This is a genomic window from Paenibacillus paeoniae, from assembly GCF_003388735.1.
GTDB classification, from domain to species: domain Bacteria; phylum Bacillota; class Bacilli; order Paenibacillales; family Paenibacillaceae; genus Pristimantibacillus; species Pristimantibacillus paeoniae.
In genome coordinates this window covers 57,672-115,342 of the sequence record NZ_QUBQ01000002.1, presented here as the reverse complement: position 1 = coordinate 115,342, position 57,671 = coordinate 57,672, and the positions used below count along the sequence as shown (strand labels likewise).

Genomic DNA, 57,671 nt, shown 5'->3' with positions numbered 1-57,671 from the left:
GAAGCGCGACTGGAAAATATAGCGCAGCAGACGGAAGATTTGACGAGATGCCTGCATATGTCGATAGAATCATTAAGGCTTACGTTCCAATATGCGTGCGTATTAATGCGCAGCAAGTCCGTATAATCCCGGGAGAGGGTGATATAGGTGGAGCTAAGGGGAAGAACAGCATTGGTGACGGGAAGCGCCAAAGGGCTCGGCAAGCGAACGGCATTGCAACTCGCTGAGCAGGGCTGTAATCTGATCATCAATTACTTGGAGAGCGAGCAGGAAGCGCATGAGGTAAAGAGCAGCATCGAGAGGCTCGGCGTAAAGGCGATTACGGTACAAGCGGATATCGCTTCGACGGAGGGCGCTCACAAGCTGGCTGACGAAGCGGAGCGCTGGGCCGGCGGTGTTGATATACTCGTTAACAATGCAGGCCCATTCGTGCGCAAGAGAAGGCTGTACAGCGAGTATGACGAGGAGACGATCATCCGGTTGATGAACGGTAATTTGCTTAGCGTCATGCTGCTTGATCATCGTTTGTTGCCGCGCATGCGCGAGCGAAAGTGGGGACGCATTATCCACTTCGGCTTTGGTCACGCGAACGAAGCGCGCGCTTGGCCTCATCGCGCCGTATATGCCGCAGCCAAGACAGGACTGGTCTCCTTTACGAAGTCACTTGCCGTTGAGGAAGCGCCATTCGGCATTACGGTCAATTTGATCGGTCCGGGGGATATACGCGGAGCCAACAAAGAGAAGTCGATTGAGGAAGTGGAGAATGATCATGATTCGGAGTCTCCGCTGGGCCGTCCCGGAGTTGGAGAAGATGTCGCACGTGTCATCCTATTCTTATGCCAAAACAAATCCAGCTTCCTGACGGGCAATGTTATGGACGTCACCGGCGGATTTGATCCTATTCGAGCTAATATTAAAGGGATGTTCTGACACAAAAAAAGAGTCTTATCGTGTGGGGTCTCCCCTGCAACGATAAGACTCTTTGCATTAGAATACTTGTACGACTTCCACGACGCCGTCTACTTCTTCAAGCAGTGCGCGCTCGATACCGGCTTTGAGCGTAATCGTAGAGCTTGGGCAACTGCCGCAAGCTCCCATCAAGCGGAGCTTGATAATGCCGCCTTCCACATCGACCAATTCTACGTCGCCACCATCGCGTTGCAGGAATGGGCGAAGCTTATCAAGCACGTCCAGCACTTCGTCATACATTGTATCTTGTACTTGTTCACTCATTGCAATCAACTCCTTTCTCCCCTATTATAGTACAAAGCGAAGCAATTGAAAATGGTTCGCAAACCGCAATCATGAAAAGTAAGGTGATCCCGATGATAAAACCGATGGTCGAATTTTGCGCAAGCAATATGCATCATGGTACAGATGAAATCATGAACCGTCTGGAACAGGATGATTCCTATGAAGTCATTGAATATGGCTGCTTAGGCAATTGCGGCGAATGCTACTTGAAGCCCTATGCGCTTGTTGACGGCCATATTGTAGCCGTGGATGACGTTGATGAGCTGTATGACGCCATTATGAAAGCGATCGATCAGCAGCAAGCCGACCGCGATGCGCTGGACAAGCTGCTGGATGATCTATAGATAAAAGTGCTTAACCAAGATGGCGCTTGGATTTCCATAACACGCCGCTCTTGACCAGACGCGGTACGCGGCCGAGGATCGGGGTTCCCCCCATAATACCGAAGCCGCTTTTTTTACCCAGCGAGCCCAGCACGCCTTTCAGCTTGATCTTGCCCAATCTTGGCGTCTTATCATGCCAGATCGCGTACAGCACTTCGGCGATCTGCTTCCCTTGCCCACCCGCCGCTTGCGCACTGGGAGAATAGGGCAAGGAAGCACAGTCACCTACAACAAACACATTGTTGTAATCCAGCAATTGGTGATAATCATTTATAATGAGACGGCCTTGTGAGTCCTTCGGCAGCGCGATGCGCTGGATCAGCTCAACAGGCTGGATACCGGCAGTCCATACAGTAACATCCGTTCGAATCTCTTCACAGCTATTGGAATCGTATAATACGCCTTGTTCCAGGCGAGTAAGAGAGACATTCCCTCTCATCTCGACATGGTGCTCCATGAACCAATCGGCCACGAAATCCTGCAGTTTGCCCGGAAAGGCTGACAATACCTTCGGTCCTCTGTCCAAAAGACGGATGTTCAAATCAGGTCTGCTCTCTCGCAGCTCTGAAGCGACCTCTACGCCGCTTAGGCCTCCTCCTACGATAGACACCTGACCATACGGCTTAATGTCGTTCAGCAAAGCATAGGTTTTCCGTGTAGCAGAAAAAGATTGTATGCTCGTAGAATATTGCTCCGCGCCTTCAATGCCGTGATACTTGTCCGTGCAGCCAAGCCCAAGGACCAGCCAATCGTAGGCGATTGGATCGTGACCTTCCACCATGATGAGCTGCTGCTCCATATCGATATCCGTAATGTTGCCAAAAGCCAGCTGCAGTCTTGGATCAGACGGGAATTTCACCCGAATTTCCAGATCGGATGCAGTACCGGCAGCTAGTGCATAATATTCCGTCTTCAGCCCCTGGAAAGGCTGACGGTCTACTAACACAATGGATACATCATACGGCAGTTGCTTCTCCAGCAGATCGTTCGCAATGGCAAGGCCGCCGTAACCCCCGCCTAAAATGACTAGTTTTCTCATGAATTCCCCAGCTCCACGATTCGTGATGATTGTAGGTTATGCCTACGACCTCTTGTTTAATCATTCATAAATTTTGATTTCGTTATAGAACGTGTCCCGCTCGACAGGTATTCTTCCTGCACCTTTAATCAACCAAATGAGGTCTTCCCTCGTAATACCTTCCGGCGTAAGCGCGCCTGCCGCATGGCTGATCTTCTCCTTCACGATCGTGCCGTGAGCATCCGATGCGCCCATCGTAAGCGCTACTTGTGTCAATTGAACGCCGATGTTAATGAAGTAAGCCTTAATATGCTGGAAGTTGTCCAGCATCAAGCGGCTAATCGCAATCGTCTTCAAATCCTCGAACGCGGAATTCCGTCTGCGGATACCCGCTTTCGGGTTTATCGGCTGCATCGAGAGCGGAATGAATACCAGGAAGCCGTTCGTCTCGTCCTGCAGTTCGCGGATTTGCATAAGATGCTTGATCCGGTCTTCCTTCGTTTCGATGGAGCCGTACAGCATCGTCGTATGCGTACGAAGGCCAAGCTGATGCGCTGTGCGGTGAACGTCCAGATATTGCGAGACATCCGCTTTATCTACGCGCATTTTTTTGCGGTAATGATCAGATAGAATCTCCGCGCCGCCGCCAGTAAGCGATTGAAGGCCCGCTTTCATCAGCTCTTCCAGCACTTCCTTGTAGCTCAGACCGCTAATGCGGGAGAAGAAATCAATCTCCGCTGCAGTGTAGGCTTTCAACGTGACATCCGGATACTTCTCCTTTAATGCTTTAAGCGAGTCTACATAATATTGAAACGGAACATTCGTATTATGTCCACCTACAATATGGAACTCACGCACGCCTGGGTGGATATGCTGCTCGACATATTCGATCATTTGCTCACCTGATAGCGTATATGCGCCGGGGGCGCCTTCATCTCTGCGGAAGTTGCAGAATGCGCAATGTGCCTCACAGACATTCGTGAAGTACAAGCTCATGTTTTCAATAAAATACACTTTCTTCCCGTTTTTGCGCAGCGCGACCTCATTGGCGAGCTGGCCAATCGTCAGTAAATCTTCGGATTGGTATAGGAATACGCCGTCTTCAAGCGTAAGACGCTGTCCGTGACGCACTTTTTCAATAATATGGCCCATCTGGCTTTCTTGTGTGGGTATGATGACGTTCATGGGAGGCCTCCTTTTATAGATCATACGTAAAAGTTTGTGAAAAAAATAACAAGGAAAAACGTTTAATAAGCTGTAACTATTATAAACCTCACACGTAGTAGGGGCAATAAGAAAGTCTTGACTTGTCATTTAGATACGGCGGTGACGCGGCAAAGCGGACAGGTGCTGTTTTCGAGGCTGATACCCTTGAGCATCGGCGTCATGTGGAGTATACTATGGATAAGTAAGTGATAACTTATAGGCATGATTTGTTAGAAAATTGGAGGGATGTAGGATGATCACGATCAGTGAGCTGGCATCTGAAAAAATAAAAGAAATGTTGGAGCAAGAGGCGTCTCCGGATTTGTTCCTGCGGGTCGGAGTAAAGGAAGGCGGCTGCAGCGGCTTCTCCTATGGCATGGGCTTCGATGACGAATTGAACGAAGGCGATCAGGCGCTGGAAGCGCAAGGTCTTAAAGTTATCGTGGACAATGACAGCATCAAGTATTTGCGCGGTCTTGTCATCGATTACAAGGAGTCGGCTATGGGGGGCGGGTTCACGATCGAGAATCCGAACGCAAGCGCAACTTGCGGCTGCGGATCATCATTCCGCACGGCTGCCGACGCTGGCAAGCCAGCAGAAGCAGGCGAGTGCTAATCGCAGGATAACGGCTTAGTAAGCCAGGCACTTTCCCAAAAGGGCAGAAACCGCCACGGAAGGGAGAAATAGCGATGCAGGGATAACGACCCTGTACCGCTATTTTTGTTTTTCGTATGATTTTTCATCAAGTATGCCGTCTTCTTAACCAAGCATATCAGCTTTTGGGTCAGCCTTAATTTATGGGATCACTTTGGCGGATTATTTTCATTTTCAATCGTAATTACCTTAATTTGATCCTGTAACTCTTTTAATCGGAATCCATACTCCTCTACTTTGACTCCTTCAAGATGTTTATTTTTTACAACATCAAATTTCCCTTGAATTTGTCCTACTACATAGTATCCTAATTGGTCTTTGTCAGGGCGATCGCCCGTCTGATTGGTTAGAAATACGATAACATCATCCTGTTTCTTGAATTGTGGAATAGCGTCATTTTGAGGCACATGAAGTGTGTCCTCTAGTTGACCGCCTTTGGTGCGTACAATGACTTCTTGTTCGGGTGTTCCCTTGTATACTTTTTTCACAACAATAGTTGTGTCGGTTACCGGGAAATGATCGAAATCTTTTTTTACTACTTGTGTTTTGACTATTCCTCTAATAATGACATCAGCATCTCGTACTAAGTCATTTTTATTATAGTTCACTAATAACAAATCTGAATGTATGACCGTTTTATACGATTGAACAGCATCGGAGTTATGATTGCTGCAGGCTGAAATGAAGATCATGATGAACATTAGTAAGACGGGTGGAACTATTTTCAACCTTTTCATATACGTATACCTCCATTGCAGAGTGTATGATTTCTAATCAATGACCAAGCTCATGCGCAAATAGGGATCAATAGTTAACTGGATGACCATGACGCAAAAAGAATACACGTAATGCCGTCACAATAAATTTACAATGATTATAACTAAAAGTAAATAAAGGAAATAAAGTGGTTGAGAACGCTTTATAAGGGTGCACCCTGATTATAATTTGCGGTTTTCCCCGACATACAGATTTCTGTCTTCCCGTTATAATAAAAAAAGCAAAGGATGGAGCAGCTTTTCGGGTACGGATAGGGCAGCTGGCAAGGGGGAAGCGGGATGAATGGAAAAGCCATGGATGAGGCGGCTTCAGAGCTGCTTCAATTATTGTTGATGGATACGGACAGCGATCTTGCTGCGATTGGAGAAGGAGATCTCGCCAGTCGGAAGCTAAGATGGATATATGTGGCAGGCGGCACAAGCGTGAGAACTGAGCTGATTCGCCAGCGTATGTCGCTGGGACTAAGCGGCTCGGCTCTTCGATCCGGGAGGATCATTAAGCTGGAGGGCGGATTAAGCGACAACGATTTTTTTAAGCTGGGGGAAGCGATTGTGCTGACGGAAGGGCTTAGAGCGGCTGCCGCACTACCGCTTCAGCCTCCTAAGGAAAGGGCGCTTGTTATCTTCATCGGCCGGAGAAGAGATGAAAGCTATTCCGACGCTGCGCTTATGCGAGCGGATGAGATTGGCATGCTGCTTAGCGGTTGGTGGGACAGTTAGTTGCTATATTTTAATAGTTCAATTTAATTTTCTTTGTAAAAAGGCTGATTTCCAGAGGGCGACTTCACTATAATGGTAGAATGAAATGAAAACGTTCACTGGAGGGATTCAATGATTAGATTGTTAATCGTGGACGATCACGCCATGGTCCGTTCGGGCTTGTCCATGCTTCTTCATGGCCATCATGGCATTGAAGTCGTAGGAGAAGCTTCGGAGGGAGATGAAGCGATTGCCAAAGCGGAGGAGCTTCGCCCCGATGTCGTTTTGATGGATCTTAGCATGCCGCACGGCAAAGACGGGATGACGGCGACGACGGAGCTGAAGCAGAAGCAACCGCATACGGCCGTGCTGATCCTGACGATGCATGATGACGATGAATATTTGTTCCGGGCGATAAGCATCGGAGCTTCAGGCTATATATTGAAAAATGCGCCGCATGATGAACTGGTGTCGGCTATTCAGTGCGTCGCTACAGGTGATGCCTATCTGTATCCCACGGCAACGAAGAGGCTGATGGGCGAATTTATGAGCCGCATGAAGGACGGCGTGGATTCATCGGAGCCGTACGGCACGCTCTCAGAACGGGAGAAAGAAATATTAGGCTGGCTCGCCAAAGGATATACGAATAAGGAAATCGGAGAGAGCCTCTTCATCAGCGTCAAAACGGTGGAGACGCACCGCAGCCATCTGATGGAGAAGCTAGGTTTGAAAACAAGGCCGGAGCTCATCAAGTTCGCTGCCAAGAAAGGATTGTTGAACTTTGAATAACGATCCCAGAAATACGAGCCAATCTCCCATCGGCGCGGACGTAAATGGGCTTCTGACCTCTCTGTCGGAGCATCTTGGCAACGAAGAACTGCTGGCACGGGCCAAACAGTCGCTGACGCAGCTGGCGGATATTCAGTTCGCCTTGGACGAATCTTCTATTGTAGCCATTACGGATGCCAAGGGAGTTATCCGCTACGTGAACGATAAGTTTTGCGAGATTTCCAAATATGGGCGTGAGGAGCTCATTGGTCAGGATCATCGGATCATTAACTCCGGCTACCATGACAAGGAGTATTTCCGAACTTTATGGAGAACGATCACTTCCGGCAGTGTATGGCGGGGAGAGATTAAAAACAAAGCGAAGGATGGCAGCTACTACTGGGTTAATACAACGATAGTGCCTTTCCTTGGCGAAGAAGGCAAGCCGTATCAATTTTTGGCGATTCGTTCGGAGGTTACCGCTCTTAAGGAAGCGCAGCGCGAGTTGAAGCATCTGATGGAGAGGGTTCTGCTCATTCAGGAAGAGGAACGTCAGCGGATATCGAGAGAGCTGCATGACGGAGTGGGGCAAAGCCTATTTTCGTTGCTTATTTCGCTGGATCGGATCATTGGCGGACAAGGAGGGAAGTCTGACCTGGAGAAGCTGAGGGGCGACGTATCCGCATTAATGGAAGACGTTCGAGGTCTGGCGTGGGAGCTGCGGCCATCTGTGCTGGATGATCTGGGCGTGAAGCCGGCTATTCGGACTTTTACAGAAAACTATACGCAGCATTTCGGCATCAAGGTGCTTTTGGATATTGAATTATCGAGCAGACTGGGGACGCTTAAGGAAACCGTCATCTACCGTGTGATCCAGGAAGCGCTCACGAATGTGGCCAAATATGCAGGTGTCAATAGCGTCGAAGTGCGGGTGACGGAGTACGAGACCGAAGTAGAGGTATGTATTCAGGATGAAGGAGCGGGCTTTGCCAGAAGCGCCAGCGAAAGCGGTGTAGGACTGTTCAGCATGGAAGAAAGAGCAGGCAGCGTAAGCGGCCGCTTGTCCATTCATTCGGAGCTAGGCCAAGGAACTACAGTGCGGCTAATTGTTCCAAAACCATAAATCGACAATATATATTTCAATTGTGATAAAAATCACATATTTCTCCTGATGCTCCCTATATACTAAAGACATCAAGAGAAGGAGTGATCAGACATGATGGAATTATGGAGAAAGAATCGCTGGGCAGCAGGATTGGTAACCGTTATTCGAATCGTATTGGGGTATCAATGGCTGACGTCGGGCTGGCATAAAATAACGGGCGATGTCGCATTTAATGCCGGCGGGTATCTAGGCAATGCAGTAACGAATCCTGTACTGGACAAAGCGACGGGAGAAGCGCTCTACCCGACGTACAACGCCTTTATTGAGAATTTCGCACTACCGAACGTCAAGTTGATTAACGTCATTATCCCTTGGGGCGAATTTCTGGTAGGCCTCGGACTAATTCTAGGTACATTAACCGTCACCGCCGCATTCTTCGGCTTAATGATGAACTTCATGTTCATGTTCGCGGGAACAATCAGCACTAACCCATGGTTGACTCTTCTAGGCGTAGCCGTTCTGGTAGCGGGAGCGAACGCAGGCCGCTTCGGCGGAGACCGCTGGGTACTGCCATGGCTGAAGGCGACAGTTGGCCAAAAACGATTCGGGAAATTCGGCAAGCCGGATCGAGGGATTGACGGCAAGACGCCGAATGCATAAAGGAGTTGCAAGCGATGAGAGAATGTATCTTTCACTTTAAAGTCATCCGGGGAGGCAACAGCAAGCTTCTCCGAGCGCTGATTATGCTGGATGGCGACCGTCAACCAGCAATTGCAGACTTTACGAAAGCTTTCCAGCAGCTAGGCTTCCGTGTCAAGCTGGAGAACGAGCGCGAGTTGATCTTCGCTCCGACCAACGGGGAGGATTACAAGCTCGACGTGACTCGCATCGAAATCAAAGGCGAGGACAACGAGCAAATGCAGCATGACGGAGAGCTGAAATCGATCGTCGAGCATCTGGTGCGCACCAAATGGTAATACGCAACATTCTGGAAACAGCCGGGAGGGTTCCCCGGCTGTTTTTTGGTTTGTCTGCTGTTGGATGAGAAGAGGAGTACAATGATCGGATACGCCTCAAATAGGGAATTAGCTTTGCCATACACCACTATTCATGTCCAACAAAAAGGCTGTCCCAGAGGTTATCGTCAGATGCCTGAGGGACAGCTTATTTTAGATAAACGAGAAAACTCACGTACCGTGTAAGGAATTGTTCATAATCATTTTTCTAATTTATATACAAGTAAGAAAATTTTTACTATTCTATAGTCGTATTCAACTTTGCTGTTTGGAGAGGAGGAGGAGAAGCGGCGTTTTGTAATTTGTAAATTGCGGGGGAGGAGGCACGTGACAACTATACGGATAAGCATTAGATAGGCACACGAATAAGCGTATGGATAAGTATCAGATAGGCACAAGGATAAGTATGCGAATTAGTATCTGGTAAGCAAGCAACTCGTCATTGAACCATTTATGTTTCAAAAATTAGGATTCAAATTAGGTTTTATAAGAGAGGGCGATGAAGGATGAAGTTTTGGAGCGAAAAAAGATGGTCGGCTTTCCTCGTAACCGTTATTCGGATTTTTCTTGGTTACAATTGGCTGCTGTTAGGCTGGGGCAAGCTGTCAGGTGAAAAGCCGTTTGATGCGTCCGGGTTTCTGTCTAACGCGCTAGCCAATCCTGTCATAGACAGAGCTACCGGGGAGGCGTTGTACCCCACTTATTTGTCTTTTTTGGAGCATGTGGCCATGCCTAATGTGAAAGTAATTAACGTTTTGGTACCTTGGGGAGAATTTTTAGTGGGTCTTGGGCTTATCGTTGGGGCACTGTCACTTACGGCTGCTTTTTTCGGTCTGCTGCTTAATTTCATGTTTATGTTCTCTGGGTCTGTGAGCAATAATCCTTGGTTTCTCCTGTTAGGTGTTCTTATTGTATTGGCAGGGAGCAATACGGGGCGTTTTGGCGTTGATCGTTATTTGCTGCCATGGCTTAAGGATACAGCAGGTAAGCTGGGTAAAGGCCAACGCAAGACTGAGGGAGCGGGCAACGGAATTTGACCAGACATTCGACTACGCTGCTATAGCAAGTTTATAATAATTGGAAAGGGTGTGTCATTCATGATGAGAAGCCATTAGGAGGAACGATGAGATGTACCGCGTGTTTATTATCGAGGATGACGGAAAAATTGCCGCTATTCTAAAAAATAAGATGGAACAGTACGGCTACGTCGCGGAGGCCGCATCCGACTTCCGCGACCTGCTGCCTGAGTTGGAGTCATTCGATCCGCAGCTGGTGCTGCTTGATATTAATTTGCCTTATTTCGACGGCTATTATTGGTGCAGGCAAATTCGCTCGCGCTCGAACATACCGATCATATTCATATCTGCGCGAGCGGGGGAGATGGATCAGGTGATGGCCATCGAGAACGGGGGAGACGACTACATCACGAAGCCCATTCAGCTTGAGCTGCTCATGGCAAAGGTTCGCGGCGTATTGCGCAGGTCATATGGGGAATATGCCATCAGGGAAGGCAAAGAAGGTGGCGAGTCTACCACCGATGGTCCATCAATGGAACTGCAAGTGAGCGGGCTTCGCTTGCTTATGAGCCGCAATGAGCTGGATTGGAACGGGAAGCGGGTCGAATTGACCAAAAATGAAGGGTTGCTTGCGGAATGTCTGATGCGCAGGCCGGGACATATCGTTGCCCGCGAGACGCTGCTTGAGGCGTTATGGGATGATGTTCAGTTCGTGGATGACAATACACTGACAGTCAATGTCACAAGATTGCGCAAGAAGCTCGAGGAGTTGGGCTTGCAGAAGGCAATCGAGACGATTCGGGGACAGGGCTATAAGCTGTCGCTGGATGAGGAATTGTCCGGTGGTGAGCGATGATGCACGATAGTGGACGAGGCGCTTCGATCCTCATGTTTTTAAAGGATCGCCTGCTCAATATGCTGTGCATGCTGACGGTCATCGGGCTGGCATGTTGTCTGTATCTGCTGGAACAATATCGCTATCCCGGTATTATAGAGTCGGAGACGATCTACTATTTTATATTGCTTGCCGTATTTGTATATGGTGTGTGGCTTTTACTCGATTACCTGCGCATGCGCTATTACTACAAACAATTGCGTGAAGCGCTTAAACGATCGGAGGAGATAGGAGCGGTCACGTTGATTCAATCTGCGGCTAGCGGTGAGCAGCGGCTGATGGCACGCCTGCTTCAGGATCAGCACCGCGCTTATCTGAATGAGCTGAACCAGCATAAGCGGCAGCAGGAAATTCATAATCATTTTGTGATGCAATGGGTTCATCATATGAAAACGCCGGTATCGGTCGTCGATCTGCAAGCTCAGGAAGCGATACGGCAGCCGCCCGACAACGAGCAGGAATGGCTTGCTCTGTTCCATAGCGTTCGGGAAGAGAACGAGCGGCTGGCTCGCGGGCTGGAGATGATGCTTTATACGGCTAGACTGGATAAATTCGAGCTGGACCTTCATATTCGAAGAACGCCGCTGCATGAATTGATTCGGAGTACGATTAATGCCCATAAGCGCCTGTGTATTCAGTATTCGATCTTCCCTCGAGTGGAAGGAGAGTCGTGGGTGGAGACGGATGAGAAGTGGATGACGTTCGTCCTGAATCAATTGATCAGCAACGCGATTAAGTACAGCAAACAAAAGCCTGGCACGAAAACCTTGCACTTCCGATTGGAGGAGCTTGCCGATGGAAGCGTCCAGTTGAAAGTGACGGATGCGGGAATCGGTATTGCCTCCCATGACATCCCCCGGATCTTTGATCCCTTCTTTACAGGGGAGAATGGAAGGACGACGGGAGAGTCGACGGGAATGGGACTGTACCTGGCCAAGCAAGTATGCAGCCGTCTGGGTCATACGCTTCAAGTGGAATCGGAGCTTGGCGTCGGGACGACTTTTACGCTTCATTTTCAAACCCGAGGCATTCACATTATGGATTCCTAGCGTTTCGGTGACAATATTGTAAGGTTGGCATAGTCGGATTGAAAGGGAAATCGATGGGTAGAACGGCTCCCCGGAACTATACTTTACCTATAAGCTAGACAACGATGCATTCCGGGGAGGATGAATAGTAATGAGCGTGCTGAGATCGCAAGGGTTGGGCAAAATATATAGCACGAAAGGCAATGTCGTCTACAAGGCGCTGGAGAATATCGATCTGGAGGTAGGTGCGGGAGAGTTTGTCGGCGTTATGGGACCGTCAGGCAGCGGGAAGACGACGCTGCTTAATTTGCTTGCAACGATTGATCGCCCGACGTCGGGGACGATTGAGATTAACGGCGTCAATCCGACTAAGCTTACGGATAACAAGCTGGCATTGTTTCGCAGGCGTGAGCTAGGATTCGTATTTCAGGATTTCAATCTGCTTGATACATTGTCAATTAAGGAAAATATAATATTGCCTCTCGTTATGGAGGGGATGGCGCCTAAGCTGATTGAGCAGAGACTTAAGTCAATCGTGGACATGCTGCAGATCGGAGCCATACAAGAGAAAAGAACGTACGAAGTATCCGGTGGTCAGAAGCAGCGTGCAGCGATTGCAAGAGCGATCATTCACCAGCCCTCGCTTGTGCTTGCAGATGAGCTGACCGGCAACCTGGACTCCAAGTCGGCCAAGGATGTCATGGACGCGCTGAAGGAAATGAACGAGAAATTCAAAGCGACTGTGCTCATGGTAACGCATGATCCGTTCTCGGCAAGCTATTGTCAGCGCATTGTGTTTATAAAAGACGGCAAGTTTTTCTCGGAAATTCGCAGAGGTTCGAACCGCCAGGCGTTCTTCCAACAAATATTGGACGCGCTAAGCGTGCTGGGAGGGAATTTCGATGACGTTCCGTTCGCTCGCGCTTAGTAACGTTCGGGGGAATTGGCGTTCATACAGTGCGTTTTTCCTTAGCAGCGTATTTTCGGTCCTTATTTTCTACCTGTATGCGTCGTTCTTGAATCATCCCGATGTGGTCAATGGACATATATTGGGCGCGGCTAAAGTACACCAAGGTATGAAGTTTTGTTTGTATATCATCATCATTTTTTCATTTCTCTTTATTTTGTATTCCAATTCTGCATTTCTGAAGACGAGGAAGCAGGAGTTCGGATTATTTTCCTTATTCGGCATGACGAAGTCGCAGCTCCGCAAGCTGGTCATTTATGAGAACATCGTCATTGCCATTCTGGCAATTGCTGTCGGCATCGGGCTGGGCATTCTGTTCAGCAAGCTGTTCTTTATGGCACTCGCTGCTCTGCTTGGCATGAACGACACCATCGCATTCGCCGTTCCGTTGAGAGCGGTATGGATAACCTCAGGCGGATTTTTTGCCCTGTTCCTGCTGATCTCCGTATGGACGGTCCTGAGGATGGGCCGGACTGAAATTATCGACCTGCTGAAAGCATCGAGGCAACCAAAGGGGAAACTGGTCTACTCTCGTTGGCTCGTTATTCTCACAATCCTATGCCTGGGCTCGGGGTATGGAATGGCACTTTTAATGGACAATGATTCCTTTTTATTGCTAAGCTTACCGGTTCTTATTACGGTCGTGATCGGGACGTATTTTCTTTTCACCCAGCTCAGCATTATTGTCTTGCAATTTATTCAAAAGCGTCTCGGCTTTTATTACAAGCGAACCAATATGCTTATCTTTGCGCAGCTGGGCTACAAAATTAGAGACAATGCCCGTATTCTGTTCGTCGTATCCATTCTAAGCGCCGTTATTATGACAGCTCTTGGCGCGGTATATATTATGCATGTTCAGGGTAAGCAGGATTTAATGAAGGATTCGCCGTTCTCGCTTGCTTATGTGGAAAAGGGTCTGCACATGCATAATGTTATCAATCCGGATGAGCTCAGGCGCATCGTGAAGGAAGACGGGTTTTCGTTCGAGAATGAAGCTAAAGTGGTCAGTATTGGCTTGGAAAAGTATTCGATTACGTTTGATACAGACCGGTCCACTCAGCTAGGCAACGGACATATCGAAGAAAATGAATATCAGGTTGACGCCATGATTATATCCGCTTCCGACTACAACAAGCTTGCTAAGGAGCAGGGCAAACCGCAAATTGTTGTCGAGAGCGGCAAGCTGACGCTGCTGTATCGCAACTTTAACCAGAAAGTATTTGGCAGCGGGAAGGCGACGGGTTATATAAACGGAGAAAAAATCGAATTGCCCGTATCGGGTTCCTTAGATACAAACGTGATGAATAACTGGATTAAATCTAATATTCTCACACTGGTCATGGACGATTTAAGCTTTATAAATAGAATCTCAGGCATCCCTGAAGATAAACAGCGTGTATTTTATGGATTTGAGCTGAAAAATTGGGAGAAGGCCGCGCCAACAGTGGCGAAGCTGAACAAAATCGTATCGCCGGAGATGGAAAGGGAAACGGACTTCGGACGTCCTGAGCGATATTCGGAGATGAGCGAAGTCGTCTCACTGACGCTGTTTATCGGGATGTTCATCAGCTTATTGTTCTTCATCGCCGCGGGCAGCATGATCTACTTCAAGCTATTCACAGAAATTCAAGAGGATCAAGCGCAGTTCAAGGGTTTGACCCGAATCGGCATGACACGGAAGGAAATTCGTCGTATCGTCGTTTCGCAAATTGCGATTATTTTCTTTATCCCATGTGTCGTAGGCATTAGCCATGCGCTGTTCGCGATGTTTGCGCTCGACAATCTGATGAATACGTCCAATTGGATCTACTCATTTGTTGTCATCGGTATCTATGTAGGCATGCAGACGATTTACTTCCTGCTTGCTAGCAACAGCTACATGAAGAGTATGCTTAGAGGTTCGGAAGCTTGAAGATAGATCGCAAATCCCCCTGATGACTATGAGGAACCTAGCATCGTATAAAGGCATGCGAAGCCTCCTGTACCGCATTAATTGCGGGTACGGGAGGCTTTTGACTTATTAGTCCCATCAGCCCGGACTCTTGCTGCTCAGACCCTTTACGATGCCCACAGAACAGTCCCCGCTTCGATACCCCGGCTCCGTTGGACATGAGTAGCTGGTGCCATCGAGTACATTCAGCAGCGTGAGCCGTTGCCCGTGCTTGGCTCCTGTATCGATGGCTATCCGCCTTCCGTCGGTCCATACTTCACCCGGAGCCGCTCCAAGCTTGCTCGTTGGCGTATGGCCGAACATAATGCGCCGCCATCGATGATCGCTTAGATTGCTTGGGTCACCGTCAATGATGGCGGCCAGTTGCTCCAGCGGATAGTCATGGAAGTCTTCCCGAATCTCGGTCATGTCGCGGACAGACTGCTCGCGAAGCGGGATGCCTGGACGCAAGCCGGCGTGTACGAACAAAATTTCATGGTCAATGATGCATATCGGAAGTGAGTTAATCCACTTCACGTATTGCTTTTGCTGGCCTGGAATTCTTCCACGTGCCCGATATCGCTTGGATAGGGCGACCAGCTTCAGCTCCTGATTGCCGGGAATGGCGAGGGCGCCTTGCGCGACCAGTTCCCCCACCATATCCAGCGTGCTCCATGAAGCGGGATTATCGGCATCAATGTAATCGCCAAGCAGCAGCAACTGGTCTCGTGACGGATTGTATGCGGCCGCATGTAACAGACGCATAAGGCCATCCTGATGTCCGTGTATATCCGATATGGCAAGTATCCGCTTGGCGCTCGCCATCATGTTGTCATTGTTCATGTCAATCGACTACCTTTCATCCTCATCCCGGTAGATATAAGCGGATTGTTCAGGGAGATCGATTGCAATCTGCTCTCCGGCAGTCAGAGGGGTCTCATGAACAATATATAGCTTTTGACTGCAATCGGTCTCGGCTACTGCACGCCTCCTAATGCCCGACGAGATGCAATTCATATCGCCATATTATTTCATTTTTGTTACCCAGAACCCTGCAATGACCATCGCAAGTCCCACATAAGTGTTCCACTTCGGTACTTCCTTCATGAGGATAAAGCCCAATACAACACATACGAGAATTTCGACCCCTTTGGACAAGGTAAGGGCAAAGGTCAACTGACCGAATACGCGGTGAACAAATTTCACGCCATATCCAATCATTAAGTTTGCGGCAAAAAAAAGCGGGATCAGCTTGGTCTGATACCATACGGTCGTCCAAAATGCAGGGTCGATGTGCTTGCTTTGATAGGCGAATATGCCATTGACCGTAAATAACCCCACAAGCAGCAGGACGAGGGCATAAATAAGCAGCATGTCAGCCTCCATTAATCGTGATGTAGCTTGCCGGATTTATGTTTCCCCGGGGAAAGTTTTTTAACCGCCCTCAACAGACCATTCAAGAACGGCCGCTTAGCGGAACCATTCCACTACACCAATCATACTGAGCAAACCGATTATAAAGGCAAACGTCGCCGATCGTTCGTAGCCATGTCCATGTGTCTCGGGAATCAGTTCTTTGTATACGATAAAAAGCATAGCCCCTGCAGCAAAAGCAAGGCCATAAGGGACTAGGGACACCGCAAAGCTGGCCAGATGATAGCCGAGAAAAGCTGCCGACATTTCGATCAAACCTGTTAGCGTTGCGACGAGAAGTGCTATGCGGCGGCTGACACCCTGGTTCACTAGAAACAACGCGACCAAAAAACCCTCCGGCGCATTCTGGAGTCCGATGGAGAGCGATACAATCACCCCCAAATTGTCACTCCCGCTAGCAAAGCTGGCCCCGACCGACAACCCCTCCGGCACATTATGAAAAGCCATCGCCATGACAAGCGTCAAAGATTCCTTCGGTAGCGTCACCCCCATCCTTTCATGCTGAAGATCCACATGCGGGACGAATTGCTCCAACAGGCTGAGCAAAAGCGCGCCTATAAGCACACTGAAAAAAAGAACATATAGATTAGTCAGTTTAAGCGAAGCGGGAATCAGCCCGTATGTGGAAGCCGCAACCATAACCCCGGCTGTGTAGGCTAGCAAAATATCCATTCGGCGATGAGAGATACGTCGAAAAAACAACACTGGTAAAGCGCCGATGCCGGTCGCGAGTGCGCAGAGCACCATGCCTACAACATGTCCATTCATAGACCTATCCTCCTACTGCAGCTTCAAAGTTTCCTATGACAAGCACCCCCATCTTATAGCTATATGTACAAGCTGGTAGGAAAAGAAGTCCAAAAAAAGGTTGACAAATTGCCCTATGTCTACTATTTTGTATTTAACCATTAGTTTTGCCTTAGGGAAAAACTTTTGTCATAAATCATATTTTGTTGCCTCGTCCAACTAGAGCGGGGAGAATTAGGAGGAGAGAGAAACGTGAGAAACAGATTAAAGGGAAAAAGAGGCGGATTCATTGCTATTATGCTGGTGCTGTCATTGTCGCTGCTTGCGGCTTGCAGTGCTGAGGGGAAGAAGCCCGGCAAGAGTGAGAACGGGAAGATCAATATTGTGACGACTATCGCGCAAATCGCTGAGCCGTTATCCGTCATTGGCGGCGATAAGGTAGATGTACATAGCTTGATGGGCCCTGGCGTCGATCCGCATCTGTATACGGCCACGCAAGGCGATATTGCCACACTGGAGAATGGCGATATGATTTTTTACAGTGGTTTGCATCTGGAGGCTAATATGCTGAAAGTATTTGAGGAGATTGGCAAAAACAGACCGGTTCTCGCGATCGGAGAAGTTATTCCGGAGGAGGAGCTGCTGAGGGATGCGGGAGGTGCGATTGACCCGCATATCTGGTTTGATATCGATCTCTGGAAGCAAGCGCTATCCGCCGCAACAGATGAGCTGAAGAAAGCACTGCCGGATGATGCAGATTACTTCGACAACAATCGGAAGAGTTACTTCGACAAGCTGGATGCGCTGAAAGCAGATGCGCAGGAGAAGGTTGGCCAAATCCCGCAGGACAAACGGATACTAGTTACTGCGCATGATGCATTCGGTTACTTTGGACGATTGCTCGGCATTCAGGTTGTTGGTTTGCAAGGGCTTAGTACAGAGGACGAGATTGGGTTGTCGGATATCGATGATACGATCTCGACGCTTATCGCGCATGACGTGCCAGCCGTCTTCATTGAGAGCAGCATTAATCCGGCATCGATCAACGCCGTAATCGAAGGGGCGAAGAAGAAAGGGCTGGATGTCAAGCTGGGCGGAGAGCTGTTCTCCGATGCAATGGGCGAGGCTGGAACCTTGGAAGGCACTTATCTGGGCATGTACGCTCATAATGTGGATACCATCGCTGGGGCACTCAGCGGGAAGGGGCAATAAGATGATGCCAGTCTTAAGCGTGAACGGATTATCCGCTTCCTACAGGAAGAACAAGGTGCTCAATGAGGTTCGGTTCGATGTGCAGCAGGGGACGCTGACCAGCATCGTAGGGCCGAACGGAGCCGGCAAGTCCACCTTGCTGAAAGTGATGCTGGAGCTGCATCCCAAGTTGTCCGGCACAGTCCAGTTTTTTGGCTCCACCTACAGCCAGGCTAAGTCCCGCATCGGATATGTTCCGCAAAGAGGTTCTGTGGATTGGGATTTTCCGACTAATGCACTGGATGTCGTCATGATGGGACTATACGGAAAGATCGGATGGCTGAAGTGGCCGAAACGGTCCCACCGGGATCTGGCGATGGCGGCGCTCGATGAGATGGGCATGGCCGACTATGCCGATCGTCAGATCAGCCAGCTGTCCGGCGGCCAGCAGCAGAGAGTATTCCTGGCACGCGCGCTCGTTCAGGATGCGGACCTGTACTTTCTCGATGAACCGCTGGCAGGCGTTGATGCCGCGACGGAGCGGGCCATTATGGATACGCTCAAGGTGCTTAAGAACAAGGGAAGGACAGTGATGGTTGTCCATCATGATTTGCAGACCGTCGAAGATTATTTTGACCAGGTGCTGATGCTGAATCGGGGCGTCATCGCTCATGGCAAGACGGCAGAGACGTTTACGAAGGAAAATATATATCGGACTTACGGCGGAACGTTAAGGTGGATGGAGGAGAAACTGGGATGAGCCTGGCTTTGTCACATAATGCTCAATGGGTACTCTTCAGTACGTTGATTCTCGGCATGGCAGCAGGTGTGATGGGATGCTTCGCTTATTGGAAGCGGCAAAGCCTGATGAGCGATGCCTTGTCCCATGCCGCCCTGCCTGGCGTAATTGTCGGCTTTATGATCGCGGGGACGAAGAGCTTGCCGCTCATGATTGCAGGCGCAGCGGTCAGCGCATTGCTAGGGGCGTTCCTGATTCAGTGGATTCGCTCGTCCTGCCGGGTCAAGGAGGATGCTGCGATGGGGATGATTTTGTCCGTATTCTTCGGTCTTGGCATCATGCTGCTTACGTTCGTAAATCGGATGGGCGGCGGCAGCCAAAGCGGGCTGGACAGCTTCATCTTCGGCCAAGCGGCATCCATGGTTCGCAAGGACGTCATCACGATGTCGGTTCTCGCGCTTCTGGTGGTTCTCATTTCGATTATCGCATTCAAGGAATGGAAGCTGTTTTTATTCGATCCGCAATTCGCCAAGGGACTGGGGCTGTCCGGGCGTTGGATGAACAGCATTTATATGACGGTGCTCGTACTGGTCATTGTAATTGGCATACAGGCAGTAGGTGTCATTCTAATGGCGGCGTTGCTTATTATTCCGGCTGTCAGCTCCAGATATTGGACCAATTCCTTTCTCTGGATGGTCGTCCTGTCGGGGGTATTCGGTGGGGTGGCTGGCATGGCAGGCACGCTGATCAGTACGTTCGGCAAAGGATGGCCGACAGGCCCATTTATTGTTATTGCCGCATCTGGGATCTTCCTCGTTTCCCTTGCCTTTGGCGCCCGTAAAGGGATGCTCGTTCTGTACCTGCAGCGTTATGCGCAGAAGAAATCGCTCACGGAGTCCTTGCCCGGACAGAGAGTGCTGGAGAGGGGCGAAGCTTAGATGAGTTATGCAGGCTGGATATTGTTAACGGCGTCGCTAGTTGGACTTTCCTGCGGCTTTATCGGAGTATTGCTTATTTTGCGAAGAATGGCGATGATGGCTGACGCGATCAGCCATACCGTGCTTCTTGGCATTGTGGTCGCTTATTTGGTCACGCGGGAGCTCAGCGGTGTGCATATGCTGATCGGGGCAATCGCGGCAGGACTTCTGACGTCTGTGCTGGTTCAATGGTTTCATGCCAGAGGCGTACAGCAGGAAGCGTCCATTGGCGTTGTATTTACCACTTTGTTCGCTATTGGCGTCGTTCTAGTGGCCACCAAGGTCGGGAATGCGCATTTGGACGTCAAACATACGTTAATGGGCGAGATTACATTTATTCCTTGGGAGAGAATCGAACTGCCGTGGATCGGCTCTATTCCGGAAGCTGTATTTATTTTGTCTCTAGTCCTCATCGTAGTGTTAGTAGCTATATTAGCCTTCTATAAGGAATGGAAAATTACATCCTTCGATCCTGCGCTCGCTGCCAGTCTGGGATTGCCGGTAGTGCTCATGCATTATGTCTTTATGTCGCTCGTCTCTGTAACGACAGTTGCAGCCTTTGATGCTGTTGGCGCCATTATGGTCGTTGCCATGCTCATAACCCCGGCGGCGGCAGCGTACTTATGGACGGACCGTCTATCTGTTATGTTCATCCTAAGCGGCGCATTCGGCGTATTGTCGGCAGTCTCAGGCTATTATGTGGCGGCCTGGCTGGATACGTCCATCTCGGGTTCAATGGCCTTCTCGACCGGAATCGTCTTTATGATCAGCTTTGTAGCTTCGCCGCGGCACGGTCTGGCATCCCGCTGGTTCCGTCCTCGCCCTGCGGCGGCTCAAGAGGCTTAACGAAATATGATGACGCCGGTGATGGAGGATCATTTGAAGCATATTTATTTGCTGTCACGGAGAAAGGGCTGCGTAAGGGTGTCGGATGTGGCAGAGGCGTTGTCTGTTCATTTGTCGACGGTATCGAAGATGGCGCTGAAGCTGCGGGAATCCGGCTATGTGAGCTATGAAAAGTATGGACAGATCGCCCCTACGTATGCCGGGCTGAAGGCAGGCAAGCAATTAATCGGCAAGCATCGGATGCTGGTCAGGCTGCTTCGTCACGCAGGCGTGCCGGAAGATCAGGCATCCGAGGAAGCGGAGCGGCTGGAGCATCATCTGAGCTGGGATTCGGCATCTAAGCTGGAGGCGCTGCTTTCGTTGATAGAGAAGAACGCAACGGCTCTGGAACATCAGTCCGGCGTCATTACGGAGGCGACAAGTGCAACTGAAAAGTAAGATTGAAGAAGCCTCGCATCCCTTATCAAGGGGATGGAGGCTTCTTTGGCATGGGAGGCGGGATGGGTTTGCTTTATGGTGATGAATGCATCGCTAGTTCTTGTATAGCGGATACGGTTGCAGCTTTAGACGAGTTTGATCATAGCTTTACGTAGGTCACTTAGGTTCAGCTACAGCTTTACAAAGAAACGAATCATGGCTTTGATCATATGCTCTCGTCCGATGGGTCCCCAAGGATCCCATTCTCTGCTGTCGGGGTAATAAACCCGGTTTTCCTTGACCGCCCGCAGCTTCTGCCATCTGGGATCAGCGCTAAATTGGTGAATGACCGGCTCTTCGCTCCAAACGACAAGAAGCTGTTCGGGGTCCCAGCTCGTCAGTTGATCGAAGGCATCTTCCATATACGTGCCATGTTGAATACGTTCATCCGGCTGGAATTGCAGCCGTCCATAGAATAGGTCTGTCAAAGCATGCTCCTTCATGCCGTATATCCGGCAATTGCCAGGGAGCAGTCTAATGATGGTCCACTTGCCGTGTTTCGTGACGGGCTCCAGCTTGCGCCTCGCTTCCTGTTCCAAGACGGACATAGCGCGGATTGTGCGCTCTGCCTCCGCCATCCGATCAACCCGACTCGCAATAGCGCGGAAGTAATGCTCCCAGCTTGTTGCATGATCGATTAGAATGGCGCTTCCCTCTTCTCCCCAATGCTTATCGCCCAGATCATGGGTGAGCTTCGTTCGCAGAATTAAGTCGGGACCAAGCGGAACGACATCGCTTGAACGAATGGGATGCTCGGCATTAAGCGGGACGGTGCCGCTTAGCCGGTCATGCAGGTAGCTGGGAAATCCCGACGGCGTCAAGTGATAGGAGGGGAAGCTCGGAGCGGCGACGGGAAGGATGCCGAGCGCAAGCAAATGGTCCTGCAGTGCCAGGCTGCTCACAACGGCGATCTTGCGGTCTCGGCGTTTCAGATAGACGGAGGGCGAGATGCCTTCTGTTTTTTTGAAGACGCGGCTGAAGTAGAGCTCGTCCTGGTAGCCGACACTGACAGCGATATCCCTGAGCGATGCTTGCTTGTCGGTCATCAGCTCCTTCGCCTTCAGCATGCGAAGCTTCGTCAGGTAACTGCCCGGAGAGAGGCCGGTCAGCTTCTTGAATGCCCGGCAATAAGAGCTTGGCGTCATGCCCGCTAATCTGGGCAGCTCACTAATCTGCAAAGACTTGGATAGGCGGCGCTCCATATAATCGATCGTGGACTGGATGGAATCGGTACCCGCACGAGATGGCGCGTGCTGATGGGCATGAAGATGCAGGAGCAGCTCATACAAGGCCAGCTGCTTCCTCATATCTCCCAGTATGCCGGTTTCATTCAGCGCTTGCCGAAGATTAGTGAGATGTAGCTCGGTTTGAGCCGAAGCGGCGCGATAGGAGCAGTGATCTCCGTGCATTAGTTCATAATTGCCGATGGACTGCTCATTCTCTCCAAGCTGAACGGCAGAATAATGCACAACGCTTAGCTTCAGGCTGCCGCCGGGATCAGCCATAAGCTCGAAGCTTGTTTCGCCGGGCTGGGCAAAAAAGAAGGAGCCTTCGCGAAGCGGACAAGAACGTCCGCTGCTCAAAAACAGCATGCCGGCTCCGCTTTGTACAATGCCGATCAGGCCGTTTTCCGCATACTGCGGTTCAGTGCGGAAGCCTTCTTTGTAATGATAGGATGCAATATGTATTGGATAGCAAGTGAAATAGGAATGGGGTATCATGGCACGGCAGTCCTTTTCTATTAGAGATTTGCTATTAGGATTCATTGGGTAGAAGAGAAAACTTGATATTGATAATTGTTATCAATTACAATTCTAGCAATATATCGGTGATGCGGCAATAGGCAATGTGATGGCGGGCATCATTCATGTATGAGGAGTGCTGAAATTTTTGTCCATACGAATCGGACAATATCGTGTATGGGAATCGAAAATTGCGATAGGTACAATAGGTATTGAAAATGATTATCATTCACATGGGGTTTGGGGGTTGTGGAATCATTCGTTACGTATCTCTCATGATGTTGGTAGTCCTCCTCTTGACGGGCTGCACTGCAGGCGCTTCCGAAGGGAAGAAGGGGTCCGGCGCGGTTGTCGCCGATGATTCTCTGCAGACGGATAGCAAGAAGGATCGACTTGCCCTTATAGAGGCAGCCGAGATCGACGATGTGTCGTCTGCGGCGGAGGAAATGTCCAGCTTGATCAAAACGTTCAAAACGGCAGTAGAGTCCGATGACAGGGAAGAAGCTGCTCGCCAGGCTGAACGCATGGCAGCGCTTTGGAAGTCGCTCAGCGAGAAGGCAGTTGACGCGCAGCCAGAGAAGCTGCAGCAGATTGAAGCCGATCTGGTCGGAGTGCTGGACGAAGTTGCTGCATCCGATTGGGACAAGACGCGGCTTGTTGATCTGGATTATTCGCTCTATCAAGGCTTCCGTGATGTGAAGCCAGCTTTGCAAAATTAAACAAGAAGTTAGGAGATTGTGAACAAGATGATTAGAAGAAAAATGTTATCCTTGCTTTTGGCGGTCGCGCTGATCGTCGCTCTAGTACCGGCTACGGTCGCGGGCGCCGCAGTCAAATCCGTCAATGTAACCATCGACGGCAAGAAGCAGACGTATAGTGTAAGTCCGCGCATTGAGAACGGTCGCACGCTTGTCCCTTATCGCGCCATTGCGGAAGCGCTAGGCGGCACGGTAAGCTATGATGCGAAGAGCAAAAAAGCAACCATTAAGAAAAGCGGTCAAACGATCGAATTGACGCAAGGCAGCAAGTCGGCCCGTATTAACGGCTCAGCTGTAACGCTGGACGCAGCTCCGCTGAACGTAAGCGGAACCTTGCTTGTGCCGCTTCGCTTCGTAGGCGAGTCGCTGGGCGTATGGGTAACTTGGAATCAGTCTTCCTCGACAGCTGTCCTGGAGACAAAGCGTACTTTCAAGCATGATCTTGGCAGCACGACATTGAATGGTGTTCCGAAACGTGTCGTTGTTTTGTTCAACGGAGGCGTTGATATCTCGGTTCTGCTTAAAGTAAAACCGGTAGGCGCAGTTGAATCCTATATTCAACAGCCATTCTACGAATATATTCGTTCGAACCTGATTGGCACGAAGACGCTGGGCGATGAGACACAGCCGAACGTTGAAGCAATCGTGGCCCTCAAGCCGGATGTTATTATCGCAACAAAAGACAGACATGAAGGCATCTACGGTCAATTGAGCAAAATCGCTCCTACAATTGTAACGAAAGATCTGGCTGATTGGCAGGACAACTTGCAGGTGATGTCTAAAGTATTGAATAAAGAAGATATCGCTACTTCGTTTTTGGCTGATTGGAAGAAGCAAGTTGCTGATTTCAAGAGCAAGCTCCCTGCAAAAGATAAAGGCGCGGCAATCTCCATCATTCGGGTTAACCCGAACGGCACAGCAAGAGCCTATAATACGGGCTTTGCCTACAAGATCTTCCAGGAGCTGGGCTTCTCGACGCCTAAGGCGCAGCTGGCTGTAGGTCAGGAGATCATTCCGGTTGCTTCGCAGGAGCAAATCAGCTTGCTCGACGGCGACTATATCTTCGACTTTACAACAGACTGGGACGGCGACGGCGCTATTCTGCAGCATCAGAAAACGTGGACCAGCAGCGCGCTCTGGAAAAACCTGAATGCTGTTAAAAACAACAAGTATTACAAAGTCAATTCCGTAACGTGGAATCTGTCCGGCGGCGCACTTGCGGCTAAACTCATGCTGGATGATCTCTACTTCTACTTCGGTCTGGAATAATAGCTAATCACACATAAGCAAGGCCAATGAAAGAATGGGCTGATCAGCCCATTCTTTTGTTGCGTGTTCGCACCAGGGGAGGAAGGAAGAAGGTTATGGAAAGGAAGATCAGAAGCAACGCCTATCGCAGCGCTGGATTGCTGGGGGGATTCGTCTTGTTGATAGCCAGCTTCATTCTCAGCATGAGATTTGGATTTGTATCGATCAGTTGGAGCGATATCCTCTCATCCATTATCAGCTACGACGATGGGGATATGAATCAAGTCGTCGCGCGAACAGCCAGACTGCCCAGGGCGCTGATTGCCGCAACGGTAGGAGGCTCGCTTGCTTTGGCGGGCGCCATTCTGCAAAGCGTGACCCGCAATCCGCTCGCCTCTCCCAGTGTGCTGGGCATTAATGCTGGCGCCTCGATCGCTGTTGTCGCCGCTATTACGCTAGCCTCTATCCGCGAGTCGGAAGTGTTAATGTGGATTTCGTTCTTTGGTGCAGCCGTTGCGGCTGTGGCAGTCTATGCGCTGGGCTCACTTGGGAGAGAAGGGCTGTCGCCGCTTCGCATTATTCTTGCAGGCTCTGCGATGACGGCGTTATTCTCCTCGTTGACGCAGGGGATGCTGGTTCGCAATGAGAGCGGACTGCAGGATGTATTGTTCTGGCTAGCAGGCTCTGTAGCGGGTCGAACGATAGAGATGCTGCTGCCTGTGCTTCCCTTTATGGGAGTCGGCTGGCTGCTTGCATTTGCCTTGTCCAGACACTGGAACATTATGGCGATGGGCGAGGAGTCAGCCAAAGGTCTGGGACAAAATATGACCTTGATGAAGGTGGCTGCCGGTCTCATCGTGATCTTGCTGGCGGGAAGCGCTGTTACAGTTGCAGGGCCGATTGGACTGATCGGCATTATCGTCCCGCATCTTGCTCGGGGGATGGTGGGCCTAGACTATCGGTGGCTTATGCCGTATAGCGCTGTACTTGGAGCAAGTCTGCTGCTGCTGGCTGATCTGGTCGCCAGATTCATTATATTTCCCTTGGAAGTGCCGGTGGGCATTATGACGGCTGCGCTGGGTGCGCCGTTCTTCATCTATCTCGCGCGAAAGGGGCGTGCGAAGCTGTGAGTTCAATTGCTAATGGAGTGGCTTCAACCGAGGCATCGGGCAAAAAACGAAAGTCAGCGGCGCGAGTTGTAATCGGGCTGTCTCTTGGCATCATCGGGTTATCCGTCTTATACCTTACAATGGGCGACAGTATGATCGGCCTGCATCGCGTATGGCAGGCGCTATGGGGACGCGGTGGTATGGAGGATGTTCTAATCGTACAGACGTTTCGAGCGCCGCGGCTAGTCATTGGGTTGCTCGTAGGAGCGGCCTTGGCGACAGCGGGCGCTATCCTGCAGGCGGTCATTCGGAATCCGCTTGCCGCGCCGGACGTGGTCGGCATTACGGGCGGCGCATCGTTTGGAGCTGTATTGTTCCTTACCGTATTGTCTGGCGTATTCGGCCGCGGGCTGCTGCCTGTAGCTGCCATAGTCGGCGCGTTCTGTGCTTCCGCGCTTGTCTACATACTGGCTTGGCGGAAGGGAACGGACTCGCTCCGACTAGTGCTGGTGGGCATCGGCGTCGCTTCGCTGCTGTCGGCGGGTACATCGTTTCTGCTCACATTTAGTCCTGCCTACTCCGCTACTTCGGCATACATTTGGCTGACAGGCACGATTTATGGCTCGACGTGGGGAGATGTTGTTATGCTTGCCCCTTGGCTAATCGTGTTCGGCATCATTTTGTATTTCAATACCGGCAATCTGCATGCCCAACTGCTTGGAGATGAGATTGCCATCGGAATTGGTTCCCCTGTGCAGCGTCACAGGCTGCTGCTTGTATCGCTAAGCGTCGCGCTTGCCGGCTCTGCCGTCGCTATCGGCGGCTCTATCGGCTTTGTAGGGCTTATAGCGCCGCATATGGCAAGACGTCTGGTCGGCCCCGTCATACACCGTGTGCTTCCTGTCAGCGCTTTGATCGGGGCCATCGTGGTGGCCGCAGCGGACTTGATCGGCCGAACCGCATTTCTGCCGCTCGATATCCCAGTCGGCGTGTTTACGTCTGCGGTCGGCGCACCCTTTTTCATCTATTTGTTGTACCGTTCCAGAAGAGCAGGTTAGTGGGGAACGGGCTGACGGAGACGATTCTTTCGTGTTATTAGATTAGCTTGTCTTCGCGTGTGCGGGCCTATCTCCCGTCACATGCGGTAGCCATGCCAATACTTCGCCAAATCCCGGAGAAAAATTAGAAAATGAATAGCGGCGCCACACACAACTAATTGCGCTAAGAAACGGCTAACCCTCAAAATTATCGTTAATCGTCAGAAGGAAGTCCCTTCTTCCATTGGAAGCAAAAAGAAACCTTTCCTTGATACAAGGGTAGGCCACCGGCCAACCAAACATCAAAGGAGAGGTTTCTTTGTTTACTTCATATCTCACGCTTCGCTCGACCACCATTTGCTCGCTCAAGAAGGCTGCAATAGGCCAAAAGGTGAAGAATGGTAACTCCACGATGAATATGTCGAGCGATCCCGCTTACAAGCTTAAGCTTTGGTCATCCCTTCGCCAAACTCTACATCGATGCGGAGCACTTCAGAGCGGCTTCCGATACGCAGCGGCGGTCCCCAGAAGCCGAAGCCGGAGGATACGATCGCATGCAGGCCGCCTTTCCGCAAATAACCCCAGTCAAGCTCGAACATTCTTCTTGTGATCAGATGGTTCGGAGCGAGCTGTCCTCTATGGGTATGGCCGGACAGGCTAAGGTCAATACCGTTATCCGCTGCAGCAGCCAGATCCGACGGCTGATGGTCCAGCATGATGACGGGGAGCGAGCGGTCAAGCGGCTCGACCAGTTCCTTGATGCTTTGCCGTCCGCCGTTCTGGCTGCCGACGGCTTTATCCTTGCGGCCTACTACCGCAAATTCATCTCCAATAATAACGGTTTCGTCCATCAGAACTCGAATGCCGATGCTATTCATTTCGGCGACGAATTCAGGAACCTTTCCGCCGTAATATTCATGATTGCCAGTTACCGCATAGACGCCAAGCGGCGCTTCCAATTGTCCGATGACATGCTTCATCCCTTTTTTGAGGAATGGAGCCAGGTCGTCATCCAGAATATCGCCGGGCAGCAAGATGATATCCGGTTTAATCTCCTCGACCTTCCGCAACAGCTTCCGCAGCTGGCGATTGCCGATGACAGTGCCGAGATGTAGATCGGAGGCCATTGCGATCGTAAGCTTTTGACGATTGCCGGCCGATTTTGGAATACGCACCTGATAGTTTCGGATGACAGGCGACCACGCGTTGCGCGATCCAAGTACAAGCAGTACGATCAACAGCAGCAGGACGACACCGCCGACAGCCGTAATATAGATGTCCGCCCCTGCGCCTCCCCATTTCAGCAGCAGTCCCGCAATGTCTGCAATCGGCAACAGAAGAACGCAGTATTGCAATAATCCTAGCCAGTAAGAACCAATGAACTTCAATGGGGTTGTGAGCCAGCCAAGCGGCGCCGACTGCGCCAGTCTGCCTACGATATAGCCAAGAGCCAGCAGGGCGATGATGCAGGAATAAAAGACGGCATTCTTCCACCCCGCCACTTGGGACAGGAAGAGCCAGCCGTTCCATCCAATATAGCCAGCCAGCGCGCCGTAAATAAGCAGAAATCCGAGAATTGAAAAAACAGCACGCAGTTTCATTGTGAAATCGAGCTCCTTTTTATGAAAAATAGATATTCTAGCAGAAGGAATGCTCCTACTATAGCATAGTCGAAGGGGCTGACGCTAATCTGATAGAAGGGGTCGGAAAAGGCGCAGCAAGGGGCTTCTCGCCTCAATAAATGTACGATCGGATAAGAGCCGATATGAGGTGTTTACGAACTTATCATATAGATGTTAGGTGCGACATCCTGCGAGCACATGAACCTTACAAAAATGTCATGTTATATGTACGGAAAATCGATGGATAACAGCCAGGCCGTGACCTTATACTGTGGCTAGCTTAATTAGACGGAGGAAGATGGCATTATGACTTATCAACGAATCGATGAATTGGATTTTGTGCGGGGATTTGCGCTGCTTGGCATCCTGCTCATGAATGCGATTGCGCTGCTTCAATTGCCTCTGCCTGACGCGGGGACGGGGAGCGAGGAGTATCAACGACTGCTTTATTTGCTTGTTGAAGCCCGGTTTTTCAGCATGTTCTCATTTTTGTTCGGGGTCGGTTTTTATTTGTTCATCATGCGAGCCCGTGACAAAGGACGCAACGGTTACCTGCTGTTCCTTATACGTATAGCGGTGCTATTAGGCTTCGGCTACCTGCATTCGATCTATCATCCGGGAGAGGTGCTGATGAACTATGCGATATGCGGCTTGCTGCTGCTTCCATTTTACAAGGTGAACCGGTGGGTGAATCTTTCGATCGGTGTGGTGCTGCTTGGCGTGTTTGCGGTGTTTGGCGCCAAAGCGCTGATGCCGTTTCCGTTTATGCTGCTAGGGGTAGCGGCGGGACAGCTCCACTTGTTCCAGCGGATTCAGGAGCGGCGACGAATGTTTGAGATAGCTTCTGTAGTGTTGGTTGCCGTGGCGGCAGCGGCTCTTCAATATCAATATGGGCTTGCGCCGAGCGAGCCGTTCGTACCGATAATAATGGAAGGGACGGGCGATCCGCAGCTGGAGCAGTCGAATCACTATTTGAAGGCGGGGCTGTTGATCGGACCGCTGGTCGCTTTCGCTTATATGGCGCTGCTGCTGCTCCTGCTTCAGATCAAGCTGATCCGCAAACTGCTGGACCCAATGAGGGCGATGGGACGGATGGCGCTGACGAATTATATCGGGCAAACCGTGCTGGTGCTGGTCGCCGGTCAATGGCTGGGCCTTGAGGGGTTAGCTAGCTGGATGGAAGTCTTGTGGCTATGCCTTGGCATTTATCTGTTTCAATTAATCGCAAGCTCAATATGGCTTCATTATTTTGCGATGGGTCCGTTGGAGTGGCTCTGGCGGGCGGCTACGTATCTGCGCTGGCCCCCGGTTTTCAACAGGCAGCGGCTGGGAATCGGTGAGGTTGCAGCAAAGAGCATACTGTAGACCGGCAAAGGGCGGGCTTGGCGTTGCGCGGGCACTGCTCCCTATGGTATCGTGTCACCATATGATACGGGATTGGGGAGAAGAGAGGCATGAAAGCACTTGTGCTAGCGGAAAAGCCAAGCGTGGCGAAGGAAATCGCGAGAGTGCTTGGTTGCACAACCAAGCAGAAAAGTTATATGGAAGGACCGGCATACGTTGTAACATGGGCGCTCGGTCATTTGGTAACGCTCGCTGAACCGGAGGATTACGACGGGAAATATAAGACCTGGAATCTGGAAGACTTGCCGCTGCTGCCGGCGAAAATGAATCTGAAGGTGCTGAAAGAAACGTCGCATCAGTTCCGGGCTGTCTCGCAGCTGTTCAAGCGGAGCGATATCAGTGAATTGATTATCGCGACGGACGCGGGGCGTGAGGGAGAGCTCGTCGCCCGCTGGATTATGGAGCTTGTCCACTGGCGCAAGCCAGTCAAGCGGCTATGGATTTCATCGCAGACGGACGGCGCTATCAAGGAAGGTTTTAAGCGTCTGAAGCCGGGCAAGGATTATGAAGCGCTCTACGCGTCTGCCGTCTGCCGGGCGGAGGCGGACTGGATTATCGGCCTGAACATGACCAGGGCGCTCACAAGCAAATATAACGCGCAGCTAGCGGCAGGACGCGTACAGACGCCAACGCTCTCTATGCTGATGGAGCGCGAGCAGGAAATCTCGGACTTCCAGTCCCAGCCGTACTGGACGGTGCAAGCTGGCTTCGGAAGCTTCCAGGCGCAATGGCGCGAGCAAGATGGTCATGACGGCAGAGCATGGAAGAAGGAGCGTGCGGAGGAGATCGCGGCGAAGGGCATTGCTGCCGGATCAGCGAAGGTTGTGAAGCTTCGCACCGCGGAGCGATCAGTACCGCATCCACAGGCATACGATCTGACCGAATTGCAGCGCGATGCGAACAGGAAGCTTGGCTTCTCGGCCAAGCAGACCTCCAATGTGCTGCAGAAGCTGTACGAGGCGCATAAGCTCGTTACTTATCCGCGGACGGACTCCCGCTATTTGTCCACCGACATGGTCCCTACGCTCAAAGGAAGGCTGGAGAGCGTTGCGGTAGGGCCATACACAGCGCTGGCACGCAAGCCCCTTAGAACCTCGCTGCCGGTGACGAAGCGGATCGTGGATGACAGCAAAGTGACTGACCATCACGCAATCATTCCGACAGAGCAATACGTGAATTTGGGGGCGCTGACAAGTGATGAGCGACGGCTTTATGATTTGATCGTTCGCCGGTTTATCGCGCTCTTCTATGGACCGTATCGCTATGATGAGACAAGCGTAACGCTTGAAGCGGGCGGACAGCGCTTTTATGCCAAAGGGAAGACGGAGAAGGATAAGGGCTGGAGAGAGGTCTATCAGGACAGCCATGCCTCCATGACCGATGACGAGGATGATGATTCCGAGAATGGCGGCAGTCGGACGAACGAAGAGCGTCAGCAAGCGCAATTGCTGCCGCCGCTTGCGGAGGGACAAACCTTGCCGCTCAAGAGTACGGGCGTGAAGGAGCAGCGCACGCTTCCGCCTGCAAGGTATACGGAGGCAACTCTGCTCACTCGTATGGAGAAGTACGGTCTTGGAACGCCGGCGACTCGGGCGGATATTATCGAGAAGCTGCTGTCTACGGATACGATTGAGCGTACGCGAAATTCATTGGTGCCGACGGGCAAAGGCAAGCAGTTGATCGAACTGGTCGTTGATGAGCTGCGCAGTCCGGAGTTGACGGCGAAGTGGGAGCATGAGCTGGAGCTGATTGCTAAGGGTAAAGGAGACCCCGCTGCTTTCATGAAAGGCATTCGCCAGCAGGCGCAGAAGTGGATCGGAGAAGTGAAGGCGGAGACGAAGGAATATAAGCCGCATAATCTATCGCATTCCAGTTGTCCAGAATGCGGCAAGCGTATGCTGGAAGTGAAGGGCAAGCGCGGCAAATCGTTGCAATGTCCTGACCGCGAGTGCGGCTACCGCCGCTCAACCGAGCCTATCCTGCTGAACAAGCGTTGTCCGCAATGCCATAAGAAGATGGAGATGCATGACGGCAAAGCCGGCAAGTATGCGCAATGCCGCCGCTGCAATGTTATTGAAATGCTGGGCGATAAAAACGGAGAACGCACCAACAAGAGAGAGCAGCAGAAGCTCATTCAGCAGTTTAGCGACAGCGCTCCGTTGACGAATAGCCTCGCGGATAAGCTGAAGGCAGCACTGGAGAAAAAGTCGGATTAACGGGTCGATGAATAGATGGATCATGGACAGTCCCATTGCCTAACGGCGGTGGGACTGTCCGCTATTCCGGCTACTACCTACGACATTCATCCAAGAGGCATGGCTTCTATTGCCATAAGATAGAGAGAAGGCGATAGGAAAGGAGAATGGTAGCATTGGCTAACCACTCGGGAAGGCAACTGGCCAGCAAGTGGGCCAAAACGGAAGCGCTTCTCTCTCATCCAGGGCTTGCGTCCCATATCCCGCCGACTAGCAAATATTCGCCCCAGCAGCTTCAGCACATGCTGAACGCTCACGGTATGGTCGTCATCAAGCCAATCGTCGGCTCCGGAGGCAGTGGAGTTATAAAAGTGACGAGGACCAGCGACGGAGGGTATTCGTTCACGCATCGGGAGCGCACTTCCAGATACACGAGTTTTGACGCGATGGCAGGTGCACTTCGTTCAAGAACGAGCAAGCGGAATTATTTGATTCAGAAGGGCATTTCTTTGGCGACGGTGAACGGAAAGCCTATCGATTATCGGGTCAAATATGTGAAGACGTTCAAGGGCTGGGAATATCGTTCGCTTGTGGGACGTATTGCGAGACCAGGACTGTTCGTGACGAACCTGAGCCAAGGCGGGCGTATGGTGCTGGCAGGAGAAGGAATCAGATCCTCGCTGGGCGCCTCTCAAGTGAGGTCGAAAAAAAGCAAAATGCGGGAGATTACTGTATTAGCGACGCGTGTGCTGGAACAGCGGTTTCCTGGCATCTCTCATTTGGGCTTTGACTATGGAATCGACCGTCGAGGCAAGATATGGATTTTCGAAGTTAATACGAGACCGCATTAAATCGAAAAAGTTGGGCTGTCCCTGTGTCATGCTGACATGGCATAGAGATAGCCCTATTTCTATCACTCTACCACTTAATGGCATTAAAATATAAAGTTGATAGAGTGTGAGAATGCAATTAAAGTTTTTTATAGTTTAAGAGGTTTCAATAGGTTGTGGATAACCCTATCCACATTATCCATACTGAAATTGCTGGTGATTTCGAGTCTATACACAACTCATTCACAGGGTATCCACATACTTGTGTGTATAAGAGGGTCTGTTGTTTTGGTAAAAGGACGATGCTACACTAAAAAATGTAAATCTCATAGGGTTGTTAAAGCGTTTTAACTATAGGCATTTGGTGTTAAAGGAGTACAAGAAAGAGAAGGAGGAGATATCATGGATACATTAACTGACGAGCTTCTGGTAGACACGTATTATGCCGCCATTGAATATAAGCTGGACCCGGAATTTATTCGAATGCTGGCATCGGAGATGAAACGCCGCAGTGTAGATTTGTCCTCGCACAAGAATACAGCATAGTCCCAATCGGCCGCAATGGAACAGCTCCAACTCTACGTCTACTGTTCGGACTTATGACTATACGATTACTCCCACTGCGTAACAATAGCCTCACTCGTCTGCTGACAACTCGGGCAGTACACGGCATGACAGCAGTCAGCCTCAGCATATATCGATGAAGCCGAGCCTACAGCTCCTGCATCAGCCGGCTCATAGGGCGCATACGGTCCGGTCCAATCGGACAAGCGGCCACAATCCGTTACGGTTCCACCACAGGATAAGCAAGGAACTTGCATATCCACTATTCCGTTGCATACGGGGCAAAACATAAGGGTATCCTCCTTGGCCAGATTTGCGTACACTGCAATCCGCTTAACCAAGTATAGGATACCCTCACAACTATTTTACATGCGATTACAGCTTCATATTGCTGCTATGTCCAGGCGAGAGCTTCGCGCTTGGATCGATATAGACCTTGGCGTTATTAATCGCCGTAGGCGCTTCCCCGAAGCCGACTGCAATCAGCTTAAGCTTGCCTGGATACGTCGTAATATCGCCGGCTGCGAATATGCCCGGGATATTTGTTTCCATTCGAGTATCAACGATGATAGAGCCGCCCTGTATGTTAATTCCCCAATCGGCAATCGGACCGAGAGAGGATACAAAGCCGAAGTTGACAATGACGTCATCCACTTCCAACTTGGATGTTTCCTTCGTTTTCACGTCGCTTAGTGTTACTTCTGTTATCGCATCTTCGCCATGCAACTCCGTAATTTCTGTAGGTGTGATGATTTGTACGGAAGAATTCATCAAGTTTTCTACGCTATGCTCATGAGCACGGAACTTGTCTCGGCGATGAATGAGCGTAACGCTCTTCGCGATGGGCTCCAACATGAGCGACCAGTCGACGGCGGAATCCCCGCCTCCGCTTATAAGCACGCGTCTGTCTTTGAATCGGCTGAGATCGCTGATGAAATAATGCAGGTTGTTCCCTTCGAAGCGCGAAGCTTCGGGAAGCTCCAGTCTGCGAGGTTCGAATGCGCCGACGCCTGCGGTTATAATAACAGCTTTGGCGTAATGCTTCATCTTATCCGTTACGACCTCGAACAACCTCTCATCCTGCTTCGCCACGCTCAACACTTTCTCTTCCAAGCATACTTCCGGCTTGAACAGATCGATCTGTTCCTTCAAACGGTCGACAAGCTCTTGAGCCGTTACCTTTGGGAATCCTGCTACATCATAAATATATTTTTCCGGATACAATGCGGCAAGCTGGCCGCCGAGCTGAGGCATGCTCTCGATAATTTTCACCGAGGCTTGACGCATCCCGCCGTAAAAAGCGGCGAACATTCCTGCCGGACCGCCGCCAATAATTAGGATATCGACTGTATGTGTAGATGATGGGACATTTGTCACGTGGTAAGCACCTCCTGCGTAAAGTCCTTTACGTAACCCATTATAATGCTTCGGCCCAGTGGAAGGAAATAATTTCATTGTGCAGGACTCTAAAGTTTTTCGTAAAAAATACCCTTGAACTTTTTGTGAAAAGTCTGTAATATGTCTGATGTATATTAATGATATCTACTGTCTCCAAAATCTTGACGTTTGCTGTCGGATTTCAGCGAAATCCGTTCACTTCGATGTGATAAAACCGCTTTTTCAAGCGCAAACTTAAAGCATCATTATTTTTTGTTCAAGTTTGTGTAATTTTTCACATTCTTTTGGGTGAACGAAAGTGGCAATCGGCTTATAACATGGTTTGTTAAGCGAACTCGCTTTATGCAAGCGAGGGATTTTTATATCGCCAATCAAAAGAAAATGAGGAATGGATGGGATTCTACGATGAGCAACATACCGAAAATTGTTATCCTTGGCGCCGGCTACGGCGGCGTGCTGACGGCGCTCCGTCTGCAGAAAGAACTGAATTATAATGAAGCGGACGTAACATTGGTGAACAAGCATGATTACCACTACATTACGACGCATCTTCATATGCCAGCTGCGGGTACGGACAACCCGGAGAACGCTCGTGTCAGCATCTCCAAGCTGATCGATGAATTCAAAATCGATTTCGTGAAATCGACGGTTGTTCAAATCCGTCCGCAAGACAAAAAAGTGATTCTCGAAGACGGTACGCTGTCTTACGACTATTTGGTTATCGGCCTTGGCGGCGAGCCAGAGACATTCGGCATCCCGGGTCTTGCTGAGAATGCGATGAATATTCGCAGCATCAACTCCGTTCGCCTGATCCGCGAACATATCGAATATCAATTCGCTCGTTACAAACGCGAGCCGCATCGCACAGACTACCTGACGTTTATTGTTGGCGGCGCTGGCTTTACGGGTATCGAGTTCGTAGGCGAATTGTCCGACCGTATTCCTGAGCTTTGCAAGCAATTCGACGTAGATCCTTCCCTGGTGAAAATCTACAACATCGAGGCTGCTCCAACTGCTCTGCCAGGCTTCGATCCGGAGCTGGTGCAATACGGCATGGACGTGCTGCAGAAGAAGGGCGTTACCTTCCGTATCGGCACAGCGATCAAAGAGTGCACGCCAGAAGGCGTCGTAGTCGGCGAAGGCGAAGAAATCAAATCCGCTACAGTGATCTGGACGGGCGGTATCCGTGGTAACCGCTTGATTGAGGAAGCTGGATTCGAGACGATGCGCGGACGTGTGAAAGTAGATGAATTCCTGCGTTGCCCAGGCAGCGAGAACATCTACATCGTAGGCGACAACTCACTGATGTTCAATCCGGAAGGGCGTCCATACCCGCCAACAGCGCAAATCGCTATGCAACAAGGTGTTGTATGCGCGAATAACCTGGTTGCTTCCATTCGTAACCAGCCGCTGAAAACGTTCGTGTATTCCAACAAGGGTACAGTGGCGTCGCTTGGTAAAGGCGAAGCTATCGGCGTTGCTTTCGGCAAGAAATACAAAGGCCGCGTAGCTGCATGGCTGAAAAAACTGATCGATATCCGTTACCTGTTCATTATCGGCGGCATTCCGCTCGTTCTGAAAAAAGGTAAGTTCCTGTAATGAGACACTGCAGCGTACAAGTCCGCGGTTTATTGACGAGAGACGAGCTTGATCGTTACAACGCCTTAATCGAGGTTGGTTCCTATCTGGAATCACAGACCCGCTATGACTTGGCTTATACGGTGCAGAAGGAAATCGACCTGTTAATTCAACCTGCGATTGAACGGCTGAAGGACAAAGGCCGCGAACGCGATCGAGCAACTCAAGAATATCTGGAGTCCAAACGCCTTGGGGCGGAGACGGACGAAGAATAATGTAATAGGCTTTCGCCGTGCAATCTTGCCGGTGAAAGCCTTTTTTGCGCTATCTCGCAAGTTTGTAGAATGTAGCCAACGAATGGAGGGATCTAGTTCCGACAATTATTACTTATAACAAATCAGAGTTTGTTGCCACGGGAATATCGGGTGCTTGTGAAGACAAGCTGGGAAGCGCTTATTTAATTTATAAGGACGGCACAACAGATCGTACATTATCCTGGACGGCATATAAGGCGGGGGAGTTCAGTGACGAGAAGTTCATTGAAAATAAAACCTTAAAAGGCTGTTATCTTTTTTCTGAAAAATGATTGGCGGTCTTCAGTTGGATTCATTCACTATGAAAAAACGGGCCTGTTGTCACCAACAGGTCCGTTTTTTTCGTATCTATTTAATGGATGACTATACCGAAAGCAGCTTCTCGAACTTCTCGGCATCCAGGAAGTTGCCGACATAGAAGTCGCCGAAGTCGCCGAACCGCGCGCTAACTTCGTCGAAGCGCATTTCATAGACAAGCTTCTTGAATTGAAGCGCGTCGTCCGCGAACAGCGTTACGCCCCACTCCCAGTTATCGAAGCCGACAGAGCCGGTAATGATTTGTTTGACTTTGCCCGCATATTGGCGGCCGATCATGCCGTGGCTGCGCATCATCGCTTTGCGCTCATCCATGCTCAGCATGTACCAGTTGTCGTTGCCGGAGCGGCGCTTGTTCATCGGGTAGAAGCAGATATGCTTCCACTTCGGCAGAATCGGCTTCAGTCTCGCGACTACTTCCGGATTCTGTAACGGGTCTGAGCCTGGCTGAGCCATGTAGTTGCTCAATTCTACAATGCTGACATAGGAATGAACAGGGTACGTAAAGCTGGCGAATGTCGTTTTGTTGAACGCTGTTTCAATCTCGTTCAGATCCTCCAGCGTCTCGCGCAAATGCATAAAGACGAAGTCGGCCTTCTGTCCAACAATGGAATAAACGGCCGTACTGCCGAGCTTCTGTTCCTCAATCGCAGACCATTCGCCTAAGAAAGTATGTAGCTCGTCCAGCGCGCGCTTGCGCTCGCTCTCGTCGGCCAGGCGCCATGCGGTCCAGTCCATACTGCGAAAATCATGAAGGGCATACCAGCCCTCTAATGTTTGTGCGGCTTCACTCATCGGGAAAAACTCCTTTCAGCTCTTCATTAAGCTTCTATTTATTGTATCGTAACGTCTGCGGAATGAGCAAATGACGGACTTGTGACATTTCGCCCATGTCGATTGACTTCGCATGTCGCTTTCATTAAACTAAATAAGGTCAATCATTATGCGTATCTCCGCGCATAACCGAACGGAGAGTTGAAAGGAGCTATTGGAATGCCAGACATAGTCATAATGATCGTCCAAGCCGCGGTGGCGACGGTTCTGTTCTTTGTCATGATGTTCGGTATCGGCTTTATCCTGAACATGTTGTTGAAGACGACTTGGTTTCCGATGATTTTGTTTGCAATCGTCCTGATCGGACTGATCATATGGTCGCCATGGGACAAAGCGTCCAATCCATCGTTGGATAACATAGGTACATATACGGCGATCTACTATTTACCTATTATCGGCGCCATGATCGGGGCGTACGTAAGCGGCTGGGCCATCAACGCGCTGCGTAAAGGCGGCTTCAAAATGTTTTAATCTCAAAATCCCTCATACGGGGGATTTTTCTATTTCTCCAATTCGCCAAAGAGGTCCTTTTGTATGCTAGAATAGTAGAGATAAAGCTATGGATGGAGTCGGTGCGATGCGCATCAATCATATTATGCAATTTACGGAACATCACCGTTATTACATATTTCGGGATTTCTCGTTAAGCAGCCTTCATTATAAAATGTTGTCATTAATCTACCAGCCAATGGTCGGCGCGTTCGCCATCTCGATGTACCAGCAGCTCTATCATGGCATTGCCGATGATCGCTGTGGATATTCGTCCCTGGAGCCTCATCGCAAGCTGTTTCTAGGACTTGGACTTGAGATGAATGAAAAGAGCCGACGCTACGTAATCGACCAGGCGTCCAAGCTCGAGGCAGTCGGCTTGCTTGCTACATCGCGTCTTGGTGTGCCTGAGCATGCCGATGTTATTTATGAATACGAGCTTATTCAGCCGTTGTTGCCTGCTGAGTTTTTCCAGAATATGCATCTGGCCATGTTGCTGCGGGATAAGGTGGGCAAATACGCCGTTATTGCGCTAAGAGAGTCATTCGGTTCCACTGAACCGGATGAATTGGCCCATGCGCAATTGTCCAAAGAGAACATCTCCGTGCCATTCTATGAGCTGTTCAAGCTGAACCCGCAATCCTTCGATACGGAGCTGGAGCAGGCGCTCTCCGAGGTTGCGCCGACGAGGCAAGCATCAGCTCGCACGGAGCTTGCTTCTGCAGGTATTCCCTATGGGGAGCTTATAATCCGCTTCCCGCGCAATTCGGCTAATCGTGCTTATGTTGAGCGTCTTCGCCAGAATACGGAGGGGCTTGCGCAGATCAACTATGTCGCTTACAAGTACAACTTGACGATCGTTAATTTATGCCGCTTGTTGGATGAGGACGGGGTTTTTACCGAAAGCGGTGAAGTGAATATGGACGAGTTGCAAGTCAGGGCCAATCAGCTTTACAGGCAAGACAAGAAGCGCGAAGGCGAGCGTCAGCGTGTGCTGTCCCATACCGCTATTCACGCCGACGAGTCTGTGTCCGAGGATTCAGATGAGCCGGATGAGGAGTATGAAGTGCAGGAGCAGGACTATCTTCCTGTACCGAATCAGTTGAAGGGGCGCTGCGACATTCAGCAGTACAACATGCTGATGCGCAATGAACCGCATACCCGTTTCTTGAAGCGTTTTTTCCCGGGAGCCGTTCCGGATTGGGTCGATCAAATTTTCGAGCGTATCGATCTCAATTATCGGCTGGCCCCGCCGGTTATTAACGTACTTGTTCATTACGTGCTGGGCGAAAGCGACTCTGCTCGCGTCACGAAGACATTTATCGATGCGGTTGCCTCCAATATGCTGATGAAGGGGATTGATACCTTCGAGAAGGCTGTGAAATATGTGAGAGAGCAAGCGCAGCTTGAACAGGATAAGGAGCGGCGGAAGGAGCCGGGCGGTTACGCCGGCAGCGCGAGAAGCGGACCCCGCGGCGGCAATGCCCGCGGCGCATCCCGGAAGCCGTCCATTCCAATCGTACCGGAGGGCAAGTCATCCGCTTCTGTATCCGCGGATGAACTGGAAGAATTACGCCGTCTGGCGCGGAAGCTGGATGGACAATCATAACGATTTTAACGAGGGGTGAGAGTAATGGAATCGCTGGGCGAATTGTTGAAGTCTTGGCCAGGGGGAAGATCCCTGTCAGAGGAAGCAGAACGCAAACTAAAGGAATTATTGCGAGACCCCCTCGTCATCAAGCTGAGGGAGAAGTATCCTGAAGTGGAGGAAGACGCGATTCGGCTGAACCTTAACCGGGTCTATCAATATGTATCCGAGTATCGCAATTGCACCAACTGTCCGGGTCTCGATCTGTGTCCTAATGACTATGAAGGACACTATACGCTGCTTTCATCGGAGACGGTGAATGGCCATACTGGGCTATATGACCGGAAGGTATCCTGCAAGAAGTTTCTGGCAAGACAAAGCGAGGAGGCGATCCGCAGCCGGATACGCAGCTTCTATGTGGACGATGCCGCGCTTCGCCGGGGCTATTCTTCCGATGAGATTCTGACCAATGATATGGAACGTGCCAAGGCTGTAGGTCAACTGCTTCGTTATATTGATCGCACGAGGGAACATGGTCTTGGACATGAAGGCCTATATTTGGCGGGACGATTCGGTACGGGCAAGACCTTCCTGATGTGCTATCTGCTTCAAGAGCTCGCAAAAGCGGGACATTCCGGCGTTATTGTCTATATGCCGGACTTTGTTGAAGACTTGAAAGTACTGATGCATGAACCGGCCAAGCTCAAGGAAACGGTGGAGATGATGAAGTCGACGGACTTGCTCATCTTCGACGATATCGGCGCGGAGAACCTTAATCCGTGGGTCCGCGATCATGTGCTGGGCGCCATCCTGAATTATCGGATGGAGCGCAAGCCGACCTTCTATACGTCCAACTATGATCTGGAAGCGCTGGAGCGCCACTTCAGCTTCACCAGCAAGGATGGCGACGAGTTGCACAAAGGACAGCGGATTATGGACCGCATCAGGCCTTATGTGGAGACCATCATGGTTACGGGTGAGAACAAGCGTGGACGGAAGTAACGTGTACTTAGCGCAAGTTTGAAGAATGCCAGCAACGATTGGTACAAGATAGAAAGTCTTCGCCCATATGCGGCGGAGACTTTTTTTGTGGAAATAAAAGTTATATAACGAAAACTTATCGATCTCTTCAAATATTCGAAATTTGTATTGACAGAGGTGGGGATCGCTGGTAATATGCATTCATAACCAACTAATCAGGTAGGAATAATGTTTAATGACCGGACGAACCGGAGTTGACGAAGCCCTATCTCATCCAATGAAAAATGAGGGGTGCAAGAAACTATGAAGAAAACTTCGGTTCGTATTCAAGCCATTATTTTATTTGTCGTATTCGCGTTAACGCTGGCCGCATGCGGCGGCGACAAAGGATCGGTTAACAATGGGGGAAATAAAGAAAACGCATCGTCGCCTTCACCATCAGCTTCCCAACCGGCAGAAGAAAAGAAAGAGCCGCTTCCTCCTGTGAAGCTGTTGAACGTCTCCTATGACCCAACTCGCGAATTGTACGTAGAATTTAATAAAGCTTTCGCAGCCCACTGGCTTGCGGAGAAAAATCAAAAGGTTGAAATCGATCAATCGCATGGCGGTTCCGGCAAGCAAGCTAGAGCGGTCATCGACGGCTTGAAGGCCGATGTGGTGACGCTGGCACTGGGCTACGACATTGACGCTCTGATCGGGACAGGTTTGCTCGACAAAGATTGGCAGAAGCAATATGAGCTGAACAGCTCACCTTACACTTCAACTATCGTATTCCTAGTGCGCAAGGGCAATCCAAAAGGCATTCAAGACTGGAACGATTTGTTGAAGGATGGCGTGGAAGTAATTACGCCGAATCCGAAGACTTCGGGCGGCGCACGCTGGAACTACTTGGCGGCATGGGGCTACGCGCTGAAGCATAATAACAACGACGAAGCGGCAGCCAAGCAATTTGTAACGGATCTGTTCAAACATGTGCCGGTACTCGACACTGGCGCACGCGGTTCCACAACGACTTTCGTAGAGCGCGGTATTGGCGACGTTCTGCTGGCTTGGGAGAACGAAGCGTATCTGTCCATCAACGAGCTGGGTCCGGACAAATTCGATATCGTATACCCATCGCTTAGCATCTTGGCGGAACCTCCTGTAGCGATCGTGGACAAAACCGTTGACGAGCGCGGTACAAGAGAAGTAGCAGAGGCTTATCTGCAATACCTCTACTCTGAGGAAGGACAGCGCATCGCAGGTGAAAACTACTATCGTCCTACGAATGAAGCCATTGCGGCAAATTTCAAGGATCAGTTCCCTACACTTGAGTTGTTGACCATTGATAAGGACTTTGGCGGTTGGGCAGAAGCACAGAACAAGCATTTCTCCGATGGCGGAGTATTCGATCAGATTTACACGCCAGGCTCGTAATGAACAATACTGGAGAGAGCGGAGCTGACTTCTCATGAAAGGTTCCAAAAATCGCAGAGTACTGCCAGGGTTCGGGTTGTCGCTTGGGTTCACCTTGTTTTACATCAGCCTTATTGTATTAATCCCGCTTGCGGGCATTTTCTTCAAGACATTCGAGCTTACATGGGCCGAGTTCTGGAGCGCGGTGACGAATCCAAGGGTTCTGGCATCGTACCGCATCAGCTTCAGCACGGCCCTCTGGGCCGGACTCATTAACGCCGTATTCGGCTTACTGGTCGCTTGGGTTCTGGTCAGATACCGTTTTCCGGGTAAAAAGATTATCGACAGTCTGGTCGATATTCCGTTCGCCCTTCCTACAGCGGTAGCGGGCATTGCCCTGACGACGATCTATTCCAAGACCGGCTGGATCGGCTCCTTGCTTGATCCGCTTGGCATCAAGATCGCGTATACGCAGGCCGGTATAACGATTGCACTCATTTTTATCGGATTGCCGTTCGTCGTCCGAACCGTTCAGCCCGTACTCCAAGACTTAGATAAAGAGACAGAAGACGCGGCTGCAACACTGGGATCGTATCGGCTTCGAACTTTCCGGAAGGTGATTTTACCGGCATTGATGCCGGCTTTGCTTACCGGATTTGCCCTGGCGTTCGCCAGAGGTATTGGCGAATACGGCTCTGTCGTATTCATCTCCGGCAACATGCCTTTGAAAACCGAAATCGCCCCGCTGCTCATCATGACGAAGCTGGAGCAATACGATTACGCAGGCGCGACAGCGATCGCTTCCGTTATGCTAATCATATCGTTTATCCTGCTGCTGATCATTAATTTGCTGCAATGGCATATGCAGAGAAGGGCCGTCTCAAAATGACCGGCGGCGTATACCTTCCATGGCGGCTGATTCGTAATCAAAGGGGGAGATGACCTATGGCAGGCGCCATTACGGTTTTTTCGAAGGAGGACGCGAAGCGTCCGAAGCATAATACCGAGCAACGCGGGATACAATGGCTGCTCATCGGCATAGCGCTATTATTTATCGGGTTAGTCGTCGTGCTGCCTCTCGTATCCGTATTCGTCGAAGCGTTCCGCAAGGGAGCGGGCATGTACTTCAAAGCTCTAGTCGAGCCGGACGCCTTGTCCGCGCTGAAGCTTACGCTCATCATTGCGCTGATCGCAGTACCCGTCAATACGGTATTTGGTGTCGCAGCCGCTTGGGCAATCAGCAAGTTCAGCTTCAAGGGCAAAAACTTTCTTATTACTCTCATTGATCTGCCGTTCGCGGTATCGCCAGTTATTGCAGGACTCGTCTATATTCTGTTATTCGGCGCTCAGGGATATCTCGGGCCTTGGCTGGGAGAGCAGGGCATTCAGATCGTATTCGCCATTCCGGGCATCGTACTCGCAACTATATTCGTCACGGTGCCGTTTGTGGCAAGAGAATTGATTCCGCTCATGCAGGCGCAAGGCGTGCAGGAAGAGGAAGCCGCAGCGAGCCTTGGGGCGAGAGGCTGGTCGATCTTCTGGAAGGTGACACTTCCGAACATAAAGTGGGGCTTGCTGTACGGTATCATCCTGAGCAACGCCCGGGCAATGGGCGAATTCGGAGCCGTATCGGTCGTATCCGGCCATATTCGGGGCCAGACGAACACGCTGCCGCTGCATGTTGAGATTCTGTACAATGAATATCAGTTTTCCGCAGCATTCGCAGTTGCTTCACTGCTGGTGATGCTGGCTGTATTAACGCTTATTGTAAAAGCGATCGTGGAATGGAAGTCGTCATCAAGTCATTGAATAAGGCATAAGCTAACGTTATAATTCCGAGTTAATATATCAAATTGGAGGGGATTCAAATGGCAAAACCGTTGGAAGTGGATGATGTATGGCAAGAAAGAATTTTGGATCAAGTGAGCGGATTGCAGTACGGGCAAGTCATCATTACCGTCCACGATGGCCGGATCGTACAAATCGACCGCACGGAGAGAACGCGTTACGACAATCCGGGTCAGAAGCAAGTGCCAGCTGAAGCCTCCAAGCCTTCCGCAAGCGCACGCGCGAAGACAAGCAGCGTCGCAGACGGAGAATCGCTGAGAGCCGCTCAATAAATGAAATGGAATGAAAAAAAGCCCTGCACATGATGTGCAGGGCTTTTCCAGTCCCTCTTATGTACTAAGAGATGACGAATTTCACGATAACGGCTACCGCGAATACAACGGTCATGAAACCAAGCATGCCGCCAAAGCCGAACATAACATCCATCAAATCGTGGCGAGGCTCTTCATTATAATGCTCGCGTGGGTCTCTTACATTCTCCATTGTTGACGTCCTCCTTTAAAGTCTGCCGGGCAAACTTTGGGTCGTAAGCAATAAGCCTAAGACCTAGCTTTCATTAGTATACCCAAAGTTTCGAACAAATGTAAAGAAGAAGCGGTGACAAATGTAAGGCAAAAGCGCAATGGATTATGCTAAAATTGTGAGTAGACCGTATGCGAGTCGGAGGAGAGCTAAGCATGACAAATCAAGGGGAATTTATAAGCATGGAAGCAGCCAAAGAAGCGATTCGGAACAAGCTGGCGCTATTGCCGGACAAGCCCGGCTGCTACCTGATGAAAAATCGCGAAGGTGTCATTATATATGTGGGCAAGGCGAAGGTGCTGAAGAACCGCGTCCGCTCTTACTTTATTGGAAGCCATAATGGAAAGACACAGCGGCTTGTATCGGAAATTGTTGACTTCGAGTTTATCGTCACCGGCAGCAACATGGAGGCGCTTATTCTGGAGTGTAATTTGATCAAGCAGCATCATCCGCGCTATAACGTGTTGCTGAAGGACGACAAGACTTTTCCGTATATCAAAATTACGAACGAAGCCCACCCAAGGCTGGAAGTAACGCGCCGTATCGTCAAGGATAAAGGCAAATATTTTGGCCCGTATCCGAACGCATTCGCCGCCCAGCAGACGAAGAAGCTGCTTGATCGCTTATACCCGCTGCGCAAATGCAAGACGCTGCCCGATAAGGTATGCCTCTATTATCATCTGGGCCAATGTGTGGCGCCATGCGAATACAAAGTGGAATCATCCACCTACGAAGAAATGATCAGCGAAATTACGAAGTTTCTGAACGGCGGAGAAGATGTGGTCAAAGCGGAGCTGGAGCGGAAAATGGGGGCGGCTGCCGAAGCGCTTGAATTCGAGCGTGCGAAGGAATATCGCGATCAGCTTGTCGCAATCGACGCTGTCATGGAGAAGCAGAAAATTACGATGTCCGACTCTATGGACCGGGATATATTCGGCTATGCGGTGGACAAGGGCTGGATGAGCGTTCAGATCCTGTATATGCGCAAAGGCAAAATGATCGAACGTCATGGGACGACCTTCCCGTATTACGGTGAGGAATACGATGACTTCATGACGTTCGTCACGCAATATTACAGCGATAATCCGGCGTTGCCGAGGCAGATTCTGCTGCCTCATCCTCCGGAGCAGGATGCGGAGCGGGAAGACGAGATTATTGCTTCGCTGCATGAGTGGCTGAAGGTGAAAGTCTTGATGCCACAACGCGGGAAGAAGAGCGAGGTCGTCAATATGGCACTCGACAACGCGCGTGTCATTCTGGATGAGAAGTTCCGGTTGATCGAACGTGATGAGGAGCGCAGTGTGAAGGCTTCACAATCGCTGGCGGAATGGCTGGGCATGGAAAACGTGCGACGGATTGAAGCGTTCGATAACTCCAATATTCAGGGCACGAACCCGGTATCGGCCATGGTCGTCTTCACAGATGGGAAGCCGGATCGGAAGGAATACCGCAAGTACAAGGTGAAGACGGTTGTAGGTGCGGATGATTATGAGACGATGCGCGAGGTCGTTCGCAGACGTTACGAGCGCGTACTGAAGGATGGTCTGGTACAGCCTGACTTGATCGTCGTCGATGGAGGCAAGGGGCAGATCTCAGCCGCGCTTGATGTACTGGAGAATGAGCTGGGGCTATACATCCCCGTATGCGGTCTGGTGAAGGACGCCAAGCATAAGACGGCGCAGCTCATGACGGGCGACCCTGCAGAGATTGTGCCGCTGCCGCGTGACAGCCAGGAGTTTTATCTGCTGCAGCGGATCCAAGATGAGGTGCATCGATTTGCCATTACGTTCCACCGCGAGCAGCGCGCCAAGTCGATGGTGGAGTCCAGACTGGACTCCATACCTGGCATTGGAGAGAAGCGGAGGAAGGCGCTGCTCAAGCACTTCGGCTCGCTCAAAAAAATAAGAGAGGCCTCCGTCGAAGACTTCAGGCCTCTCTCAATCGGCGACAAGCTCGCCGGTGATATTATTGCTGCTCTAAAGGATGAATCGTCGACCTAGTCGGCGGATTCGTCCTTTTTCGGTTGCTCCACACTTTCAGAATGAAAGCAATGATGACCGGCAGTATGATAAAGAATAGCGCAGATACAATATTGATCGTTCCGCCTGCGAAGATCATGGAGCTGCCGACCGCTACGGAGTTGAAGATGACATGCGTGAACATCGCTGTAATAAAACCAAATCGGACGAATATAAAGCTGAAGATCAAACCAATGACGATCAGTTCGAACAATCTGGTCGTCGATGGGTAGAATGGATACATAACATGGCCGAGCGCCCAGATGATAGTTGGGATAATCGCCGCCGCAAACGTATTGCGGAACCATCTCCGGAACAGTCCGATGCCGAAGAAGCGGTAGACGGCTTCCTCTGAGATCGCCGCTGCCCAGGCCAATACAGGCATCAGCCATAAGTATTTCATATTGTAAGGCGACATCGTCACGTCGCTTGCCCCCCAAGTGCCGATAAGCTTGCCTAGCACAAAGAAGATGACAGGCTGCAGTCCGAGCATAATAAGCGCGAACAGATAAGATAAGCCCATGCTGCGCCAGACGTAATCGCCGTAGCCAGGCTCCTTCATTCTCGGCCATACCGATCGTCCTTGCGACTTCCATAAGCCATCACCCGCGACGAGGGAGAAGTAGACGGAAGCCGCCATAACGACGGAAAGGACAATCGTCGTAACGGTAAGGATGATGGAGAGGAAATCATCCTGTAACACCTCGCCCTGCGAGGCGATCATCCCGTCCGCAACGCCGAGATTCATGATGACGTAGGCGATAAAGAAGACCACTGTCAACAGGATTCCATACGTGAAGGACGTATGCTTGCGGTACAGTATAGCGTAGATGATGGCCAGCACGCCAAGCACAAAGGTCATGAATCCATACCCAACGCCGGTCAGCCATCCCGCTAGTTTATCTTGATCTTTCACATAATTCTTGTAGGCATCTGGTACATCGAAGGTCGGCTTGTATTGGCTTAGCACCAGCTTGCCGTCGATCGAAGTCGCTTTGGTCACAATGGATAACTGGGCTTCTTCTACTTCGTAGCCTGCAATACGCTGGGTCAACTCACCGTACCTTCCCACCGTTGCGTTGCCTGCAGCATGACCTTGCAGCCTTCCGCTTTCGTACAGGAAGTCATTGGTCAGCTCCCTTGTTTCCTGCTCGGACACTGCCGTTCCGTTGACAATCAAGTTCCAGCCTACGATTCTTTCATTGAACATATGTACATAGACGAAGCCGTGGCCTTTGCCTTCCGCAAAATTGACGTTGACCTGGAACGTATCGACGGGGAACTGGCTATCGTATTTGTTTTCATAGTTCTCGGTTTGTTTTTCTTTGGCCAGATAACCTGTCAGCAGCTTATCTGATTGATGAACGACATGCGTCTTGACCACAGTTAATCCCGTCTGTTCTGCTGCAAATGCGCCAGCTCTCTCTTCCGCTACCGTCTTGGGAATAGCTTTGCCTCCGTATTCGTGCTTGTTGATCGTGATGATAGCCGGAACGATCTCCATAAAGATGAAGATAATCGTACATATAATGGCCGCTATGCCCAATAAGGCCCATTCATTCTGCTTGTTCGGTTGGTTCATAATTCACCTCTGTATGAATAGTGGTATAGTCTTACACTACCTTATCACAACGTTGTCTAAATTATCCATGCTGTTTCCGACTATATAAGTTGTAACGAATGGGGCGACGAACGGTTTCAACGGATTTCCATGGCGCAAGATGGAAATAACTATATCAGTTGAACCTTGCCGTAATTTCGTTGATGCATTGCCTAACAGACGGACTCAGCGCCGCAGGGTCGAGATGGATAAGCGATGTCGTCCGCCTGGCTTCCGCAAGTTCCTTGATTGGTACGACGATGAGATCATTATCTTCCAGCAATTGCTCGCGCATATAAGACTTTGGAAGCAGTGTGCCGGCCCTGCATGTATGCAGCAAGCGAAGAATCGCTTCGAAGGAATCGATCTCCATGCGGACATCCGGGGAAATCTGATAGGTGTCGAATAGCTCGTCCGTCATAATGCGATACCAGGTGCCTTTGGAGAATAGGATCATGGGCAAGCCGTTCAAGTCCTGAATATGGAGCATGCCCTTCTCCGTTACGACATGGCTGCGGGGCAATACGAGCAGCAGATGGTCGTCGAACAGAGGGACGCAGCGCAGCGCGGCATCGTCAATTCCCGACGCCACTATGCCGATATCTACTTTATGCTCCCTGACATAAGAGACGATCTCATGCGTCTTGCCTGTGACGGCCTTAATATCGAATTCGGGATGGGTATCCGTCAACATCTGGATTAGATCCGGCAGCGTCGTCTGCAATGTCGTCAGGCTTGCACCAATGGTCAGCGAAGAACGGCCGGTCGCCGTAAATTCGGAGACGGTCTGCAAGTAAAGGCGATGCAGCTGGCGTAACTCCAGTGCATATTCATAGGTCAATTGGCCGATGCGCGTAAGCTCCAGCCGCTTGCCGACGCGCCTGAACAGCTCGACGCCAATCTCGTCCTCGAGCTTCGCAATCTTGCGCGATAAAGCCGGCTGCGACAGGTTAAGCAGCGCCGAAGCTTTGTTCATACTGGACTGCTCGACGATCACGGTAAACACATGAAGTTCTTCATACATGGGTGTAGGGACTCCTTATGTTATTTTGTTATAAGAAATTATAAAAAATATGCAATTCCATTATAAGCTGAAAAAGGGTACGATGGAAGTATGGCAAATATGTGTCGTCATTTGTTGACGGGGGTACATGCTAGCGTTACAATGTAGAATGGTTTGTTTTACTACGAATGGGTAACTCACAGTCTTGAAAGGAGAAGGAAAAATGAAAGGAAATTCGTATTTCTCGCGCAAGCTGCACTCGCTTCTGGGGATTATTCCGCTGGGCGGGTTCATTGTTGTGCACGGGCTCACGAACTACCAGGCGTTCGAACGGGGACCTGAGGGCTTCAACAAGGGCGTGCATCTCATTAACAGCATGCCGCTATTGCCATTGCTTGAAATCTTCGCCATTTACCTCCCGCTATTGTTTCACGGTATTTACGGCTTATACGTCGCGTACCAGTCGAACTCCAATACGGGCCGTTTTCAATACGGACGCAACTGGGCGTTTACAGCACAACGGGTAACAGGTGTGATCACATTTGTATTCGTTTTCTGGCATGTGTACCAGACGCGTTTTCAAGTGTACTTGGGCAAAATCACGCATGAGGAGCTTGGTTCTACCATGCACCATATCGCGAGCAGCCCGCTTATGTTCACGCTTTATGTAATCGGCGTATTAGCTGCGGTATTCCACTTCAGCAACGGCCTCTGGGCATTCCTGATCAGCTGGGGCATTACGATTGGCCCGAAAGCTCAGCGTATCTCTTCCTATATTTGCATGGGCGTATTCGTCATCGTATCGGCCCTGTTCATTCTTTCTCTGGTTGCATTCAGCGGCGATGCGTTCAAGGAAGCGGCTAGCGCTGCTTTGACTACGGTGAATATCGGATAGTTTTGAAGACAAGGAGCGAAGCGTAATGGCAAAAAATAAAATTATCGTCGTCGGCGGCGGTCTGGCCGGCCTTATGGCGACAATCAAAGCAGCGGAAGCCGGCATTCACGTCGACCTGTTCTCCCTCGTGCCTGTTAAGCGTTCCCACTCCGTGTGTGCGCAAGGCGGCATCAACGGCGCTGTTAATACAAAAGGTGAAGGCGACTCCCCTTGGGAGCACTTTGACGATACGGTCTATGGCGGCGACTTCCTGGCGAATCAGCCCCCGGTAAAAGCAATGTGCGAAGCAGCACCTGGCATCATCCACTTGATGGACCGTATGGGCGTTATGTTTAGCCGTACATCGGAAGGCTTGCTTGACTTCCGTCGATTCGGCGGCACGAAGTATCACCGTACCGCATTTGCAGGCGCTACGACGGGCCAACAGCTGCTGTACGCATTGGACGAGCAAGTTCGCCGCTGGGAAGCGGCAGGCCTGGTTAACAAATATGAGCATTGGGAGTTCCTTGGCGCAGTACTCGACGATGACGGCGTATGCCGCGGCGTATCGGCGCAAGATCTCCGCTCAATGGAAGTTCATACTGTTCGCGGAGATGCGGTTATTTTGGCTTCCGGCGGTCCTGGCATTATTTTCGGCAAAACAACGAACTCTGTTATTAATACAGGTACTGCGGCAAGCGCCGTGTATCAGCAAGGCGTCAAATACGCGAACGGCGAGTTTATCCAAATTCACCCGACAGCTATTCCGGGCGACGACAAGCTTCGTCTTATGTCCGAATCGGCACGCGGCGAAGGCGGACGCATCTGGACTTACAAAGACGGCAAGCCTTGGTACTTCCTTGAGGATAAATATCCGGCGTACGGCAACCTCGTACCTCGTGACATCGCGACTCGCGAAATCTTCTCCGTCTGCGTAGACCAGAAGCTCGGCATCAACGGCGAGAACATGGTATACCTCGATCTGTCTCACAAAGATCCGAAGGAGCTTGACGTCAAGCTTGGCGGCATCATCGAGATCTACGAGAAATTCATGGGCGACGATCCACGGAAAATTCCGATGAAGATCTTCCCTGCGGTTCACTACTCGATGGGCGGCATGTGGGTTGACTACAACCAAATGACGAACATCCCTGGCCTCTTCGCCGCTGGTGAATGCGAGTACCAATACCACGGTGCGAACCGTCTGGGCGCCAACTCCTTGCTGTCCGCAATCTACGGCGGCATGGTAGCGGGTCCGAAAGCGGTCGAGTATATCAAAGGCCTCAAGAAATCGGCTGAAGACGTATCTTCCTCCGTATTCGATCGTGCAACGAAGTCGCATACTGACAAATACAACAGCATTCTGGCTATGAACGGCACAGAGAATGCTTATGTGATCCATAAGGAGCTTGGCGAGTGGATGACGAACAACATGACGGTTGTTCGCTTCAATGACAAGCTGGAAGCTACAATCGGCAAGATCAAGGAATTGAAGCAGCGCTATAACAACATCAACATTAATGACTCGGCACAATGGAACAACGCTGGTGTTGCTTTCACTCGTCAATTGTGGAACATGCTTGAGCTGTCCGAGGCGATGACGCTCGGCGCACTGATGCGTAACGAAAGCCGCGGCGCGCACTACAAGCCGGACTTCCCGGAACGCGACGACGACCAATTCATGAAGTCGACAATTGCCGACTGGACGCCGGACGGACCAAAAATTTCTTACGAGGACATCGACGTAAGCCTGATTGCTCCGCGTAAGCGCGATTACTCCACTGATAAGAAGAAAGGAGAATAATCATGGCTGAAACAACTGTCGCATCCAAAACTGTTAAGTTTATCATCTCCCGCCAAGATAAGCCGGATTCACAGCCATACACGGAAGAGTTCGAACTGCCTTATCGTCCGAACATGAACGTCATCAGCGGCCTGATGGAGATTCAGCGTAATCCGGTTACAACAAGCGGTAGTAAAACATCGCCTGTATGCTGGGATTCCAACTGTCTGGAAGAAGTGTGCGGCGCATGCTCCATGGTGATCAATGGCAAGCCGCGTCAGGCGTGCAGCGCGCTGATCGACCAATTGGAACAGCCGATTCGTCTTGAGCCGATGCGTACGTTCCCGGTCGTTCGCGACTTGGTCATTAACCGCGAGCGCATGTTCAACGCTCTTAAGAAAGTAAAAGCGTGGATTCCGATTGACGGTACCTATGATCTGGGTCCTGGTCCGCGCATGGCGGAGTCGAAGCGTCAGTGGGCGTACGAGCTGTCGAAGTGCATGACTTGCGGCGTTTGTCTGGAGTCTTGCCCGAACGTGAACGATCGCAACAGCTTTATCGGTCCTGCTGCTATTTCGCAAGTTCGCTTGTTCAATGCTCACCCAACGGGCGAGATGAACATGGAAGAGCGTCTGGATGAGCTGATGACCGACGGAGGCATCGAGGGCTGCGGCAACTCGCAGAACTGTGTACGCTCTTGTCCAAAGGGCATTCCGCTTACGACTTCCATTGCGGCAATGAACAAGGACACCACCAAACATCTGTTTAAGAAATGGCTCGGCATGTAGTTTAATGATGGAACGGGAGATCCTTCTCGTGTCCGGAATATCAGGCTCTCAGGCGTTATGCGCTCTGAGAGTCTTTTTCTGTTGGGTTTAACTGCATTCCGATGATACTGATAATTATTATCAATCATAATCAATAGATGAGCCTGCTGTCAACCTCCTAAAGGGAAAGGGTATGAAAGGTGAAATAGAAATGATTGTCAATGGTTGGGACAGGTGATACAATACGATTACATCATACTATAATCACACTTCCGCGTTGCTCCTTAAGTCTTACGACTCATCCTTCCTGTCTGATTCCAACTCATGTATATCTTCTAACGACAAATTTCATTTGTTTTTGCAATAGTCTAAGTGAGCCTGCTTAATTATTTTAGGGGGGTGGTTTATGCACGAGCCATGTATGTAGAATAGCATCTTGATCAGCATACGTTTCATTTAGTCTGAACAAAACAAATTTATTGAGGAGGAAATACAATGAATATTAGAAAAATGGGCTTGGGACTTATGGTTATCGTTATGCTTTTGACTTTCGCTACGAGTGCTTCTGCAAGCACGACCCGTACAGATTCCGGTACGACAACACATAGTGGGGGAAATCTTTCCCTACAATATTATGCCTATGATTCGCATGTCCATGGTTGGATGTATGCAACCGTGTATCGTGTCACGGCTTCAGGTGATGTGTTCGTTGGTTCTGGCAGCATTGAGGGCGGTATGCCTCATGGCAATGGAATCCGTACTGGCAATTTATATTTGGGCAATCAGCCTGCCGGCACCTACAAATATGTCATTACATTGCCAAGCGCTTGGATGGGACCATCCATAGTATGGGGCACCTATTAATTCATATGGCTTTTCATATAAATAAGGGTTAGACCACTAAGCTTGACAGGCAGTAACGCAATTGGTTCGCTTATGTTTTACCGGGGGTCACTTGCCCCCTATAAGGATCGCTCCTTTCTCAGATGGAGAGGGGCGGTCTTTTTTGTGTTCATTTTGTGATAACGATTATCATTTTCGATATAATCTGCTACAATCATGATCGAAGATGCGGAGAGGATGACATGGAATGATTGAACGCGACCACATGCTGCTTTGGAACCATGCCTTTATTAAGGTGCTGGATGTGCGTCACACAACGCTGGAAGCCGGTAATAGCTTGCGAGCGTACAAGCTTCCGTCCAGCATGTTTATGTACTCCGTTCGCGGCGACGCAGACGTGTGGATGGATAACCGGGAATATGCGGCTAGGCGGTATCATGTGGTGCATGGCGGTAAAGGAACTATGTTAACTATTAATGTAACCGAAGATTTGTTTGAATGTTATATGATTTTCTATAAAGCGGTTATTCCGCTTCCCAATCGCCAAGAAATCTTGGAATTAATGGAGCGTAGGAATCCGTTTGCGATGCAATATGGTTTTCAACCGCATCATCCGGCGTTATTACTGGAGATGGCCAAGGAATTGTACAGAGAATGGGGAACAGAGGGTGAGTTAGAACGGTTTTATACCAAAAAGTTATTTTATGATTTTGTATATGAGCTGCTGCGGCAACTAGCCAGTCACAATATTCAAACCCATCAGCCCGACTTGGCAGAGCAAGCCATTCGTTATATTCATGAGCATTATCGGGAGCAGCTTACGTTGGAATCGCTAGCTCAGGCACTTAATTACAGCGCGCCCTACGTGGCTAGACAGTTCAAAAGCAAGACAGGAAGAAGCTTAATTGAATATTTGATTGAAGTTCGAATGGGTGAGGCTGGGCAACTGCTGAAGGAGACCGATCTTCCGTTGCAGGAAATTGCTGAGGGAGTCGGTTATTCGGATACATCGTATTTTATCCGCGTATTCAAAAAGTGGATTGGATTAACACCGGGACAGTACAGAGAGAAGCATAGAGCACAAAGCTCGGATAATCCTGTTAAGAGGTTCATATTGTCTGATGCGAGAAGACAAAGGGCGCGTTATATTGTTAATGATAGTAAGAATCATTTTCAATATATGAAGGAGAGGAAGTTATCTATGTACGGCAACAAATCATCCTGGGCAGTTACATCCTTGATGTTATGCCTGATGTTATTACTGGGGGCATGCTCCGGCGGAGCGGGGGGTCAATCGCAACCTGTGTCCAATGCTGGCGGGGGCGCTTCGAGTCCGGTACCAACTGGCGAGAACGGTGGAGCAGGAGAAAATAGCCATGCTCAAACGGAGTCGAAGACGAGAAAAATGTCTACTTTGAAAGGCGATATAGAAGTTCCCGCGAACCCTGAACGAATCGTCGTATTGTATCATGTAGGAGATGTTTTGGCATTCGGAGCGAAGCCTGTAGGCGTATCGGAAGTATACGACGGAGCGGCGTTTCAGCAAGATGTATCGGGTATTCCTTCCCTAGGTCACTGGATGGAGCCAAGCCCGGAGGCTGTGCTTGCGCTGAATCCGGATTTGATTATCGTGCCCTCGGAGGATCCCTATAGAGTGCTGAAGGATATTGCACCAACGGTCTACATGCCTTTTGACAGCATGACGCTGGAAGAAAGGATGGAAATGATCGGCAAGGCGCTGGGCAAGGAGAATGAATCAGATGCGCTGTTACAGCAGTTTTACGCCAAGGTTGAGTCAAGCAAGGATAAGCTGCGCGAAGCCGGTATTTTGAATAAAACGGTGACGATCATGGAGGGCGGCAAAGGCAATATGCTAATTACAGCGAGCAAGAAGTATGGCAGGGGTTCCGAAGTTGTATATGAATATTTGGGAATGAAGGCGCCTGATATTATTCAAAAGGATATTGATGCCACGGACAAAGTGTACAGCTATGATATTTCCTTCGAGAAACTGCCCCAATATGCAGGTGATATTATCATTCGCTCCGCCTATGAAGGGATGGAAAACCTGACGGACAGCGCTCTTTGGAACAACCTTCCCGCGGTAAAAGAGGGACGGCTAATCGAGCTTGATTTCGGCTTGAGCTACTACACGGATATTTATTCGCTCGACAAGCAGCTTGATTATATTGTAGACAGCTTGCTGAAAAGCGTATCTTAACGGCCAGGCTCGCTCTCACTTAGAGCGAGTCTTTGTGCCATTTGGATATAAGAAAATGTCTTTTTAAAAAAGTTCATTGATATTGATAATCTCTATCACTATAATGGGAGTATGAATGAGCTTTTTGGGAGGCCTATATGGATGCCCCATCTTAAGTTGAAGTAGGGAAGCTACTCCTTAGAATTACCTAGCGCGCTTACATACTGCTGCCTTGTTGAACGGAAGCGCCTCTACTGGGCTAGGAGGCCGTCGCAGTTCATACTGGAATGCGGTGTTGCTAGAGGAAGGTTGGAAAGGTGTTATAGACCATGTTTGATCACGAACATATCGCATCATGGAATCATGCTTCGATCAAAGTGTTGGATATTAGGCATATGATCATGCAAAAAGGGGAGGAATTGCGCGCATTCCAGCTCCCTGCAAGTATGTTCCTTTTTGCGGCAAGAGGCGGAGCGGTCATTACACTGGACGGAACGGAATACCCGCTTCGTCCGTTTCATGTGCTCCATGGCGGGAAAGGCTCTATCATGGATATCCGGTTGAGAGAAGAGCAGTGGGAGTACGACTTAATCTATTACAAGGCCACTCTGCCATTGTCATCTCGCCAGGATATGACGGAGCTGCAGGCGTACACCAATCCGTTCAGGATGGCGTATCAGCTTATGCCGGATGATCCGCTCTCCTTATTCCATATTGTTGAAGCGATGCGCCGGGAGTGGCTGATCGCAGGACCGTTCGAGAAGTTCCAGGTTAAGTCGATGTTTTATGAACTGTTGGGCATGATGCTGCGGCAGATGCATCGCCAGAGCGGAGAGGCTGCGAAGCAGGACCTTGCGACACGGGCCGTCCATTATATGGAGAAGCATTACGCGGAGCGGATTTCGCTGGAGTCGCTTGCTGCCGCATTGAATTACAGTGCCGCGCATCTATCGGATACCTTCAAGAAGCATACCGGCTACAGCCCGATCGATTATTTGCTTCGCATTCGGATGGAGAAGGCAGCAAGCCTGCTTGTTGATACAGAAGGCAGCATCCGTGAAATTGCGAAGTACGTGGGGTATGCCGATCCGTATTATTTTGGGCGGCTGTTCAAGAAGATGTTCGGGGCTTCGCCGCTGCACTATCGGAAGAAACAAGGTAAAGATGGCCGATCCGAACAAAATCCTTCTGCAATCCTGAGATCCTCCATTGCCAGATTGGGGGAATGGGGACATACTGATAATGATAATTGTTATCAACAACAGAGCAGAGGAGAAGTTTCAATGTACAGATCGTTTTCATCTACAACCGCGGCAACGCTATTGCTGTGCCTCACCTTATTGCTGAGCGCATGCTCCGGCGGGAATGCCGCGTCCAATACGGCCAATGGCGCAGGACCGTCTCCGAATGTAACAGAAGGTGCATCAGGAGGCCAAACGCAATCGAATACCGCGGATAACGAGACTAGAACGGTTATCTCCGGCGGTAAGGAAATCCAAATTCCCGCCCATCCGAAGCGCATCGTCGCAGATCAATATTTGGGCAGCTTTATTGTCTTAGGCGTTACGCCGATTGGAACACCAGGCCTTCACTGGGATAATCCCTATCTGTCCGAGCTGCTGGACGGCGTCGTGGATATCGGCGATGTGAACGGCTCCTTGGAGAAGGTGGTTGATCTACAGCCT

At 50.3% G+C, this 57,671-nt stretch carries 58 protein-coding genes (2 of these 58 cut by a window edge); 43 read left to right on the top strand and 15 right to left on the bottom strand.

Annotated elements, in window-relative coordinates; genetic code table 11:
* Together DX130_RS12990 and DX130_RS12985 are read left to right on the top strand one after the other, a co-directional pair.
* Positions 1-126 carry the 3' end of a Cthe_2314 family HEPN domain-containing protein gene (locus DX130_RS12990; protein ID WP_116046118.1) on the top strand. Its footprint begins 588 nt before the window's first position, so the window shows 126 of its 714 coding nt (coding positions 589-714); its start codon lies off the left edge, out of view; it ends in the stop codon at positions 124-126.
* Between the two features lie 21 nt (positions 127-147).
* Positions 148-930, top strand: coding sequence for an SDR family oxidoreductase (locus tag DX130_RS12985; protein ID WP_116046116.1), 783 nt, complete (start codon positions 148-150; stop codon positions 928-930).
* A 57-nt stretch (positions 931-987) separates the two neighbouring features.
* Here DX130_RS12985 and DX130_RS12980 read toward each other — a convergent pair whose 3' ends face one another.
* Complete coding sequence (locus DX130_RS12980; RefSeq protein WP_116046115.1) at positions 988-1,233, bottom strand: NifU family protein; 246 nt, start codon at positions 1,231-1,233, stop codon at positions 988-990.
* A 95-nt stretch (positions 1,234-1,328) separates the two neighbouring features.
* Between DX130_RS12980 and DX130_RS12975 the strand changes: the two genes are divergently transcribed.
* Positions 1,329-1,598, top strand: coding sequence for a YuzB family protein (locus tag DX130_RS12975; RefSeq protein WP_116047149.1), 270 nt, complete (start codon positions 1,329-1,331; stop codon positions 1,596-1,598).
* Positions 1,599-1,608: 10 nt separating this feature from the next.
* Here the strand turns inward: DX130_RS12975 and DX130_RS12970 are convergent, their stop codons facing one another.
* Together DX130_RS12970 and mqnE are read right to left on the bottom strand one after the other, a co-directional pair.
* Positions 1,609-2,676 (bottom strand): NAD(P)/FAD-dependent oxidoreductase, encoded by a 1,068-nt coding sequence (locus tag DX130_RS12970; protein ID WP_116046113.1) that lies wholly within the window; start codon positions 2,674-2,676, stop codon positions 1,609-1,611.
* Between the two features lie 60 nt (positions 2,677-2,736).
* The gene (gene mqnE / locus DX130_RS12965) at positions 2,737-3,840 is read right to left on the bottom strand and encodes an aminofutalosine synthase MqnE (RefSeq protein ID WP_116046111.1); all 1,104 of its coding nucleotides are present in this window, start codon (positions 3,838-3,840) and stop codon (positions 2,737-2,739) included.
* 274 nt (positions 3,841-4,114) lie between these two features.
* Between mqnE and erpA the strand changes: the two genes are divergently transcribed.
* Complete coding sequence (erpA, locus tag DX130_RS12960; protein ID WP_116046110.1) at positions 4,115-4,477, top strand: iron-sulfur cluster insertion protein ErpA; 363 nt, start codon at positions 4,115-4,117, stop codon at positions 4,475-4,477.
* A 188-nt stretch (positions 4,478-4,665) separates the two neighbouring features.
* On the opposite strand, the gene DX130_RS12955 is transcribed toward erpA, so the two are convergent.
* Positions 4,666-5,253 (bottom strand): hypothetical protein, encoded by a 588-nt coding sequence (locus tag DX130_RS12955; RefSeq protein WP_116046108.1) that lies wholly within the window; start codon positions 5,251-5,253, stop codon positions 4,666-4,668.
* Between the two features lie 318 nt (positions 5,254-5,571).
* On the opposite strand from DX130_RS12955, the gene DX130_RS12950 reads away from it, so the two are divergent.
* From DX130_RS12950 to DX130_RS26935, 10 genes are all read left to right on the top strand, one after another.
* Positions 5,572-6,012, top strand: a complete 441-nt coding sequence (locus DX130_RS12950) for a GAF domain-containing protein (RefSeq protein ID WP_116046106.1) — start codon at positions 5,572-5,574, stop codon at positions 6,010-6,012.
* 111 nt (positions 6,013-6,123) lie between these two features.
* Positions 6,124-6,780, top strand: a complete 657-nt coding sequence (locus DX130_RS12945) for a response regulator transcription factor (protein ID WP_116046105.1) — start codon at positions 6,124-6,126, stop codon at positions 6,778-6,780.
* Complete coding sequence (locus DX130_RS12940; protein ID WP_165861265.1) at positions 6,773-7,882, top strand: PAS domain-containing sensor histidine kinase; 1,110 nt, start codon at positions 6,773-6,775, stop codon at positions 7,880-7,882. The genes DX130_RS12945 and DX130_RS12940 overlap by 8 nt, the downstream gene beginning before the upstream one ends.
* A gap of 93 nt (positions 7,883-7,975) precedes the next feature.
* Entirely contained in the window at positions 7,976-8,524 is a 549-nt protein-coding gene (locus DX130_RS12935) for a DoxX family protein (protein ID WP_116046103.1), read from the top strand.
* A gap of 14 nt (positions 8,525-8,538) precedes the next feature.
* Positions 8,539-8,841: a hypothetical protein gene (locus DX130_RS12930; protein ID WP_116046101.1), complete on the top strand. Its 303-nt coding sequence runs from the start codon at positions 8,539-8,541 to the stop codon at positions 8,839-8,841.
* 545 nt (positions 8,842-9,386) lie between these two features.
* A complete protein-coding gene (locus tag DX130_RS12925) occupies positions 9,387-9,917 on the top strand; it encodes a DoxX family protein (protein WP_116046100.1) in 531 nt (176 codons plus the stop codon).
* A gap of 91 nt (positions 9,918-10,008) precedes the next feature.
* Positions 10,009-10,752, top strand: coding sequence for a response regulator transcription factor (locus DX130_RS12920; RefSeq protein WP_116046098.1), 744 nt, complete (start codon positions 10,009-10,011; stop codon positions 10,750-10,752).
* The gene (locus DX130_RS12915) at positions 10,749-11,840 is read left to right on the top strand and encodes a sensor histidine kinase (protein WP_240644490.1); all 1,092 of its coding nucleotides are present in this window, start codon (positions 10,749-10,751) and stop codon (positions 11,838-11,840) included. The genes DX130_RS12920 and DX130_RS12915 overlap by 4 nt, the downstream gene beginning before the upstream one ends.
* Before the next feature lie 130 nt (positions 11,841-11,970).
* Positions 11,971-12,747, top strand: a complete 777-nt coding sequence (locus tag DX130_RS12910) for an ABC transporter ATP-binding protein (protein ID WP_116046097.1) — start codon at positions 11,971-11,973, stop codon at positions 12,745-12,747.
* Entirely contained in the window at positions 12,722-14,698 is a 1,977-nt protein-coding gene (locus DX130_RS26935; protein WP_240644489.1) for an ABC transporter permease, read from the top strand. The genes DX130_RS12910 and DX130_RS26935 overlap by 26 nt, the downstream gene beginning before the upstream one ends.
* A 117-nt stretch (positions 14,699-14,815) precedes the next feature.
* Here DX130_RS26935 and DX130_RS12900 read toward each other — a convergent pair whose 3' ends face one another.
* The 3 genes from DX130_RS12900 to DX130_RS12890 form a co-directional block, all read right to left on the bottom strand.
* Positions 14,816-15,559 carry a metallophosphoesterase gene (locus DX130_RS12900; RefSeq protein ID WP_116046095.1) on the bottom strand — a complete coding sequence of 248 codons (744 nt, stop codon included), beginning with the start codon at positions 15,557-15,559 and terminating at the stop codon, positions 14,816-14,818.
* A 183-nt stretch (positions 15,560-15,742) separates the two neighbouring features.
* Positions 15,743-16,090 carry a hypothetical protein gene (locus DX130_RS12895; RefSeq protein WP_116046094.1) on the bottom strand — a complete coding sequence of 116 codons (348 nt, stop codon included), beginning with the start codon at positions 16,088-16,090 and terminating at the stop codon, positions 15,743-15,745.
* 96 nt (positions 16,091-16,186) lie between these two features.
* A complete protein-coding gene (locus DX130_RS12890) occupies positions 16,187-16,918 on the bottom strand; it encodes a ZIP family metal transporter (protein WP_116046092.1) in 732 nt (243 codons plus the stop codon).
* 276 nt (positions 16,919-17,194) lie between these two features.
* On the opposite strand from DX130_RS12890, the gene DX130_RS12885 reads away from it, so the two are divergent.
* The 5 genes from DX130_RS12885 to DX130_RS12865 are packed head-to-tail and all read left to right on the top strand — an operon-like array spanning position 17,195 to position 21,088.
* The gene (locus tag DX130_RS12885; protein ID WP_116047142.1) at positions 17,195-18,109 is read left to right on the top strand and encodes a metal ABC transporter solute-binding protein, Zn/Mn family; all 915 of its coding nucleotides are present in this window, start codon (positions 17,195-17,197) and stop codon (positions 18,107-18,109) included.
* A 4-nt stretch (positions 18,110-18,113) separates the two neighbouring features.
* The gene (locus DX130_RS12880) at positions 18,114-18,848 is read left to right on the top strand and encodes a metal ABC transporter ATP-binding protein (RefSeq protein WP_116047140.1); all 735 of its coding nucleotides are present in this window, start codon (positions 18,114-18,116) and stop codon (positions 18,846-18,848) included.
* On the top strand, positions 18,845-19,765 hold the full coding sequence (locus DX130_RS12875; protein ID WP_116046091.1) for a metal ABC transporter permease: 921 nt from the start codon (positions 18,845-18,847) through the stop codon (positions 19,763-19,765). Before DX130_RS12880 ends, DX130_RS12875 begins: the two co-directional genes overlap by 4 nt.
* The gene (locus DX130_RS12870) at positions 19,766-20,650 is read left to right on the top strand and encodes a metal ABC transporter permease (RefSeq protein ID WP_116046089.1); all 885 of its coding nucleotides are present in this window, start codon (positions 19,766-19,768) and stop codon (positions 20,648-20,650) included.
* Positions 20,651-20,656: 6 nt separating this feature from the next.
* On the top strand, positions 20,657-21,088 hold the full coding sequence (locus DX130_RS12865; protein ID WP_116046088.1) for a metal-dependent transcriptional regulator: 432 nt from the start codon (positions 20,657-20,659) through the stop codon (positions 21,086-21,088).
* A gap of 170 nt (positions 21,089-21,258) precedes the next feature.
* Here the strand turns inward: DX130_RS12865 and DX130_RS12860 are convergent, their stop codons facing one another.
* The gene (locus tag DX130_RS12860; RefSeq protein ID WP_165861264.1) at positions 21,259-22,848 is read right to left on the bottom strand and encodes a helix-turn-helix domain-containing protein; all 1,590 of its coding nucleotides are present in this window, start codon (positions 22,846-22,848) and stop codon (positions 21,259-21,261) included.
* 239 nt (positions 22,849-23,087) lie between these two features.
* Between DX130_RS12860 and DX130_RS12855 the strand changes: the two genes are divergently transcribed.
* From DX130_RS12855 to DX130_RS12840, 4 genes are all read left to right on the top strand, one after another.
* Positions 23,088-23,588: a hypothetical protein gene (locus tag DX130_RS12855; RefSeq protein WP_133297927.1), complete on the top strand. Its 501-nt coding sequence runs from the start codon at positions 23,088-23,090 to the stop codon at positions 23,586-23,588.
* A 27-nt stretch (positions 23,589-23,615) separates the two neighbouring features.
* Positions 23,616-24,896, top strand: a complete 1,281-nt coding sequence (locus DX130_RS12850; RefSeq protein WP_116046083.1) for a stalk domain-containing protein — start codon at positions 23,616-23,618, stop codon at positions 24,894-24,896.
* A gap of 95 nt (positions 24,897-24,991) precedes the next feature.
* Complete coding sequence (locus DX130_RS12845) at positions 24,992-26,005, top strand: FecCD family ABC transporter permease (protein WP_116046081.1); 1,014 nt, start codon at positions 24,992-24,994, stop codon at positions 26,003-26,005.
* Positions 26,002-27,042, top strand: a complete 1,041-nt coding sequence (locus DX130_RS12840) for a FecCD family ABC transporter permease (RefSeq protein WP_240644488.1) — start codon at positions 26,002-26,004, stop codon at positions 27,040-27,042. Before DX130_RS12845 ends, DX130_RS12840 begins: the two co-directional genes overlap by 4 nt.
* Before the next feature lie 422 nt (positions 27,043-27,464).
* Here the strand turns inward: DX130_RS12840 and DX130_RS12835 are convergent, their stop codons facing one another.
* Positions 27,465-28,622, bottom strand: coding sequence for a metallophosphoesterase (locus tag DX130_RS12835; protein WP_116046080.1), 1,158 nt, complete (start codon positions 28,620-28,622; stop codon positions 27,465-27,467).
* Positions 28,623-28,949: 327 nt separating this feature from the next.
* Between DX130_RS12835 and DX130_RS12830 the strand changes: the two genes are divergently transcribed.
* The 4 genes from DX130_RS12830 (at position 28,950) to DX130_RS12815 (ending at position 33,618) form a co-directional block, all read left to right on the top strand.
* Positions 28,950-30,008, top strand: a complete 1,059-nt coding sequence (locus tag DX130_RS12830; protein WP_116046078.1) for a DUF418 domain-containing protein — start codon at positions 28,950-28,952, stop codon at positions 30,006-30,008.
* An 89-nt stretch (positions 30,009-30,097) separates the two neighbouring features.
* Entirely contained in the window at positions 30,098-32,263 is a 2,166-nt protein-coding gene (locus DX130_RS12825) for a DNA topoisomerase III (protein WP_116046076.1), read from the top strand.
* Between the two features lie 155 nt (positions 32,264-32,418).
* Positions 32,419-33,093, top strand: coding sequence for a YheC/YheD family protein (locus DX130_RS12820; RefSeq protein WP_240644487.1), 675 nt, complete (start codon positions 32,419-32,421; stop codon positions 33,091-33,093).
* 381 nt (positions 33,094-33,474) lie between these two features.
* Positions 33,475-33,618: a sporulation histidine kinase inhibitor Sda gene (locus DX130_RS12815; protein WP_116046073.1), complete on the top strand. Its 144-nt coding sequence runs from the start codon at positions 33,475-33,477 to the stop codon at positions 33,616-33,618.
* Between the two features lie 65 nt (positions 33,619-33,683).
* Here DX130_RS12815 and DX130_RS26205 read toward each other — a convergent pair whose 3' ends face one another.
* The gene (locus DX130_RS26205; RefSeq protein ID WP_133297926.1) at positions 33,684-33,926 is read right to left on the bottom strand and encodes a hypothetical protein; all 243 of its coding nucleotides are present in this window, start codon (positions 33,924-33,926) and stop codon (positions 33,684-33,686) included.
* Positions 33,927-34,011: 85 nt separating this feature from the next.
* Complete coding sequence (locus DX130_RS12810) at positions 34,012-35,013, bottom strand: NAD(P)/FAD-dependent oxidoreductase (RefSeq protein ID WP_276310892.1); 1,002 nt, start codon at positions 35,011-35,013, stop codon at positions 34,012-34,014.
* Positions 35,014-35,439: 426 nt separating this feature from the next.
* On the opposite strand from DX130_RS12810, the gene DX130_RS12805 reads away from it, so the two are divergent.
* Both DX130_RS12805 and DX130_RS12800 read left to right on the top strand, forming a co-directional pair.
* Complete coding sequence (locus DX130_RS12805; protein ID WP_116047139.1) at positions 35,440-36,633, top strand: NAD(P)/FAD-dependent oxidoreductase; 1,194 nt, start codon at positions 35,440-35,442, stop codon at positions 36,631-36,633.
* Complete coding sequence (locus DX130_RS12800; RefSeq protein WP_116046069.1) at positions 36,633-36,887, top strand: hypothetical protein; 255 nt, start codon at positions 36,633-36,635, stop codon at positions 36,885-36,887. The genes DX130_RS12805 and DX130_RS12800 overlap by 1 nt, the downstream gene beginning before the upstream one ends.
* A gap of 402 nt (positions 36,888-37,289) precedes the next feature.
* Here DX130_RS12800 and hemQ read toward each other — a convergent pair whose 3' ends face one another.
* Complete coding sequence (gene hemQ / locus DX130_RS12795) at positions 37,290-38,036, bottom strand: hydrogen peroxide-dependent heme synthase (RefSeq protein ID WP_116046067.1); 747 nt, start codon at positions 38,034-38,036, stop codon at positions 37,290-37,292.
* Between the two features lie 198 nt (positions 38,037-38,234).
* Between hemQ and DX130_RS12790 the strand changes: the two genes are divergently transcribed.
* From DX130_RS12790 to DX130_RS12760, 7 genes are all read left to right on the top strand, one after another.
* Positions 38,235-38,546 carry a YuiB family protein gene (locus DX130_RS12790; protein WP_116046065.1) on the top strand — a complete coding sequence of 104 codons (312 nt, stop codon included), beginning with the start codon at positions 38,235-38,237 and terminating at the stop codon, positions 38,544-38,546.
* 106 nt (positions 38,547-38,652) lie between these two features.
* Positions 38,653-40,173, top strand: a complete 1,521-nt coding sequence (locus tag DX130_RS12785) for a replication initiation and membrane attachment family protein (RefSeq protein ID WP_116047136.1) — start codon at positions 38,653-38,655, stop codon at positions 40,171-40,173.
* A gap of 24 nt (positions 40,174-40,197) precedes the next feature.
* Positions 40,198-41,154, top strand: a complete 957-nt coding sequence (gene zapE / locus DX130_RS12780) for an AFG1/ZapE family ATPase (protein ID WP_116046063.1) — start codon at positions 40,198-40,200, stop codon at positions 41,152-41,154.
* A 282-nt stretch (positions 41,155-41,436) separates the two neighbouring features.
* Entirely contained in the window at positions 41,437-42,549 is a 1,113-nt protein-coding gene (locus DX130_RS12775; RefSeq protein ID WP_116046061.1) for a sulfate ABC transporter substrate-binding protein, read from the top strand.
* A 34-nt stretch (positions 42,550-42,583) separates the two neighbouring features.
* Positions 42,584-43,417, top strand: a complete 834-nt coding sequence (gene cysT / locus DX130_RS12770) for a sulfate ABC transporter permease subunit CysT (protein ID WP_116046059.1) — start codon at positions 42,584-42,586, stop codon at positions 43,415-43,417.
* A gap of 56 nt (positions 43,418-43,473) precedes the next feature.
* Positions 43,474-44,337 (top strand): sulfate ABC transporter permease subunit CysW, encoded by an 864-nt coding sequence (gene cysW, locus DX130_RS12765; RefSeq protein ID WP_116046057.1) that lies wholly within the window; start codon positions 43,474-43,476, stop codon positions 44,335-44,337.
* A gap of 59 nt (positions 44,338-44,396) precedes the next feature.
* Positions 44,397-44,648 (top strand): YezD family protein, encoded by a 252-nt coding sequence (locus tag DX130_RS12760; protein WP_116046055.1) that lies wholly within the window; start codon positions 44,397-44,399, stop codon positions 44,646-44,648.
* A 64-nt stretch (positions 44,649-44,712) separates the two neighbouring features.
* Here DX130_RS12760 and DX130_RS12755 read toward each other — a convergent pair whose 3' ends face one another.
* Positions 44,713-44,859 carry a YqzM family protein gene (locus DX130_RS12755; RefSeq protein ID WP_116046053.1) on the bottom strand — a complete coding sequence of 49 codons (147 nt, stop codon included), beginning with the start codon at positions 44,857-44,859 and terminating at the stop codon, positions 44,713-44,715.
* 194 nt (positions 44,860-45,053) lie between these two features.
* Between DX130_RS12755 and uvrC the strand changes: the two genes are divergently transcribed.
* Complete coding sequence (gene uvrC, locus DX130_RS12750) at positions 45,054-46,898, top strand: excinuclease ABC subunit UvrC (protein ID WP_240644486.1); 1,845 nt, start codon at positions 45,054-45,056, stop codon at positions 46,896-46,898.
* Here uvrC and DX130_RS12745 read toward each other — a convergent pair.
* Positions 46,864-48,498, bottom strand: coding sequence for a CPBP family intramembrane glutamic endopeptidase (locus DX130_RS12745; protein WP_116046051.1), 1,635 nt, complete (start codon positions 48,496-48,498; stop codon positions 46,864-46,866). The genes uvrC and DX130_RS12745 overlap by 35 nt on opposite strands.
* Before the next feature lie 154 nt (positions 48,499-48,652).
* Positions 48,653-49,540 (bottom strand): LysR family transcriptional regulator, encoded by an 888-nt coding sequence (locus tag DX130_RS12740; protein ID WP_116046049.1) that lies wholly within the window; start codon positions 49,538-49,540, stop codon positions 48,653-48,655.
* 202 nt (positions 49,541-49,742) lie between these two features.
* Here DX130_RS12740 and DX130_RS12735 point away from each other — a divergent pair, with 202 nt between their 5' ends.
* The 6 genes from DX130_RS12735 to DX130_RS12710 form a co-directional block, all read left to right on the top strand.
* Complete coding sequence (locus DX130_RS12735) at positions 49,743-50,414, top strand: succinate dehydrogenase cytochrome b558 subunit (RefSeq protein WP_116046047.1); 672 nt, start codon at positions 49,743-49,745, stop codon at positions 50,412-50,414.
* A 25-nt stretch (positions 50,415-50,439) separates the two neighbouring features.
* The gene (gene sdhA / locus DX130_RS12730) at positions 50,440-52,197 is read left to right on the top strand and encodes a succinate dehydrogenase flavoprotein subunit (RefSeq protein WP_116046045.1); all 1,758 of its coding nucleotides are present in this window, start codon (positions 50,440-50,442) and stop codon (positions 52,195-52,197) included.
* Between the two features lie 2 nt (positions 52,198-52,199).
* A complete protein-coding gene (sdhB, locus tag DX130_RS12725) occupies positions 52,200-52,964 on the top strand; it encodes a succinate dehydrogenase iron-sulfur subunit (RefSeq protein ID WP_116046043.1) in 765 nt (254 codons plus the stop codon).
* Positions 52,965-53,438: 474 nt separating this feature from the next.
* Positions 53,439-53,807: a hypothetical protein gene (locus DX130_RS12720; protein ID WP_116046041.1), complete on the top strand. Its 369-nt coding sequence runs from the start codon at positions 53,439-53,441 to the stop codon at positions 53,805-53,807.
* Between the two features lie 226 nt (positions 53,808-54,033).
* Positions 54,034-56,007: an AraC family transcriptional regulator gene (locus tag DX130_RS12715; protein WP_116046039.1), complete on the top strand. Its 1,974-nt coding sequence runs from the start codon at positions 54,034-54,036 to the stop codon at positions 56,005-56,007.
* Between the two features lie 308 nt (positions 56,008-56,315).
* A protein-coding gene (locus DX130_RS12710; protein ID WP_116046037.1) for an AraC family transcriptional regulator crosses the window boundary here: on the top strand, positions 56,316-57,671 show its 5' portion. It continues 603 nt past the right edge of the window; the window shows 1,356 of its 1,959 coding nt (coding positions 1-1,356); the start codon lies at positions 56,316-56,318; its stop codon lies beyond the right edge, outside the window.

Bases quoted from the DNA above. Each gene is read 5' to 3' on its own strand.
- mqnE (WP_116046111.1), bottom strand. From the start codon at position 3,840: ATGAACGTCATCATACCCACACAAGAAAGCCAGATGGGCCATATTATT.
- DX130_RS12855 (WP_133297927.1), top strand. From the start codon at position 23,088: ATGATTATCATTCACATGGGGTTTGGGGGTTGTGGAATCATTCGTTAC.
- DX130_RS12715 (WP_116046039.1), top strand. From the start codon at position 54,034: ATGATTGAACGCGACCACATGCTGCTTTGGAACCATGCCTTTATTAAG.
- DX130_RS12785 (WP_116047136.1), top strand. From the start codon at position 38,653: ATGCGCATCAATCATATTATGCAATTTACGGAACATCACCGTTATTAC.
- DX130_RS12900 (WP_116046095.1), bottom strand. From the start codon at position 15,559: ATGAACAATGACAACATGATGGCGAGCGCCAAGCGGATACTTGCCATA.
- DX130_RS12870 (WP_116046089.1), top strand. From the start codon at position 19,766: ATGAGTTATGCAGGCTGGATATTGTTAACGGCGTCGCTAGTTGGACTT.
- DX130_RS12775 (WP_116046061.1), top strand. From the start codon at position 41,437: ATGAAGAAAACTTCGGTTCGTATTCAAGCCATTATTTTATTTGTCGTA.
- DX130_RS12935 (WP_116046103.1), top strand. From the start codon at position 7,976: ATGATGGAATTATGGAGAAAGAATCGCTGGGCAGCAGGATTGGTAACC.
- DX130_RS12915 (WP_240644490.1), top strand. From the start codon at position 10,749: ATGATGCACGATAGTGGACGAGGCGCTTCGATCCTCATGTTTTTAAAG.
- sdhA (WP_116046045.1), top strand. From the start codon at position 50,440: ATGGCAAAAAATAAAATTATCGTCGTCGGCGGCGGTCTGGCCGGCCTT.
- DX130_RS12720 (WP_116046041.1), top strand. From the start codon at position 53,439: ATGAATATTAGAAAAATGGGCTTGGGACTTATGGTTATCGTTATGCTT.
- cysT (WP_116046059.1), top strand. From the start codon at position 42,584: ATGAAAGGTTCCAAAAATCGCAGAGTACTGCCAGGGTTCGGGTTGTCG.
- sdhB (WP_116046043.1), top strand. From the start codon at position 52,200: ATGGCTGAAACAACTGTCGCATCCAAAACTGTTAAGTTTATCATCTCC.
- DX130_RS12745 (WP_116046051.1), bottom strand. From the start codon at position 48,498: ATGAACCAACCGAACAAGCAGAATGAATGGGCCTTATTGGGCATAGCG.
- erpA (WP_116046110.1), top strand. From the start codon at position 4,115: ATGATCACGATCAGTGAGCTGGCATCTGAAAAAATAAAAGAAATGTTG.
- uvrC (WP_240644486.1), top strand. From the start codon at position 45,054: ATGACAAATCAAGGGGAATTTATAAGCATGGAAGCAGCCAAAGAAGCG.
- DX130_RS12790 (WP_116046065.1), top strand. From the start codon at position 38,235: ATGCCAGACATAGTCATAATGATCGTCCAAGCCGCGGTGGCGACGGTT.
- DX130_RS12930 (WP_116046101.1), top strand. From the start codon at position 8,539: ATGAGAGAATGTATCTTTCACTTTAAAGTCATCCGGGGAGGCAACAGC.
- DX130_RS12760 (WP_116046055.1), top strand. From the start codon at position 44,397: ATGGCAAAACCGTTGGAAGTGGATGATGTATGGCAAGAAAGAATTTTG.
- cysW (WP_116046057.1), top strand. From the start codon at position 43,474: ATGGCAGGCGCCATTACGGTTTTTTCGAAGGAGGACGCGAAGCGTCCG.
- DX130_RS12865 (WP_116046088.1), top strand. From the start codon at position 20,657: ATGATGACGCCGGTGATGGAGGATCATTTGAAGCATATTTATTTGCTG.
- DX130_RS12910 (WP_116046097.1), top strand. From the start codon at position 11,971: ATGAGCGTGCTGAGATCGCAAGGGTTGGGCAAAATATATAGCACGAAA.
- DX130_RS12825 (WP_116046076.1), top strand. From the start codon at position 30,098: ATGAAAGCACTTGTGCTAGCGGAAAAGCCAAGCGTGGCGAAGGAAATC.
- DX130_RS12850 (WP_116046083.1), top strand. From the start codon at position 23,616: ATGATTAGAAGAAAAATGTTATCCTTGCTTTTGGCGGTCGCGCTGATC.
- DX130_RS12945 (WP_116046105.1), top strand. From the start codon at position 6,124: ATGATTAGATTGTTAATCGTGGACGATCACGCCATGGTCCGTTCGGGC.
- DX130_RS12875 (WP_116046091.1), top strand. From the start codon at position 18,845: ATGAGCCTGGCTTTGTCACATAATGCTCAATGGGTACTCTTCAGTACG.
- DX130_RS12735 (WP_116046047.1), top strand. From the start codon at position 49,743: ATGAAAGGAAATTCGTATTTCTCGCGCAAGCTGCACTCGCTTCTGGGG.
- hemQ (WP_116046067.1), bottom strand. From the start codon at position 38,036: ATGAGTGAAGCCGCACAAACATTAGAGGGCTGGTATGCCCTTCATGAT.
- DX130_RS12830 (WP_116046078.1), top strand. From the start codon at position 28,950: ATGACTTATCAACGAATCGATGAATTGGATTTTGTGCGGGGATTTGCG.
- DX130_RS12970 (WP_116046113.1), bottom strand. From the start codon at position 2,676: ATGAGAAAACTAGTCATTTTAGGCGGGGGTTACGGCGGCCTTGCCATT.
- DX130_RS12805 (WP_116047139.1), top strand. From the start codon at position 35,440: ATGAGCAACATACCGAAAATTGTTATCCTTGGCGCCGGCTACGGCGGC.
- DX130_RS12925 (WP_116046100.1), top strand. From the start codon at position 9,387: ATGAAGTTTTGGAGCGAAAAAAGATGGTCGGCTTTCCTCGTAACCGTT.
- DX130_RS12755 (WP_116046053.1), bottom strand. From the start codon at position 44,859: ATGGAGAATGTAAGAGACCCACGCGAGCATTATAATGAAGAGCCTCGC.
- DX130_RS26935 (WP_240644489.1), top strand. From the start codon at position 12,722: ATGACGTTCCGTTCGCTCGCGCTTAGTAACGTTCGGGGGAATTGGCGT.
- DX130_RS12895 (WP_116046094.1), bottom strand. From the start codon at position 16,090: ATGCTGCTTATTTATGCCCTCGTCCTGCTGCTTGTGGGGTTATTTACG.
- DX130_RS12740 (WP_116046049.1), bottom strand. From the start codon at position 49,540: ATGTATGAAGAACTTCATGTGTTTACCGTGATCGTCGAGCAGTCCAGT.
- DX130_RS12835 (WP_116046080.1), bottom strand. From the start codon at position 28,622: ATGAAACTGCGTGCTGTTTTTTCAATTCTCGGATTTCTGCTTATTTAC.
- DX130_RS12885 (WP_116047142.1), top strand. From the start codon at position 17,195: ATGCTGGTGCTGTCATTGTCGCTGCTTGCGGCTTGCAGTGCTGAGGGG.
- DX130_RS12890 (WP_116046092.1), bottom strand. From the start codon at position 16,918: ATGAATGGACATGTTGTAGGCATGGTGCTCTGCGCACTCGCGACCGGC.
- DX130_RS12845 (WP_116046081.1), top strand. From the start codon at position 24,992: ATGGAAAGGAAGATCAGAAGCAACGCCTATCGCAGCGCTGGATTGCTG.
- DX130_RS12815 (WP_116046073.1), top strand. From the start codon at position 33,475: ATGGATACATTAACTGACGAGCTTCTGGTAGACACGTATTATGCCGCC.
- DX130_RS12955 (WP_116046108.1), bottom strand. From the start codon at position 5,253: ATGAAAAGGTTGAAAATAGTTCCACCCGTCTTACTAATGTTCATCATG.
- DX130_RS12860 (WP_165861264.1), bottom strand. From the start codon at position 22,848: ATGATACCCCATTCCTATTTCACTTGCTATCCAATACATATTGCATCC.
- DX130_RS12980 (WP_116046115.1), bottom strand. From the start codon at position 1,233: ATGAGTGAACAAGTACAAGATACAATGTATGACGAAGTGCTGGACGTG.
- zapE (WP_116046063.1), top strand. From the start codon at position 40,198: ATGGAATCGCTGGGCGAATTGTTGAAGTCTTGGCCAGGGGGAAGATCC.
- DX130_RS26205 (WP_133297926.1), bottom strand. From the start codon at position 33,926: ATGTTTTGCCCCGTATGCAACGGAATAGTGGATATGCAAGTTCCTTGC.
- DX130_RS12950 (WP_116046106.1), top strand. From the start codon at position 5,572: ATGAATGGAAAAGCCATGGATGAGGCGGCTTCAGAGCTGCTTCAATTA.
- DX130_RS12880 (WP_116047140.1), top strand. From the start codon at position 18,114: ATGCCAGTCTTAAGCGTGAACGGATTATCCGCTTCCTACAGGAAGAAC.
- DX130_RS12920 (WP_116046098.1), top strand. From the start codon at position 10,009: ATGTACCGCGTGTTTATTATCGAGGATGACGGAAAAATTGCCGCTATT.
- DX130_RS12800 (WP_116046069.1), top strand. From the start codon at position 36,633: ATGAGACACTGCAGCGTACAAGTCCGCGGTTTATTGACGAGAGACGAG.